This is a genomic window from Kribbella sp. NPDC051952 (assembly GCF_040680855.1).
Lineage (GTDB): Bacteria > Actinomycetota > Actinomycetes > Propionibacteriales > Kribbellaceae > Kribbella.
On the sequence record NZ_JBFAXQ010000005.1, the window covers coordinates 286,719 to 344,389 of the forward strand.

At 68.0% G+C, this 57,671-nt stretch carries 48 protein-coding genes (1 of these 48 only partly in view); 22 read left to right on the forward strand and 26 right to left on the reverse strand.

The window, feature by feature from the left end:
• The first annotated feature begins 271 nt into the window (after positions 1-271).
• From AB0L70_RS12805 to AB0L70_RS12845, 9 genes are all read left to right on the forward strand, one after another.
• Positions 272-1,042: an Asp/Glu racemase gene (locus AB0L70_RS12805; RefSeq protein ID WP_363683198.1), complete on the forward strand. Its 771-nt coding sequence runs from the start codon at positions 272-274 to the stop codon at positions 1,040-1,042.
• 200 nt (positions 1,043-1,242) lie between these two features.
• Positions 1,243-2,427 (forward strand): M24 family metallopeptidase, encoded by a 1,185-nt coding sequence (locus tag AB0L70_RS12810; RefSeq protein ID WP_363683200.1) that lies wholly within the window; start codon positions 1,243-1,245, stop codon positions 2,425-2,427.
• 4 nt (positions 2,428-2,431) lie between these two features.
• The gene (locus tag AB0L70_RS12815; protein ID WP_363683202.1) at positions 2,432-3,619 is read left to right on the forward strand and encodes a PLP-dependent aminotransferase family protein; all 1,188 of its coding nucleotides are present in this window, start codon (positions 2,432-2,434) and stop codon (positions 3,617-3,619) included.
• Between the two features lie 310 nt (positions 3,620-3,929).
• Positions 3,930-5,630, forward strand: a complete 1,701-nt coding sequence (locus tag AB0L70_RS12820) for an amino acid permease (protein ID WP_363683204.1) — start codon at positions 3,930-3,932, stop codon at positions 5,628-5,630.
• A complete protein-coding gene (locus AB0L70_RS12825; protein WP_363683206.1) occupies positions 5,627-6,427 on the forward strand; it encodes a DUF1989 domain-containing protein in 801 nt (266 codons plus the stop codon). Before AB0L70_RS12820 ends, AB0L70_RS12825 begins: the two co-directional genes overlap by 4 nt.
• On the forward strand, positions 6,424-7,041 hold the full coding sequence (locus AB0L70_RS12830) for an urea amidolyase associated protein UAAP2 (RefSeq protein WP_363683208.1): 618 nt from the start codon (positions 6,424-6,426) through the stop codon (positions 7,039-7,041). The genes AB0L70_RS12825 and AB0L70_RS12830 overlap by 4 nt, the downstream gene beginning before the upstream one ends.
• Positions 7,042-7,043: 2 nt before the next feature.
• A complete protein-coding gene (locus tag AB0L70_RS12835; protein WP_363683210.1) occupies positions 7,044-9,062 on the forward strand; it encodes a 5-oxoprolinase/urea amidolyase family protein in 2,019 nt (672 codons plus the stop codon).
• The gene (locus tag AB0L70_RS12840; RefSeq protein WP_363683212.1) at positions 9,059-10,642 is read left to right on the forward strand and encodes an allophanate hydrolase; all 1,584 of its coding nucleotides are present in this window, start codon (positions 9,059-9,061) and stop codon (positions 10,640-10,642) included. The genes AB0L70_RS12835 and AB0L70_RS12840 overlap by 4 nt, the downstream gene beginning before the upstream one ends.
• Before the next feature lie 11 nt (positions 10,643-10,653).
• Positions 10,654-11,832: a M20 family metallopeptidase gene (locus AB0L70_RS12845; RefSeq protein WP_363683214.1), complete on the forward strand. Its 1,179-nt coding sequence runs from the start codon at positions 10,654-10,656 to the stop codon at positions 11,830-11,832.
• Here AB0L70_RS12845 and AB0L70_RS12850 read toward each other — a convergent pair.
• Positions 11,825-15,202, reverse strand: a complete 3,378-nt coding sequence (locus AB0L70_RS12850; RefSeq protein WP_363683216.1) for an FAD-linked oxidase C-terminal domain-containing protein — start codon at positions 15,200-15,202, stop codon at positions 11,825-11,827. The two genes, AB0L70_RS12845 and AB0L70_RS12850, sit on opposite strands and share 8 nt — an antisense overlap.
• Before the next feature lie 45 nt (positions 15,203-15,247).
• On the opposite strand from AB0L70_RS12850, the gene AB0L70_RS12855 reads away from it, so the two are divergent.
• Entirely contained in the window at positions 15,248-15,976 is a 729-nt protein-coding gene (locus tag AB0L70_RS12855; RefSeq protein WP_363683218.1) for a maleate cis-trans isomerase, read from the forward strand.
• Complete coding sequence (locus AB0L70_RS12860; RefSeq protein ID WP_363683220.1) at positions 15,973-16,620, forward strand: GntR family transcriptional regulator; 648 nt, start codon at positions 15,973-15,975, stop codon at positions 16,618-16,620. The genes AB0L70_RS12855 and AB0L70_RS12860 overlap by 4 nt, the downstream gene beginning before the upstream one ends.
• Before the next feature lie 131 nt (positions 16,621-16,751).
• Here AB0L70_RS12860 and AB0L70_RS12865 read toward each other — a convergent pair whose 3' ends face one another.
• Entirely contained in the window at positions 16,752-18,191 is a 1,440-nt protein-coding gene (locus AB0L70_RS12865; RefSeq protein ID WP_363683222.1) for an NAD-dependent succinate-semialdehyde dehydrogenase, read from the reverse strand.
• A 200-nt stretch (positions 18,192-18,391) separates the two neighbouring features.
• On the opposite strand from AB0L70_RS12865, the gene AB0L70_RS12870 reads away from it, so the two are divergent.
• From AB0L70_RS12870 to AB0L70_RS12885, 4 genes are all read left to right on the forward strand, one after another.
• On the forward strand, positions 18,392-19,645 hold the full coding sequence (locus AB0L70_RS12870; protein WP_363683224.1) for an aminotransferase class III-fold pyridoxal phosphate-dependent enzyme: 1,254 nt from the start codon (positions 18,392-18,394) through the stop codon (positions 19,643-19,645).
• Positions 19,646-19,798: 153 nt separating this feature from the next.
• Positions 19,799-20,959 (forward strand): amidohydrolase family protein, encoded by a 1,161-nt coding sequence (locus tag AB0L70_RS12875; RefSeq protein WP_363683226.1) that lies wholly within the window; start codon positions 19,799-19,801, stop codon positions 20,957-20,959.
• Between the two features lie 181 nt (positions 20,960-21,140).
• Positions 21,141-22,595 (forward strand): amidase family protein, encoded by a 1,455-nt coding sequence (locus AB0L70_RS12880; RefSeq protein WP_363683401.1) that lies wholly within the window; start codon positions 21,141-21,143, stop codon positions 22,593-22,595.
• A gap of 25 nt (positions 22,596-22,620) precedes the next feature.
• Complete coding sequence (locus tag AB0L70_RS12885) at positions 22,621-23,451, forward strand: MerR family transcriptional regulator (protein WP_363683228.1); 831 nt, start codon at positions 22,621-22,623, stop codon at positions 23,449-23,451.
• A 21-nt stretch (positions 23,452-23,472) separates the two neighbouring features.
• On the opposite strand, the gene AB0L70_RS12890 is transcribed toward AB0L70_RS12885, so the two are convergent.
• Positions 23,473-24,849, reverse strand: coding sequence for an MFS transporter (locus AB0L70_RS12890; RefSeq protein WP_363683230.1), 1,377 nt, complete (start codon positions 24,847-24,849; stop codon positions 23,473-23,475).
• 346 nt (positions 24,850-25,195) lie between these two features.
• Complete coding sequence (locus AB0L70_RS12895) at positions 25,196-25,903, reverse strand: TetR/AcrR family transcriptional regulator (protein ID WP_363683232.1); 708 nt, start codon at positions 25,901-25,903, stop codon at positions 25,196-25,198.
• Between the two features lie 163 nt (positions 25,904-26,066).
• On the opposite strand from AB0L70_RS12895, the gene AB0L70_RS12900 reads away from it, so the two are divergent.
• Positions 26,067-27,515, forward strand: coding sequence for a DHA2 family efflux MFS transporter permease subunit (locus AB0L70_RS12900; protein ID WP_363683234.1), 1,449 nt, complete (start codon positions 26,067-26,069; stop codon positions 27,513-27,515).
• A gap of 111 nt (positions 27,516-27,626) precedes the next feature.
• Here the strand turns inward: AB0L70_RS12900 and AB0L70_RS12905 are convergent, their stop codons facing one another.
• Entirely contained in the window at positions 27,627-27,983 is a 357-nt protein-coding gene (locus tag AB0L70_RS12905; RefSeq protein ID WP_363683236.1) for an iron-sulfur cluster assembly accessory protein, read from the reverse strand.
• Positions 27,984-28,149: 166 nt separating this feature from the next.
• Entirely contained in the window at positions 28,150-29,244 is a 1,095-nt protein-coding gene (locus AB0L70_RS12910) for a glycerate kinase (RefSeq protein WP_363683238.1), read from the reverse strand.
• A 62-nt stretch (positions 29,245-29,306) separates the two neighbouring features.
• Here AB0L70_RS12910 and AB0L70_RS12915 point away from each other — a divergent pair, with 62 nt between their 5' ends.
• Positions 29,307-29,699: a VOC family protein gene (locus AB0L70_RS12915; RefSeq protein WP_363683240.1), complete on the forward strand. Its 393-nt coding sequence runs from the start codon at positions 29,307-29,309 to the stop codon at positions 29,697-29,699.
• Here AB0L70_RS12915 and AB0L70_RS12920 read toward each other — a convergent pair.
• From AB0L70_RS12920 to AB0L70_RS12955, 8 genes are all read right to left on the reverse strand, one after another.
• Positions 29,696-30,502, reverse strand: a complete 807-nt coding sequence (locus AB0L70_RS12920) for an SRPBCC domain-containing protein (protein ID WP_363683242.1) — start codon at positions 30,500-30,502, stop codon at positions 29,696-29,698. The two genes, AB0L70_RS12915 and AB0L70_RS12920, sit on opposite strands and share 4 nt — an antisense overlap.
• Complete coding sequence (locus AB0L70_RS12925; protein WP_363683244.1) at positions 30,499-31,353, reverse strand: xanthine dehydrogenase family protein subunit M; 855 nt, start codon at positions 31,351-31,353, stop codon at positions 30,499-30,501. The genes AB0L70_RS12920 and AB0L70_RS12925 overlap by 4 nt, the downstream gene beginning before the upstream one ends.
• Entirely contained in the window at positions 31,350-33,734 is a 2,385-nt protein-coding gene (locus tag AB0L70_RS12930; protein WP_363683246.1) for a xanthine dehydrogenase family protein molybdopterin-binding subunit, read from the reverse strand. Before AB0L70_RS12930 ends, AB0L70_RS12925 begins: the two co-directional genes overlap by 4 nt.
• Positions 33,731-34,201, reverse strand: coding sequence for a (2Fe-2S)-binding protein (locus AB0L70_RS12935; protein ID WP_363683248.1), 471 nt, complete (start codon positions 34,199-34,201; stop codon positions 33,731-33,733). Before AB0L70_RS12935 ends, AB0L70_RS12930 begins: the two co-directional genes overlap by 4 nt.
• A gap of 74 nt (positions 34,202-34,275) precedes the next feature.
• Complete coding sequence (locus tag AB0L70_RS12940; protein WP_363683250.1) at positions 34,276-35,397, reverse strand: XdhC/CoxI family protein; 1,122 nt, start codon at positions 35,395-35,397, stop codon at positions 34,276-34,278.
• On the reverse strand, positions 35,390-36,481 hold the full coding sequence (locus AB0L70_RS12945; protein ID WP_363683252.1) for a VWA domain-containing protein: 1,092 nt from the start codon (positions 36,479-36,481) through the stop codon (positions 35,390-35,392). The genes AB0L70_RS12940 and AB0L70_RS12945 overlap by 8 nt, the downstream gene beginning before the upstream one ends.
• Entirely contained in the window at positions 36,481-37,356 is an 876-nt protein-coding gene (locus tag AB0L70_RS12950; protein ID WP_363683254.1) for a MoxR family ATPase, read from the reverse strand. Before AB0L70_RS12950 ends, AB0L70_RS12945 begins: the two co-directional genes overlap by 1 nt.
• A gap of 38 nt (positions 37,357-37,394) precedes the next feature.
• Positions 37,395-37,967, reverse strand: a complete 573-nt coding sequence (locus tag AB0L70_RS12955; RefSeq protein WP_363683256.1) for a nucleotidyltransferase family protein — start codon at positions 37,965-37,967, stop codon at positions 37,395-37,397.
• Between the two features lie 81 nt (positions 37,968-38,048).
• Here AB0L70_RS12955 and nadA point away from each other — a divergent pair, with 81 nt between their 5' ends.
• Positions 38,049-39,230 (forward strand): quinolinate synthase NadA, encoded by a 1,182-nt coding sequence (gene nadA, locus AB0L70_RS12960; protein WP_363683258.1) that lies wholly within the window; start codon positions 38,049-38,051, stop codon positions 39,228-39,230.
• Here the strand turns inward: nadA and AB0L70_RS12965 are convergent.
• From AB0L70_RS12965 to AB0L70_RS12990, 6 genes are all read right to left on the reverse strand, one after another.
• The gene (locus AB0L70_RS12965; RefSeq protein ID WP_363683260.1) at positions 39,145-40,209 is read right to left on the reverse strand and encodes a type IV toxin-antitoxin system AbiEi family antitoxin domain-containing protein; all 1,065 of its coding nucleotides are present in this window, start codon (positions 40,207-40,209) and stop codon (positions 39,145-39,147) included. The two genes, nadA and AB0L70_RS12965, sit on opposite strands and share 86 nt — an antisense overlap.
• Positions 40,210-40,486: 277 nt before the next feature.
• Positions 40,487-41,674 carry a glycosyltransferase gene (locus AB0L70_RS12970; RefSeq protein ID WP_363683262.1) on the reverse strand — a complete coding sequence of 396 codons (1,188 nt, stop codon included), beginning with the start codon at positions 41,672-41,674 and terminating at the stop codon, positions 40,487-40,489.
• The gene (locus AB0L70_RS12975) at positions 41,674-42,090 is read right to left on the reverse strand and encodes an adenylyltransferase/cytidyltransferase family protein (RefSeq protein ID WP_363683264.1); all 417 of its coding nucleotides are present in this window, start codon (positions 42,088-42,090) and stop codon (positions 41,674-41,676) included. The genes AB0L70_RS12970 and AB0L70_RS12975 overlap by 1 nt, the downstream gene beginning before the upstream one ends.
• Entirely contained in the window at positions 42,090-42,821 is a 732-nt protein-coding gene (locus AB0L70_RS12980; RefSeq protein ID WP_363683266.1) for a CDP-alcohol phosphatidyltransferase family protein, read from the reverse strand. Before AB0L70_RS12980 ends, AB0L70_RS12975 begins: the two co-directional genes overlap by 1 nt.
• On the reverse strand, positions 42,818-43,234 hold the full coding sequence (locus AB0L70_RS12985) for an adenylyltransferase/cytidyltransferase family protein (protein ID WP_363683268.1): 417 nt from the start codon (positions 43,232-43,234) through the stop codon (positions 42,818-42,820). Before AB0L70_RS12985 ends, AB0L70_RS12980 begins: the two co-directional genes overlap by 4 nt.
• A gap of 100 nt (positions 43,235-43,334) precedes the next feature.
• The gene (locus tag AB0L70_RS12990) at positions 43,335-44,558 is read right to left on the reverse strand and encodes a glycosyltransferase (RefSeq protein ID WP_363683270.1); all 1,224 of its coding nucleotides are present in this window, start codon (positions 44,556-44,558) and stop codon (positions 43,335-43,337) included.
• Between the two features lie 54 nt (positions 44,559-44,612).
• Here AB0L70_RS12990 and AB0L70_RS12995 point away from each other — a divergent pair, with 54 nt between their 5' ends.
• Positions 44,613-46,319 (forward strand): right-handed parallel beta-helix repeat-containing protein, encoded by a 1,707-nt coding sequence (locus AB0L70_RS12995; protein ID WP_363683272.1) that lies wholly within the window; start codon positions 44,613-44,615, stop codon positions 46,317-46,319.
• 173 nt (positions 46,320-46,492) lie between these two features.
• Positions 46,493-48,067, forward strand: a complete 1,575-nt coding sequence (locus AB0L70_RS13000) for a right-handed parallel beta-helix repeat-containing protein (protein WP_363683274.1) — start codon at positions 46,493-46,495, stop codon at positions 48,065-48,067.
• Here AB0L70_RS13000 and AB0L70_RS13005 read toward each other — a convergent pair.
• Genes AB0L70_RS13005 through AB0L70_RS13030 form a run of 6 tightly spaced genes read right to left on the reverse strand, consistent with a single transcriptional unit; the run spans position 48,042 to position 54,541 of the window.
• On the reverse strand, positions 48,042-49,424 hold the full coding sequence (locus tag AB0L70_RS13005; protein ID WP_363683276.1) for a mannitol dehydrogenase family protein: 1,383 nt from the start codon (positions 49,422-49,424) through the stop codon (positions 48,042-48,044). The genes AB0L70_RS13000 and AB0L70_RS13005 overlap by 26 nt on opposite strands.
• 10 nt (positions 49,425-49,434) lie before the next feature.
• Complete coding sequence (locus AB0L70_RS13010) at positions 49,435-50,274, reverse strand: ABC transporter permease subunit (RefSeq protein WP_363683278.1); 840 nt, start codon at positions 50,272-50,274, stop codon at positions 49,435-49,437.
• Positions 50,271-51,173, reverse strand: a complete 903-nt coding sequence (locus AB0L70_RS13015) for a sugar ABC transporter permease (protein ID WP_363683280.1) — start codon at positions 51,171-51,173, stop codon at positions 50,271-50,273. The genes AB0L70_RS13010 and AB0L70_RS13015 overlap by 4 nt, the downstream gene beginning before the upstream one ends.
• Positions 51,170-52,294 carry an ABC transporter ATP-binding protein gene (locus AB0L70_RS13020; RefSeq protein WP_363683282.1) on the reverse strand — a complete coding sequence of 375 codons (1,125 nt, stop codon included), beginning with the start codon at positions 52,292-52,294 and terminating at the stop codon, positions 51,170-51,172. Before AB0L70_RS13020 ends, AB0L70_RS13015 begins: the two co-directional genes overlap by 4 nt.
• On the reverse strand, positions 52,291-53,493 hold the full coding sequence (locus AB0L70_RS13025) for an extracellular solute-binding protein (protein WP_363683284.1): 1,203 nt from the start codon (positions 53,491-53,493) through the stop codon (positions 52,291-52,293). The genes AB0L70_RS13020 and AB0L70_RS13025 overlap by 4 nt, the downstream gene beginning before the upstream one ends.
• Before the next feature lie 49 nt (positions 53,494-53,542).
• Positions 53,543-54,541, reverse strand: coding sequence for a LacI family DNA-binding transcriptional regulator (locus AB0L70_RS13030; RefSeq protein ID WP_363683286.1), 999 nt, complete (start codon positions 54,539-54,541; stop codon positions 53,543-53,545).
• Between the two features lie 175 nt (positions 54,542-54,716).
• Between AB0L70_RS13030 and uxaC the strand changes: the two genes are divergently transcribed.
• Together uxaC and AB0L70_RS13040 are read left to right on the forward strand one after the other, a co-directional pair.
• Positions 54,717-56,123, forward strand: a complete 1,407-nt coding sequence (uxaC, locus tag AB0L70_RS13035; RefSeq protein WP_363683288.1) for a glucuronate isomerase — start codon at positions 54,717-54,719, stop codon at positions 56,121-56,123.
• 67 nt (positions 56,124-56,190) lie between these two features.
• Positions 56,191-57,671: the 5' portion of a right-handed parallel beta-helix repeat-containing protein gene (locus tag AB0L70_RS13040; RefSeq protein WP_363683290.1), read on the forward strand. It continues 55 nt past the right edge of the window; only the first 1,481 of its 1,536 coding nucleotides appear in the window; its start codon is at positions 56,191-56,193; its stop codon lies beyond the right edge, outside the window.

Consider the following 57,671-nt stretch of genomic DNA (forward strand, 5'->3'; position numbering starts at 1 on the left):
GTCACACGACCCGCGCAGCCGGACCCCGCACGACACCTGCAGTCCGACCTCCCATGACCTCCGCAGTTGGGCGCCGCATGACCCACACGGTCCGACGTCACACGACCCGCACGGCCGGACCCCGCACGACCCACGCAGTCCAACCTCGCATGACCCCTGCAGCCGGACGTCGCATGACCCTCGTAGCCGGACGGCGCGACCCCGTAGTCAGATGTCGTATGACCCTCGGGGTCGGACGGCGCTTGACCCTCGGGGTCGGAGACTGAGTCGCATGATGTTGCGTCCGCCCACTCGCCCGTTGCCGGCGTCGGTACCGCCGCTGCTGCAGACCGGCATCGGCGTCGTCGCACCGTATGACTTCGCGCTCGACCGGGAACTCTGGCGCTGGGTACCCGACGACGTGACCCTGCATCTGACCCGGACGCCGTACGCCCCGCTCGCGGCAACCGTCGAGATGGCTCTGCACATCTCCGACCCGACCCTGATCGCCCGTTCGACCACCGACGTACTCCCGGTCTCACCGCTCGCAGTCGCCTACGCCTGCACCTTCGGCAGCTTCGTCGGTGGGCTTGCCGGTGAGGCCGCGCTGGTCGACGCAATGGTCGGAGCCGGAGCGCCCGCCGCGGTGACGACGAGTGGAGCGTTGCTGATGGCTTTACGCCACCTCGGCCTCAACAGGATCGCGACGGTGACGCCGTACACGAACGACCTGACCGCGGGCCTCACCACGTTCCTAGCCGAGGCCGACATCGAGGTGGTCGCGACCGCCGGGCTGGGCCTGATCGCACAGATCTGGGCAGTCCCGTACGAAACCACCGTCGAACTCGTCCGCAGCGTCGACACCGACGATGCCGAGGCCGTGTTCATCAGCTGCACGAACCTCCCGACGTACGACGTCATCGCCGGCCTCGAAGCCACCATCGGCAAACCCGTCCTGACCGCCAACCAAGTAACCATCTGGTCCGCCCTGGCCCTAACCGGCCACCTCGCCACCGGCCCAGGCCAGTCCCTCCTCGCCACCCAGCAACCGCACAAGACCTGAGCACATCACCCAAGTTCAAACTCAGCACGAGGCCTGAGCACAGCACCCGAGCATTGGCCCGCCCGTGTAGTGCCTGAGCGTGGGATGCGGGTGCGGGTTGCGGTTGGGGGTTCTTCTTGTTGATGAGAGGCCGTTAGGATTGTTGACAATCTGCATGCCGACAAAAGGTGTGTAGAGCCAGCGTTGGATGGGGTGATGGGGTGTCGGACCTGCTTGAGCAGGCGGTTGAGCCGGGTGAGTACGCCGGCCGGCTCCGGCAGGTCCGCGCCGCTCTGGCCGAGCGGGGCTTCGGGGCGCTCGTGGTCAGTGACCCGGCGAACCTCTTATATCTGACCGGGTACGACGCCTGGTCCTTCTACACCCCGCAATGCCTGGTCGTCCCGGCCGACGGCGAACCGCATCTGTTCGCACGAGCGATGGACGCGGCCGGAGCGTCGTACACCTGCAATCTGCCCGCGGACCAGATCCACGGCTACCCCGAAGACCTCGTCCACCGCCCCGACGTGCACCCATACGACTGGATCGCCGGAGTCGCCGGCGAACTCATCCCGACCGACGCGGACGTCGCCGTCGAGGCCGACTCGCACTACTTCTCCGCCCGCAGTTACCTTGCCCTCGGCAACGGCCTCCCCGGCCGCCGCCTGGTCGACTCGGCCGAACTCGTGAACTGGATCCGCCTGATCAAGTCACCGCACGAGCTACGCCAACTCCGGATCGCCGGCTCGATCGCCGCTCAGGCGATGCGGATCGCCCTCGACCAGCTCCGGCCCGGCCGACGGCAGTGCGACCTGGTCGCCGAGATCCTCGCCGCCCAGGCCACCGGTACGCCGGAACACGGTGGCGACTATCCGTCGATCGTGCCGATGCTCCCGACCGGCGAAGCCGCTGGTACGCCGCACCTCACCTGGACCGACCGCCCGTTCCGGAGCGGCGAAGCAACCACGATCGAACTCGCCGGCGTCTTCGGCCGGTACCACGCTCCCCTCGCCCGCACCGTGATGCTGGGCGATCCACCGCGACGGCTGCGCGAGACGGCGAAGATCGTTGCCGAAGGTATGCAAGCAACGTTGTCGACAATCCGACCAGGTGTACCCGGAAGCGTCGTCCACGCGGCGTTCAACGACGTGATCGTCGCGCACGGGCTGGTGAAGGACTCCCGGATCGGGTACTCCATCGGCATCGGCTACCCACCCGACTGGGGTGAGCGCACGGTCAGCCTGCGCCCCGGCGAGACCACCGTGCTGGCGGCCGGGATGGCCTTCCACGTGATCCTCGGGATGTGGATGGACGGCTGGGGATACGAACTGTCCGAGCCCGTCGTCGTCACGGCGACCGGCGTAGAGCACCTGACCGACCTGCCGCACGAACTGACGATCAGGAGGTAGACCCGTGCAATCTCTCCCGTACGCCGGACGCGTCGCCGGACTCGTGGGATCGGTGATCGACTCGAGTACGTCGTTGCTGCACAAGCAGACGCACGACATCGTCCGGTTCGCGATGGGATCACCCGCAGCGGAAGCCGTACCGTCGGCCATCCTCTCCGGGATCGCTGCCGAACAACTGAGCCGGCCCGACGCGTACGACTACGCGGCCACCGAAGGCGATCCGCCACTGCACGCGGCCCTGCTCGACATGCTGCGCGGTACCACCGACGAGACCACCGCCGACCGGCTCACCATCACCGCCGGCGGGATGCAGGGACTCGACCTCGTCTGCAAGCTCTTCGTCGACCCCGGTGACCTGGTGGTCGTCGAATCACCGACGTACACGAATGGCAGCGCCACCGCCCTCTCGTACGGCGCCGAGTTGCTCGAGGTCCCGGTAGATGTCGACGGGATGATTGTCGACGATCTGCCGAAGCTCCTCGATGGACGGCGGCCGAAGGCGATCTACACGATCCCGACGTTCCAGAACCCGTCCGGCGCCACGCTCTCGCTGGCGCGACGGCAGCGGCTGCTCGAGCTGGCGCGGTCCTGGGGATCGATGGTGATCGACGACGATCCGTACGGGTTGCTGCGGTTCGCCGGGGATCCGTTGCCGACGTTGCGTGAGCTAGGTGCGGGCGATCCGCTCGTGTTCGCCGTACGCACGTTCTCGAAGATCGTCGCGCCAGGACTCCGGGTCGGCTGGGTCGACACCGCTCCGGAACTGCAGCCGCTGCTGATCAACGCGAAGCAGGCGATGGACACCTGCACGAACCTGCCGGCCCAACGGCTGCTGGCCGGGTTCCTGAGCGGCGGGCATCTCGAGGATCACCTGGTCACGCAGCGGGCCGAGTACAAGCGGCGCAAGGAGGCGATGCACGCGGCGCTGCAAGAGAACTTCGGCGACATCGCCCGGTGGACCGATCCCGAGGGCGGCTTCTTCCTCTGGGTCACGCTCGAGGCCGAGGTCGACACCAACGCCCTGTTCGAGATCGCGCTCGCCGAGGGCGTCGCGTTCATCCCCGGCCCCGCCTTCTCCCCCACCGGCCGCTTCACCAACGCCCTCCGCCTCTGCTTCGCCTCCACCCCACCCGAGCGGATCCACGAAGGCATCACCCGTCTCCGCCGCGCCGCCGACAAACTGTTGCCCTAGACAACAAACTGTTCTCTCCGTTCTCTCACCACCCACACCACAGGTGAGAGGATTCGTTTACTGCGCCGTTACACGTGGGGACGTCGGCTGAAACTGGCACGTCCTGAACTGGAACGGACCCGCTGACATGGCGGGGCGCCCCTAGGGTTCCGCTGCCGAGTCGGCAGGTCTGGTCCGAGAGGGGAGGCGGAGCTTCACGACGGCGCGGGCCGTCACGACAGCGCCGCTCCACGGCGGGACAAAAGCCCGGGAGGCCTTGAATGGCCCCGGGCTGCCGCGCGCATTCCGGGCCGATCCGACGGAGGCCGGAATGTCAGCCACCCCTGAAACACTGACCTCACCCACCGACCATCTCGGCACCGAGGATCTGGGCCGGTTCGGCTACGCCCAGCAGCTCTCGCGCCGGGTCGGCAGCTACGCCTCGTTCGCGGCGGGATTCTCGTTCGTATCCATCCTGACCACCGTCTTCCAGCTGTTCGGGCTCGGATTCGGCTTCGGCGGTACGGCGTTCTTCTGGACCTGGCCCGTCGTCCTGGCCGGCCAACTGATGGTCGCGTTGTGCTTCGCCGAACTCGCCGCCCGCTACCCGCTGTCCGGGGCGATCTACCAGTGGGCGCGACGACTCGGCGGCGCCGTCGTCGGCTGGTTCGCCGGCTGGACGATGGTGATCGCGCAGATCATCACGCTCGCCACCGCAGCGATCGCGCTGCAGGTCGTCTTGCCGACGGTCTGGTCCGGCTTCCAATTGGTCGGGACGGACTCCGCACTGTCGTCGAAGGACGGCGCGGCCAACGCCGTCGTACTGGGCTGCTTGCTCCTCGTCGTGACCACGGTGCTCAACGCGACGAGCGTCCGGATCACCGCGGTCGTCAACTCGGTGGGTGTGACCTGCGAGCTGATTGGCGTCGTTCTGATCGTCATATTGATGACAAGCCGTGCCGAGCGCGGGCCGTCGGTGGTCTTGCACACGACGAACCTCGACAGCTCGACCGGGTACGTCGTACCGCTGCTCATCTCCGCGTTGATGGCGGCGTACGTGCTGGTCGGCTTCGACAGTGCGGGTGAACTGGCGGAGGAGACGCACAAGCCGCGCGCGACCACGCCGCGGACGATCATCCGTGCGGTCGTCACCTCCGGGATCGGCGGCGCGTTCCTCATCATCGCCGCGTTGATGGCCGCGCCGTCGCTGACCGACGGCGACCTCGCCACCGAGGGTCTCCCTTACGTCCTGACCAGCCGACTCGGTACGACGGCAGGCAAGCTGCTGCTCCTGGACGTCGCACTCGCGGTTTGCGTTTGCACGCTGGCGATCCAGACCGCGGCCGCCCGGATGATCTTCTCGATGGCGCGCGACAATGTTCTGCCCGCGTCGGCGCGGTTGCGGCAGGTGTCGCGCCGAACCGGCACTCCGGTCGCGGCGACGATCGTGCCCGGAGTACTGGCCGCCGTCTGCCTGGTCGTGAACGTGGGCAACGCCGGCCTGTTCCTCGGCCTCGCGAGCGTCTGCATCATGCTGCTCTACGTCGCGTATCTGATGGTCACGATGCCTTTGCTGGTACGGCGATTGACCGGCACCGGACTGTCCGCGGGACTGGACGAGAACGGGCGGCCGTTGTTCTCGCTCGGGCGCTTCGGTCTGATTGTCAACATTCTTGCGGTCGGCTACGGACTCGCGATGGCAATCAACCTCGGCTGGCCGCGCGCGGACGTCTACGACCCCGCGGGCGAGGCCTGGTACCTGCATTACCTCCCACTACTCACGCTCGCGATCGTCGCGGTCGGCGGAGTGATCGCGTACAGCGGTCAACGGCGCGCGTACCACGCATCGATCGCACCCGCCGTCGCAACCGCGACCGAGGCGGGGGCGACCGTTGGCGGGGCGACCGTTGGCGGGGCGGCTGTTGGTGGGGCGACCGTTGGCGGGGCGCCTGTCGATGGGGCGCCTGTCGGTGGGGCGCCTGTCGGTGGGGCACCTGCCGAGGGCGCGGCTGTCGAGGGGGTGACTGCATGAGGCATGAGATTCCTGGTTCCGCGGCCTGGTCGGTCCCGGTCCGCGCGGGCCGCGCCATCACGCTGACCGCGCTCGAGGACGGGGCAAACGCCACCGTGCTGATCATCGGGGCCGACCGGCTCGACCGCCTGAACATCCCGGACACGCTGAAGTCGCAGATGTCGGCTCGCATCCACGCCGGCCTGGTCCTGATGTCTGATCGAGGTCTCGCGCTGGCGACGGTCCTCGCCTCCTCGCTCGACTGGCACGACTGCCTGACTGGGCACCTCCCCGACCAACTACTACGACTTGAACTGATCAAGCACGGCTTCGGCCCGGCCGACCTGCACGGCTGCATCAACTTCTTCTCGAAGGTCGCGATCAAGGACGACGCGCGGGCCTCGCTCACCTTCGTCCCTAACCACGCCCACACCGGAGACAGCGTCACGTTGCGCGCCGAACAGGACCTGCTCGTCTTCATCTCCACCGCCCCACATCCGTTATCCACAGCCGATCCCGCCGCTAGCCCCACGCAGCTCGAAGCCCAGGGCAACGCCTCGCGGCTCGAAGCCCCGGCCATCGCCGCGCAGGTCACAGCCCCAGCCATCGCGGTACAACTCGAAGCCGCCGACCCCGCCGATCCCACGGATCCCGGAGGTCTCGCGAATCTCGGAGGTCTCGCGAATCTCGGAGGTCTCGCGAATCTCGGAGGTCTCGCGGATCCCGGAGGTCCCGCGGATCGCGGACGCCCCGCGGATCTGGAGTTGCGCGCCGAGGCGATCCGGGCTCTCGAGCTGACCAGGGAGTTGATCGCATGAGCGTCATCGAGACGACCGTTGCCCTGGACACCGTCGTCGACCCCGGCGACGGCGCACTGCTGACCGTGCCCGCAGGCGGTCGCTTGCGGATCGTCGACCTGCATGGCAACCAGGCCGTGGACACCTTGTTCTACGACGCCCACGACATCGACAACAGGTACTCCGCCTTCGACACGATCCGCGCCCAGCAAGCCATCTACCTGACCACCGGATCGCGACTGCTATCGACCGGCCTCGACGAACTCGCCGTGATCACCGACGACACCTGCGGCCGCCACGACACCGTCGGCGGCGCCTGTTCGCAGGAGAGCAACGTCATCCGGTACGGCGTACACACGCGACACCAGCACGCCTGTCGCCAGACCTTCCTCACCTACGGCGCGCCTGTCGGCATCGGTCAACGCCAGCTCACCCACAACGTCAACTTCTTCATGAACGTCCCGGTCACCTCGACCGGCGACCTCAGGTTCGAGGACGGCCTGTCCGCCCCCGGCCGGTACGTCGAACTCACCGCGAGCCGGGACATCTTCGTCCTGATCAGCAATTGTCCGCAGGTCAACAATCCTTGTAACGGCTGGAATCCGACACCGGTGCAGCTCCTGGGCTGGTGGTGACGATGGCCCTCATCACGGTGGTCAAGCCGGGAATCCAGACGACCATCCAGGACCTGGCCGGACGACCGGGCCTGTGGGATGTCGGCGTACCCCCGTCCGGTGCGGCGGACGAGCTCAGCTTCGCCCTGGTGAATGCCGCGGTCGGTAATCCAGCAAGCGCGGCCGGGCTCGAGTGCGTGGTCGCCGGACCGGTCCTGACCTGCGACGAGGACCGACTGATCTGCGTCGGTGGCGCTGTCAACAATGCGACGATCAGCAATGCGACAACCGACAATGGGACGGTCAACGACGCGACGGTCAACAACGCGACGATCGACAACAGGACGATCAAAGGCTGGCGCGTCCGCCCCGGAGCGGTGGTTCGGCTTCCAGCCGGCTTCGTCCTCGATCTCGGCCCACTCGACGGACCGGGCCTGCGCGGGTACCTGGCGATCGAAGGCGGGCTCGACGTTCCGCCGGTGCTGGGTAGCCGCTCGACCTTCGTGCTCGGCGGATTCGGCGGGTACGGCGGCCGTCCGCTCGCCGCGGGTGATCAGCTCCCACTGGGTCGCCGGGAGAACCTACTGACTCCGCTCTCGGTCGAGCTCCCGACGATCTCCGACACCTGGCAGCTCCGCGTCATACCCGGACCGCATGGTGCACCCGATCACCTGACCGCCGAGGGTGTCGACGAGTTCTTTGCCAACAAGTGGATTGTCGACCATCGATCCGACCGCACCGGGGTCAGGCTGACCGGGCCGGTGCCGGGCTGGGCCAGGAGCGACGGTGGCGAGGCCGGCCTGCATCCGTCCAACGTGCACGACTCCGCGTATCCGGTCGGCGGCATCATGCTGTCCGGCGATACCCCGGTCATCGTCGGCAAGGACGGGCCGTCGCTCGGCGGCTTCGTCGTACCGGCTGTGGTGATCGAGGCGGACCGCTGGATGCTCGGGCAGTTGCGGGCCGGGGACAACGTCACGTTGGTCCCGGTCTCGGTCGAGACGGCGGCCGCGGCGATCGAGGAGCGACGTACCTGGCTGTCCGACCTGCGCCAGCCACCGACCCCACCGGTCGCGGTCATCGCGGCCTCGGCGCGTCCGGAGGTACTGCATCAGTCCGACGGCACACCGCCGTACACGATCCGTTGTGCCGGCGAACGGCACCTGCTGGTCGAGGCCGGTCCGGCCGAGCTCGACCTCACTGTCCGGGTCTGGATCCACCTGCTCGCGCAGGCGTTGCGCGCGCATCGGCCGGACGGGGTGACCGAGATCGTGGAGGGCGTGCGATCGATGCTGATCGCGGTCGACTCCGCGCGACTCGGGTTGGTCGAGCTGGCCGAGCAGCTTGCGTTCCTGGCCGCCGGGCTGGCAGACCCGGAGACCGTGGTGCTGCCGGCGCGCGAGGTGACATTGCCGATCGCCTTCGATCATCCGGAAGCACACGAGGCGATGCGCCGGTACGCGACATCGGTCCGGCCGGATGCGCCGTGGTGCCCGGACAACGTGGAGTTCATCCGCCGGGTCAACGATCTACGGCATCGCGACGAGGTGTTCGAGATCGTGCAGCAGGCGACGTACCTGGTGGTCGGTCTCGGCGACGTCTACCTCGGCGCACCGGTCGCCGTACCGATCGATCCACGGCATCGGCTCGTCACGACGAAGTACAACCCGGCCCGGACCTGGACGCCGCAGAACGCGGTCGGGATCGGTGGCATCTATCTGTGCGTGTATGGCATGGAGGGCCCAGGTGGGTACCAGTTGGTGGGGCGGACCGTGCCGGTCTGGCGGCTCGCTCCCGGCGATGAGCAGCCGTGGTTGCTCCGCCAGTTCGACCTGATCAGATTCACTCCGGTGAGCGCGGAACAGCTCGCTCATGAGCGGGCCGAGATCGCGGCCGGACGGGCGGACCTCCGGGTCGGCCCGGCCACGTTCTCGATTGCCGACGTACGCCGGATCGAGCAGGAGGCACCTGTGGATATCGCAACTGTCCGGGCGAAACGCCGCGCCGCCTTCGACGCGGAACGGGCGAGGTGGGGCGCGTGAACAACGTCTGGATCAGCAAGGTGGACGCGGTCGAGTCCCGGCCCGGGCCGTTGCGTGGGCTCACGATGGCGCTCAAGGACAACATCGATCTCGCCGGGGTGCCGACGACGGCCGGCGATCCGCGCAACTCCGAGCCGGCGACGCAGAACGCGTTCGTGGTCGAGCAACTGATCGCGGCCGGCGCAGTGCCGCTGGGCAAGACCAACCTGGACCAGTACGCGACCGGTCTCGTCGGCACGCGATCGCCGTACGGCGTGTGTCACTCGGTCTTCTCGTCGGAGCACGTGTCGGGCGGATCGAGTTCGGGCAGTGCGGTCGCGGTGGCGAGTGGAGAGGTCGACTTCGCGCTCGGCACCGACACGGCTGGGAGCGGTCGGGTGCCGGTTGCCTTCAATCGGATTGTCGGCATTAAACCGTCGCGCGGACTCGTCTCGGCCCGCGGCGTGGTCCCGGCGTGCCGGTCGCTCGACTGCGTGACGGTGATGGCGCGAACGGTTCGTACGGCGCGCCTGGCCTTCGACGTGATGGTCGCCTTCGACCCGGAAGATGTGTGGTCGCGGCGGTATGAGTCGCTGCCGCACCACCGACCGGGTCGCAGCCCCGGGAGTCCGGCGGTGATCGGCGTACCCGATCTGGGGTTGGATCTCGATCCGCTGCACGAAGAGGCATGGCAGCAGACGCTGGATCAGGCGCATCGCCTCGGCGACGTCGTGAAGGTCGACGTACGACCGTTGCTGGAGGCAGCGGAGTTGCTGTACTCCGGGCCATGGCTAGCCGAACGCTGGTTGGCGTTCGGGGACAAGCTGGACGACTCGCCCGCGGTGGATCCGACCGTACGAACGATCGTCCGGGCAGGTGCTGCGCTCACTGCGGCCGAGGCGTTCGCCGGTTTCGATCGGCTGGCGGCGTTGGCGCGGGCGAGCGAGCACCTGTGGACCCAGCTCGACGCCCTGCTGCTCCCGGTGACGCCGGGCCAACCGACGCTCGCGGAAGTGGCTGCCGACCCGATCGGCGCGAACAGCCGACTCGGACGCTTCACGAACATGGTCAATCTGCTCGATCTCTGCGCCGTCGCGTTCCCCGGGCCGGATCGGTCCGATGGATTGCCGTTCGGCGTTCAGTTGCTGGCGCCCGCGGGCCACGACCGGGTGGTGATCGACCTCGCCGCGTTGTGGTGCGGCGAGGACGACGTACTGCTGGCGGTTGCGGGTGCGCATCTGACCGGACAGCCGTTGAACGACGAGCTGGTACGGCGAGGAGGCCGACTCGTCCACGCTGCCCGGACGGCCTCGTCGTACCGGATGTATCTGGTCGACGGACCGCGGCCGGGGCTGACGCCGACTGGGTCGGGTGATCCGGGTCCGGGGATAGAGGTCGAGGTGTGGAGCCTGCCGACGGGCGAGCTCGGCTCGTTCTTGTCGACAATCGCGCCGCCGTTGGCGATCGGACCGGTGGAGTTGTCGGACGGTCGGCGGATCCTCGGGTTCGTGTGCACGGCCGAAGCTGCGGACCCGGCGCGCGACATCACGTCGTACGGCGGATGGCGCGCGTACCTGAACCGGGAGGAGCGGCTGCCCTAGGCTTGGGCGGCATGAGTGTGACCGCCGCCGAACAGAGTGTCCTGGACCGTATCGACGAAGACCTGCTCGTGCGGGTCACCGTGGAGTTGTTGCAGGCTCGCGGTCAGAATCCGCCCGGGGACGAGGCCGCGACCGTCGCGGCTCTGGGCGGATTCGCGCGGGGGCTCGGTCTGGATGTTGCTACGACTGTGGTCGAGCCGGGGCGGGAGAATCTCACCGCGACGTTGGCCGGGGGCAACGGTCCGGGATTGTTGCTGCTCGGGCATACCGACGTCGTGCCGGTTGGAGATGGATGGACGACGGATCCGTTCGGCGGGGAGGTCAAGGACGGGCGGATCTACGGGCGTGGCGCCTCCGATATGAAGGGTGGGCTGGCGGCCGCGTTGGTGGCGCTCGCAGCTCTGCGCGGAGCTCGGTTGAGTGGTCCGGTTGAGCTGGCGGCTGTGGTCGACGAAGAGGAGACCGGGAAGGGGATTCGCGCGTACGTTGCGGAGGCCGGGCGGTCGTTCGTCGGGTGCATCACCGCGGAACCTACCGATTTGCAGACAATCATCGCGGCTCGGGGCGACTCCTATCTGCGGGTTGCTGTGCACGGGCGCGCTTGTCACGCGGGCAATCCGGCTGATGGTGCGAACGCGATTTATGGCGCGGCCGCGGTGGTCGCTGAGATCGAACGGCTGCACGGTGAGTTGGCCGCCGATCCGCATCCGTTGCTTGGGCCGGCGACGTGGAGTGTGGGTCAGATCAACGGTGGTACGGGCGGTTCGATCGTGCCGGCCGAGTGCGTGGTGGTGGCTGATCGTCGGCTGCTTCCTGGTGAGTCGCCGGCTGTGGTTCTGGATGATTTGCGCGCGCGGGTTGTTGGGTTGGGGTTGGACGGGCGGGATCTGACCGTCGATCTGGATATGCCGATGGAGATGCCTGCCTTCGAGACTGCGGCCGATGCTGAGCTCGTCCGGGTCACCGAGGCGGCCCGGATTGATGCCGGTGGCCCCGATCTTCCGCTCGGCGGGTGGACTGCGGCTTGCGACGGTGGGTATGTCGCCCGCGATCTCGGCGTACCGGTCGTCGTTCTCGGGCCGGGCTCGGTGACGTCCCAGGCCCACCGAGCGGACGAATCGGTCTCAATCGCCGAACTCGTGACGGCCGCCCGCGCCTACACCCTCACCGCGTTACGACTGCTCAGCTAGTCGAGCTGCTCGGCTCATCGGATTGCGACGGCTCGACGGGTCGCGACGGCTTGTCGGGGAGGGCGGCGGCGAGGAGTTCGGCCAGGTGCTGGGCTCGGCGTGGGGTGCCGTGGGCTATTTGGGTGCGGCAGCTGAAGCCGTCGGCCAGTACGGCGGTTGCTTCGGACAACGATCGTACGGCGGGGAGCAGTACGCGTTCACCGACCGCCTTCGAGACCTCGTAGTGGTCGCGCTCGAAGCCGAAGTTGCCGGCCAGACCGCAGCACCCGGAGTCCGGGATCGTCGCGTCGATGCCCGCCGCCGACATCAACCGGCGGTCGGCGTCGAAGCCGAGGACAGCGTGCTGGTGGCAGTGGGTCTGGACCAGCGCCTGTCCCCCGACCTGCGGCGGTTCCCAGCCGGACTCGACCAGGAACTCGGAGAACGTCCGCGTCGCCTTCGCAGCCTGGTCAACGAGAGGATTGTCGGCAATCAGATCAGGCGCATCGTGCCGAAGGGCCGCCGTACAACTCGGTTCGAGGCCGATAATCGGCGTACCGGCGGCTAGGTGTGGCGCGAGCACTTCGAGCGATCGGTTCAGGACCCGGCGGGCTCTCGTCAGCTGTCCGGTGGAGATCCAGGTCAGCCCGCAGCACACCGGTTTGTCCGGAAGCACGACCTCATAACCGGCAGTCTCGAGGACCTCGACCGCGGCCCGACCGATCTCCGGCGCGAGGTGATTGGTGAAGGTATCCGGCCACAACACCACCTTGGTCCCTCCCGGCGGTCGACCTTCTCGGGCCGCGAACCACGAGGTGAAGGTCTGCTGTGCGAACGCCGGGACCTCTCGCTCGGCCGCGATCCCACCGAGGCGTTTGGTCAGGCGCAGCCGGGCGAAGCGATTAGCCAACCGGGGTATCGGCTTCGCGAGCCGTGCCCAGAGCGGGAGCCACCCCATCGACCAGTGCGACAGAGGACGCGCCCACGGCCGCCGCGCGTAGTGGTGATGAGTGAACTCGGACTTGTACGTCGCCATGTCCACATTCACCGGGCAATCGGACAGACATCCCTTGCAGGACAGGCAAAGATCCAACCCATCGCGTACTTCGGTCGACCGCCAACCGTCCTCGATCACATCGCCTTGCAGCATCTCCCAGAGCAGATGCGCGCGGCCGCGGGTGGAGTGCAGTTCCTCGCGGGTGACCTGATAGCTCGGGCACATCACGCCGCCCGAGGTCTGCCGGCACTTCCCGATCCCCACACATCGGCGCTGCGCCTCGGCGAAGTCGTTGCCGTCATCGGGATACGAGAAGATTGTCAGCAATCGACGATCCTTCGCCGGACCGTCGTGCCGGATCGCGAGATCCAGCGGCGGTGGGTCGACGATCATGCCCGGGTTCATCACGCCGGCCGGATCCCAGATCTGCTTCAGCTCGGAGAACAGCCGCAGTCCGTCGGCGCCGTACATCCGCGCGAGCAACTCCGAGCGCGCCCGCCCATCGCCATGCTCACCGGAGACCGATCCGCCCAAGCTGACCACGAGCTCCGTGGCCTGCTCGACGAACTCCCGGTACGTCGCAATTCCGCGAGTACTCAGCAGATCGAAGTCGATCCGCATGTGCATGCAGCCCTCACCGAAGTGCCCGTACGACGCCCCGGACAAGCCATGCCGACCAAGCAGCTCGTCGAGCCCACGCAGGTAATCACCCAGACGCTCCGGCGGTACGGCGGCGTCCTCCCAACCACCCCAAGCCTCAGCCCCATCCGCCCGCCGAGTCGCCAACCCCGCAGCATCCGTCCGACACCGCCACAACACTCCCTGGGCCCCCGCATCAGTAACCAACGAAGCCGTCACCCCCGCCCCCAGCCGGCGCGACCCGCTCACGCCGGACGCAGCTGACGAGGCGGAGCTGAATGAGGTTGAACCGGATGAGGTTGAACCGGATGAGGTTGAACCGGATGAGGTTGAACCGGATGAGGTTGAACCGGATGAGGTTGAACCGGATGAGGTTGAACTGGGTGAGGTTGAAGAGGTTGGGCTGGGTGTGGTGAAGGTGGCAGTTGAAGAAGGTGGGGTGGTTGTGAGTGAGGTGGTTGTGAGTGAGGTGGTTGTGGGTGAGGTGGTTGTGGGTGAGGTGGAGGTGCCGAGGTCGTCGAGCAGGGCTCGGGCGGTGCGGGCGGCCTGTACTTCGTTGTCGGCGCCGATCTCGATCAGCAGCCAGGACTTGCCGGCCGGTAGTCCGGCACGGACCGCGGCATCGCGGACCTCCGCCGGCAGCCGCTCAACCAGATCGCTGTTGATGGACTCCATCGTCAACGGATGATGCCGCAGCACAACAGGCACACAATCCGCCGCGGCAATCGAGTCCCCGAACCCAAGAACGCACAGAACCTTTGCCTTAGGCAACTCACTCAACCGAACGGTCGCCCGCATTGTCGCCGCAAGCCCACCTTCACTCCCAGCCAGCAGCGCAGCAACGTTGTACCCATACTCCGGCAACAACCGCTGCAGCCCATACCCCGAGATCTGCCGACTGAACTGCCCGAACCTCCGCCGGATCAACAACTCATTCCGATCCATAAACCCCTGCAACGCCCGATGAACCTCCCCCTCGCGCCCCGGCCGCGCCGCAAAACCGGCCCGATAAGCCTCCAGACCCACGTCGCTCGGCCCGGTCCCGGTCGACGAGATCGAGACGCGACCGACATCGCCCCGGCCGGCGCCTGCGCCCGCGCCCGCGTCGATCCCACCATCGAGCGTCATCCGGGTGCCGTCGGCAAGGACTGCATCGATGGAGAGCAGATTGTCAGCCGTAGTACCCCAAGCCACCGAATGCGCCCCACACGCATTGTTGGCAATCATCCCGCCAAGCGTCGCCCGGCTCCCCGACGACGGATCCGCCCCGAACGCCAACCCGTACGGCTTCGCCGCAGCCAGCAAATGAGTCAGTACGACGCCAGGCTCGACCACCGCCGTCCGCGCCTCCGGATCGATCTCGAGAATCCGGTTCACATGCCGCGACGCGTCGATGACGACTCCACCGATCGCGTTGCCGGCCATCGACGTACCCCCACCGCGCAGCACCACCGGCGCCCCGGCAGCCGCCGTCAACGTGACCGCCGTCGCCAGGTCTTCAGCATCGGCCGGTACGACGACCAGATCCGGGACCGCGCGATAGTTCGAACCATCGGCCGCGTACAGCGCCCGCGTCCGCCGATCGTCCGCCACGACGCCCCGGATTTCCCGGCGCAAATCGGTCGCCAACCGCGCGACGTCGTACGCCGGACCCGGGACGCCGTCGTACGCGGGACCCGGGACGCCGTCGTACCCGAGACCTCGACCCGGCGACGGATCGATTCTTCCGGCGGCAGGATTGTCTGGGGTTAGCATTGTCGACAATCTACCGATTTGAGCGCCGGTCAGCCAGGAGGACGGATGGTCACAGTAGGGCTGCTTTACCCCGGACACAGCGCGGAGGACGATTACCCGGCGCTCGAGGCGCGGCTCGACGGCTCCATCCGATTGCCCGTCGTGATCACGTCGGTCGGTGAGGACGCGCACCGGGTAGATGCACTCCTGGACCTCGGCCGGGCCGAGCGGCTCGCCGAGGGTGCGGCCGAACTCGCCGCGGCCGAGCCGGATGCGGTGATGTGGGCCTGCACGTCGGGGAGTTTCGTGTTCGGGCACGAGGGGGCGCGTACGCAGGCGTCCGGGGTCGCGCAGGCGCTCGGCGTACCGGCTTCATCGACGTCGATCGCGTTCGTCGACGCCTGCCGGACACTTGGCGTACGGCGGGTCGCGGTAGCGGCGTCGTACCCGGAGGATGTGGCGCAGCACTTCGTCCGGTTCCTGACCGGCGGCGGACTCGAGGTGGTGTCGATGGGGAGCCACGGGATCATCACCGCGGCCGAGGTCGGCACGCTCGCGCCGGAGCGGGTGATCGAGATGGTGAAGGCGGCTGACCACCCGGACGCGGAGGCGATCCTGGTGCCGGATACGGCCATGCACACGCTCGAGATTGTCGACGATCTCGAGGCGGCGATCGGCAAGCCCGTGCTGACCGCGAACCAGGTGACGGTGTGGAAGGGCCTCGATTTGCTAGGCGCCGTACCGTCTCTGCCAAACTTGGGCACTCTGTTTTCAGCTAGGGGGACGCACCCGTGACCAGTTACATCGAGCCGTTGGCGCAGGAGTCGACGCCGAGCATCATCGCCGACAAGCTTCGCCAGGCGATCGCCCATGGTGAGCTCAAGCCGGGCGCGCAGCTCGGCGAGGCGGAGCTCGCGCGCCAACTCGGTGTCAGTCGCGGGCCGCTCCGCGAGGGCATGCAACGGCTCACCCAGGAAGGTCTGCTGGTCTCGATCCGCAACCGCGGGCTGTTCGTGATCGACATGACGAAGGACGAGATCCGCGACATGTACCTGGCCCGTGGCGCGATCGAGCGCGCCGCCGCACAGAAGATCGTCGCGGGTGACCACGAGGCGGCCGGCGAGGAGCTGCACGGTCTGGTGCGCAAGATGAGCGACGCAGAGGGCGACCCGGCCGCGGTCGGCGAGATCGACATCGCCTTCCACGAACTCCTGGTCCACCTGGCCAACAGCTCACGCCTCAGCCGCATCCACCGGACGCTCATCACCGAGACCCGCATGTGCATCCACGCCCTGGAAGCCACCTACTCCGGCGCCGAAGCCCGAGTCACCGAACACCAACACATAGCCGAAGCCATCGCCGCCGGCGACCACCTCCTCGCCGACGACCTCCTCGTAGCCCACATGGACGACGCCATAACCCGCCTAACCACCCGCTAATCCCCAACCCGAATCCCGCACCGCAGTGGGCTTAGGAAATGGAGGCGAGGACGGGTACGCGGGGCCACGTCTACCCCGCGACCGCGAACCACACGTGCTAACCACCTGCTAGGTCCGAAGTGGTCGGCGTTCTAGGTGGCTATGCCTATGTATTTGGTTTCTAGGAATTCTTCTATGCCGGTGCGGCCGCCTTCTCGGCCTAGGCCGGATTGTTTGGTGCCGCCGAAGGGGGCGGCGGGGTTGGAGACGACGCCCTGGTTGAGGCCGACCATGCCGGTGTCGATGGACTCGGCCACGCGGAGCGCGCGGCGAAGATCGTTGGTGAAGACGTAGGCAACCAGCCCGTACTCGGTGTCGTTGGCCGCCGCGATCACCTCCTCCTCCGTGCCGAACGACGTCAGCGGCGCAACCGGCCCGAAGATCTCCTGATCCGCCATCGCGGCCTCCCGCGGTACGCCGGTCAGCACCGTCGGCGGGTAGAAGTAACCGTTGCCCCCAGCAACCTCTCCCCCGGTGAGCACCCTCGCGCCCCGCGCCACCGCGTCAACAACCAGACTGTCGACTTTCGACAATCCGGCCTCGTCGATCAGCGGCCCGACCTTCACCCCCGGCTCGGTCCCCCGCCCCACCATCAGCGCGGACATCTTCTCCGCCAGCCGCCGCCCGAACTCGTCGATCACCGACGACTGCACGAAGATCCGGTTGGCTGCCGTACACGCCTCGCCCATGTTGCGCATCTTGGCCGCGATCGCCCCATCGACGGCCTCATCCAGATCGGCGTCCTCGAACACGATGAACGGCGCGTTCCCACCCAACTCGAGCGACGTACGCAGAACCTTCTCCGCGCACTGCTCCAGCAGCACCCGCCCAACCCGCGTCGACCCGGTGAACGACAGCTTCCGCGCCAGCCCGGACCGGATCAGCGGCTCCATCACCCCGCCCGCGTCCATCGCGGTCACGCAATTGACCGCACCGGCAGGTACCCCGGCCTCCGCAAGGATCCCCATCAGCGCCAGCATCGACAGCGGGGTCTGGTGCGCGGGCTTGATGACGCTCGTACACCCAGCCGCGATCGCCGGGCCGAGCTTGCGCGTGCCCATCGCCATCGGGAAGTTCCACGGGGTGATCAGCAAGCAGGGCCCGACCGGCTGCTTCGTGATCAGGAAGCGCGCATTCCCGGCCGGCGCGGTCTGATACCCACCATCGATCCGGACCGCTTCGCTCGCGAAGTGCCGGAAGAACTCGGCCGCGTAGACAATCTCGCCCCGCGCCTCGGCGAGCGGCTTGCCCATCTCCAGCGTCATCAGCAGGGCGAGCTCATCGGCCCGCTCCAGCAGCAGTTCGTACGCCGAGGTCAGCATGTCGGCGCGTTCCCGCGGCGACGTCTTCGCGAACGCCGGTTGCGCAGCGACCGCAGCCTCCAAGGCGGCCCGCCCGTCGGCCGGCGTCGCATCAGCGACCGAACACAGCACCTTGCCGGTGGACGGATCGACCACGTCGAACGTCGTACCGCCCTCCGCATCGACCCATTTCCCGTCAATGAAGAGCCGCTTCTCCACCGCGTCAACCACCCTGCGCTCGCTGCTACGCCCATCCGAAGGCTCGCTACTGCGCCCATTCGAAGGCTCGCTGCTGCGCCCGTTCAGAGGCTCGTTGCTGCGCTTACTCAGAGGCTCGTTCTGCTCGGTCATCTGCACCCCTTCACCGGCCCGGAGACGTGAGATACGCTGATTGTCGACAATCTACCAGTCAACAATCTGGAGGGAAGTCCGTGGCCGAGCTCTCGCAGGTCCTCAAGCAAGCGACCGGAGTCGTCGCCGCCCGCGGCGAGGGCGTCCTGCTGTACGACGAGGACGACCGCCGCTACCTCGACTTCACCGCCGGGATCGGTGTCACCTCGACCGGCCACTGCCACCCCCGGGTGGTCGCCGCCGCGCAGGAGCAGGTCGGCAAGCTCATCCACGCGCAGTACACGACCGTGATGCACCGGCCGCTGCTGACGCTGGTCGAGCGACTCGGCGAGGTACTCCCCCAGCAACTCGACCGGATGTTCTTCGCAAACTCCGGCAGCGAGGCGATCGAGGCCGCACTCCGCCTCAGCCGCCAAGCGACCGGTCGCCCGAACGTGATCGTGTTCCACGGCGGTTTCCACGGGCGGACCATCGCCGCCGCGTCGATGACGACGTCCGGAACGAAGTTCCGGTCCGGGTTCAGCCCGTTGATGGCCGGCGTACATGTGTCGCCCTTCCCGGATCCCGGGCACTTCGGCTGGCCGGTTGAGCAGGCGACTGACTTCGCGTTGAGCCAGCTCGACTATGTGCTGCAGACGTTGAGTACGCCGGCTGACACGGCCGCGTTCTTCGTCGAGCCGGTGCTGGGCGAGGGTGGATACGTGCCGGCGAACGAGCGGTTCTTCGCCGGACTGCGGGAACGTGCCGACGAGCACGGGATCCTGCTCGTGGTGGACGAGGTGCAGACCGGGTTCGGGCGGACCGGGAAGTTCTGGGGCGGGGACCACTTCGGGTCGCAGCCGGACATCCTCGTCACCGCGAAGGGCCTGGCGTCGGGCTTCCCGTTGTCAGGAATCGCTGCGTCGTCGGCGTTGATGGAGAAGGCCTGGCCGGGATCGCAGGGCGGAACGTACGGCGCGAACGCGGTCGCGTGCGCGGCTGCGCTGGCGACGCTCGACGTGATCCAGGACGAAGGCTTGGTGCAGAACTCGGCCGAGCGTGGTGCGCAGCTCAAGCAGTCGCTGCAGTTGGTCGCGGACAAGCATGAGCAGATCACCGACGTACGCGGGCTTGGATTGATGATCGGCAACGAGTTCCGGGACGCGGATGGGAAGCCCGATCCGGTGACGGCGGCCGCGGTACAGCAGGAGGCGGCGAGGAGGGGTCTCCTCCTGTTGACCTGCGGCGCCTGGAGTCAGGTAGTCCGCTTCATCCCCGCCCTCGTCGTCACCCCCGAGGAGATCGACGAAGCAGCCGACATCTGGTCCGACGCGGTAACCGCAATCACCAGCTGATGAGCCCAGAGCCCTCAACGTTGGGCAACCAGCTCGGCGGACGCCGGTAGGCCGTTGACCTTCGGGTCGTCGCCGGCACGCCGTGACTCTCGGGTCGATGCGGGTACGTCGTGACCCTCGGGGCGGGACCCCGTGGGTTGCGAGGATGCTGGGGTGACTCGTCGACTGTTGCTGCATTCCGGTTCGGTGCTTGATGTTTCGTCTGGTGAGGTGCGGGCGGCGGACGTTGTGCTGGTCGACGATCGGATTGTTGACATCGGGACCGGGTTGGATGGGGACGGGGGGATCGACTGTTCGGGTGGATTGTTGCTGCCTGGGTTGATCGACTGTCACACGCACGTGTGTACGGCGGAGACTCGGCGGGATCCGTTTGGATTGCCGCGGTCGGTACGGCCGTTGTCCGCCGTACCCGTTTTGCGCACGTTGTTGAGCCTTGGCGTCACGACCGTTCGGGATGCGTGGGGTGCGGATGCGGGCGTGCGACTGGCGGTGGAGAAGGGTTGGATCGACGGGCCGGAGGTGCTGGTCAGCCTGCGGCAGGTCGGTACGACGGGAGCCATCGGCGACCTGTGGTCACCGCGTACCGGGCCGATCGACTTCTTCGACGATCCTTCGATGCCGGATCCGATCTTCAACGGCGCGGACGGGGCGCGAACCGTCGTACGGCGAATGGTCCGTGCCGGGGCCGATTGGATCAAGGTCACGGCGACTGGGTCGATGGCGATCGGGACCGGCGTACACGATCTGCAGTTGACGTTCGACGAGTTGAGCGCGCTGGTGGACGAGGCTCGGCGGCGGGGTGATCGGCGGGTGATGGTGCACGCGCACGGGGCCAGGGCGATCGAACTCGCGGCGCGCGCTGGGGCGGCGAGTGTGGAGCATGGGACTTATCTGGACGAGGCCGCGGCTGGGGCAATGGCGGAGGCTGGGACGTGGCTCGTGCCGACGTTATCGGTCTCGCAATCGGATCCGGAGAGTGTGCCGGATGGGGCGGCCGAGGCTCATCGGGAGTCGATGCGGATCGCGATCGACGCCGGGGTGCAGATCGCGATGGGGACTGACAATCCGGTCCGCCCGCATACCGAGGTTCTGTGGGAGCTCAAGCATCTCGCGGCTGCGGGACTGGGCGACGCCGGGGCGTTGCGGGCGGCAACTATCGACGCTGCCCGGCTCCTGCGGCTGGATGACGACCGCGGCGAGATCGCGGTTGGAAAGCGCGGCGATCTCGTACTCCTCGCGGGCACCGACCTGGATTGCGCGTCCCTGGAGCACCGCATCCGCAAGGTCTTCTGCAACGGCCGCCAGGTGCGTTGATTGCGCGCGATCTCGTGCACCACGGACGTGGGTGAAGGCCAGCCGTCTGGTGCGTTGATTGCGACGTGGGTGAAGGCCAGCCGTCTGGTGCATTGATTGCAGCGTGATGCATGCAAGTCGTCGGGGTCGTTGACTCTGACACTGTGTCAGGTCGTAGACCGGCGGCATGATGACAACGGCGATGGAGATTGCGGGACGGATTCGGGCCGGGCAGGTGACGTCGCGCGAGGTTACTGAGGACTTGCTCGCGCGGATCGCAGCCGACGATCGGGTGAACGCGGTGGTCGAGACCCGGGCGGAGTATGCCCTCCAGGCAGCAGACGCCGCCGACGCCGCCCTCGCAACCGCAAGGCGCACAAGAGCGGGCGCCTCGGGGGCGACGGGTGCGGGCGCGACCGGCGGGAACCGGTTTGGGGCGGGCGCGACCGGCGGGGACGGGGTTAGGGCGGGCTCGGCAGGCGGGGACGGGTCTCGAGCGGGCTCGGCCGGCGGGGGTGGGTTTGGGGGGTTGTTTGGGGTGCCTGTGACGGTTAAGGAGTGTTTCAACGTTGCGGGGATGCGGACTACCTGGGGGAATCCGGAGTGGGCCTCGTATGTCGCGGAGCGGGATGCGCGCGTGGTGGAGCGGCTTGGTCGGGCGGGCGCGATTGTTGTTGGCAAGAGCAATGTTCACAACATGCTGGCGGACTTTGGGCAGACGTCGAACGAGATCTATGGGCGGACGAACAATCCCGCGGATCTCAGTCGCACGCCGGGTGGGTCGAGTGGTGGCGGGGCGGCTGCGTTGGCGGCGGGGTTGAGTTACCTGGAGTACGGGTCGGATCTGGCTGGGTCGATTCGGCTGCCGGCTGCGTACTGCGGTGTGTACGGGCTCAAACCGACGACCGGGCTGGTGCCGATGGACGGGTTCCAGGTACCCGGCCCGCCGGAACTGCCGAACGAGTTTCCGAACGTGTCGACAATCGGACCACTCGCACGATCGGCAGCTGATCTGCGGACCGCGCTACGGGCGACGGCCGGACCAGAAGCGCCGTACTCATGGGCGCTCAGCCCGTCGCGGCGGGAGCGGCTCGCGGACTTCCGGGTCGGGGTCGTTGCCGATCATCCGGCCGCAGCGGTGTCGAGTGAGGTCGGCGACGTACTGTCCGACACGATCGACCGCCTGGCCCGGAGCGGCGCGAAGATCGTCGAGGGCTGGCCAGATGGCGTCGATCCGGTCGATCAGGCCGAGGCGTTCGGCGCGCAGGTCGAGTTGTTCTTCGCACTGCAGGGCGGCTCGCCGTCGTCGGCGACCCTTGCCGAGGTGATCGAGGAGGAGCGTCGGCGGATGGCCGCGCGGATGAGGTGGCAGCGGTACTTCGAGGACGTCGACGTCTTCCTCTGTCCAACCAGCTTCACCGCGGCGTTCCCGCACGATGATCGGCCGTTCGAGGAGCGGACGATCACGACGTCGTACGGCGAGCAGCGGTACGACGCCCAGGTGTTCTGGATCTCGCACGCCTCTCTGACCGGGAATCCCGCGCTCAGCATGCCGATCGGACAGACGCCGGATGGACTGCCCGTCGGTGCTCAGGTGATCGGACCGTGGCACGAGGACGACACCGCTATCACCTTCGCCGAGCTCTTGGCTGGTTGACTACAAGTCGGACGGGAGGTGCGGATTGTTTGCAATAGGAGAGTTTGCACGGCATGGGCGGGTGTCGGTGCGGATGTTGCGGCACTACGACGCCATCGGGCTGCTGCGACCGGCGTACGTCGATGGGGCGACCGGCTATCGCAGTTACACCGCGGGCCAGCTCGCGGACCTCAACCGGATTGTGGCGCTGAAGGATCTGGGGTTCTCGCTCGAGCAGGTTCGGACGATGATCGTGGACGAGATCAGTCCGGCTGAGCTGCGCGCATTGTTGACAATCAGACGTGCCGAACTCGAGACGACCGTCGCGGAGAGCCATGCACGACTTGCCCAGGTCGAGTCCCGTTTGCGAGGCATCGAGAGCGAGCGGCCCGCGGTCGACGTGGTGATCAAAGAACTACCAGCAGTCCGCCTCGTCGGGCTGACCACCACGGCTGACAGTTTCACCCCAGAGGACATCACCCCAGTCATCCGTCCTCTCTGCGCCGAGCTCGGACGTCGGCTCCCCGACGCCACAGTCCGACCAGCCGGACACCTAACCTGCCTGTACGCACGCTCCCCGCAAACCGCACGATCCCCGGCGGGCGAGGATGAGGTTGTGTTGTGGGCTACGGTTCCGGCGGCGGTTGATGCTGGGGGCAACCTTAATGGGCTTGAGGTTATTGATCTGCCGGCTATGAGGGCTGCGACTCTGGTGCATCGCGGGTCGATCGAGCAGGTTCTGCCCGCGTGGCAGGCGCTGGCTCGCTGGATCGATGACAACGGTTATCGGTCCAGCGAGCCCGCACGCGAGCTCTACCTCGACTGCCCAGACAACCCGGCCGACTGGGTCACCGAGCTCCAAGAACCCATCAACTAGCCCGAGCCATCAGCCAGTGGATCAGGCCTTGGCGGCAGCCGGCTCCAGGGCTACCGGGGGTGGGGCGCCTTCAGTGCCGGGGGTGGTGGTGCCGTTGAGGGGACAGCGGGTGGTTTCGGGCACCTTGATCAACGCGATGGCGCCGATGATGCAGGCGGCCATCATGTAGTACGCCGGCGTGAGAGCGTTGCCCGTCTTGGCGGTGAGCCAGTCGTTGACGGCCGGCGCCGTACCGCCGAACAGGGACGTCGACACGTTGTAGGCAATCGCGAATCCGGCGTACCGGACGTGGGTCGGGAACATCGCCGGGAACGTGGCCGAGATGGTCGCCAGCTGCGGTACGTAGAGCAGGCCGAGGACGGCGAAGCCGACGATCGCGCCGAGCATGTTCGTCCCCATCAGCAGGAACATCGGCGTACCGAAGACGAACAGGCCGGCCAGCGAGACCCACCACAACGGCTTGCGGCCGACGCGATCCGAGATCCGGCCGGCGAACGGCAGGAAGACCATCATTGTCAACATTCCGATGATTGGCACGATCAGGGACTGATCCGAGCTCAGTCCGATCTCGCTCTCGAGGTACGTCGGCATGTACGTGAGCAGGGTGTAGTTGACGACGTTCAGCGCGACGACCATGCCGCCGAGCCGCAGGATCGGCCGCCAGTAACCGGCGAGCAGGTCCTTGAACTGTGTCGCCGTCTGCTCCTCCTTCTGCCCCTTCGCCTCGAGCTCGCGGAAGATCGGCGTGTCCTCGAGCCGCGAACGCAGGTAGACACCGACCAGCCCGAGCGGCGCGGCGACCAGGAACGGCAGGCGCCAGCCCCACGAGTGCATCTGATCGTCGCCGAGCACGAGCGAGAAGCCCAGCATCAGCAGCGCACCGGCGGAGAACCCGGCCAGCGTCCCGAACTCCAGGAAGCTGCCCAGGAACCCACGCTTGCGGCTCGGCGCGTACTCAGCCATGAAGGTCGCGGCACCGCCGTACTCACCACCGGTGGAGAAGCCCTGGACCATCCGCAGCAGGACCAGCAGGATCGGCGCCCAGAGCCCGATCGAGTGGTACGACGGCACGAGGCCGGCGCACAGGGTCGCGCCGGACATCATCAGGATCGTGATCGCCAGTACGTGCTTGCGGCCGAGCCGGTCGCCGAGCGGACCCCAGACCAGACCGCCGAGCGGGCGGACCAGGAACGAGACGGCGAACGTCATCAGGGCGAGCAGAGTCGCGCTCTCGGTGTCGCCCGGGAAGATCGCGGCCGAGATGTAGGTCACGCCGTACGCGTAGATGCCGTAGTCGAACCACTCGGTCGCGTTGCCGATCGCGGACGCGGCGATCGCCTTCTTCAGCACACCTGGGGGCGGCTCGGTGTCGATTGATGGCCTGGTCTCGGCGTCCACGGGGGTACCTCCTGTCGGCTGACGGCGTCCCCACCGTGCCCAAACTGTGCACTGAGCACACGCCGAACTGTCGGATCGTACTTTTGTTGACAATCCGAAGGTTAACCATGTGCATTCGTGAACAGCAAGCGCTGACTGACGGTCAGTGCAACTTCCCAGTGAGTTGCTTACTTCGCCCGACGGGACCTGAGGTTCCCGCTGGGACTCGAGGTCCGCGGCGGGACGAGACGCGTCGGCCGTGGGACGCGAGGCCGCGGTGGGACGCGCGGTCGACGGTGGGACGCGAGGTCGTGGGGTCGGCGGTGGGGCGTGGGGTCGAGGGTGGGGCGCGCGGCGGCTGGGCTAGCTACTTCTTGGCGAGGGAGGCTAGGCCGGCGGTTATTACGGCTATGCCGAACTCGAAGCGTTCGTCGCCGGTGGCGCCGGAGGTCAGGGCGGGGGCCAGGGCGACCGTGATGGGGAAGCGGTCCGCAGGCAGTGAGTTGAAGAAGGTGCGGAGTTCGCCGACGTACCGCTCGACGTCCGCCTCACTCCAGCCGGACGCACCCTGGACACTCTCCTCGAACGCGATCGCGGTGACGTAGAGCGGGATCAGGTCGACAGCCCACGCGGCCGCCTGATCCGGCAGGTTGCCGGCCTTGAGCAGGGTAAGGATCCACTCGGTGCTGAGCAGCGCCCGCTCCCCCAGCGGCACGTTGCCGATCGCCGCCCGCGCGACACCTGGATTGGCCCGCATCACGCGCAGCATCTCGCGCATGGCGTCCTTCAGTTGCTCCTGCCAGCGGTCCGGATCGGCGTGCCCCGGGATGTTCATCTGCTCCGCTGCGCGATCGACGAGGAGCTGGTCGAGCTCCTTCTTGTTCGCGACGTGCGCGTACAGCGAGGCCGGACCGGTGCCGAGGTCCTGGGCGATCTTCCGCATCGAGACCGCGTCGTACCCGTGGTCGACCATCAGCCGCATCGCCGAGTCGACGATCCGCTCCCGGGTGAGCGGTTCCTTCGGCGTACGCACGGGTTTCGCGGGACTGATCGGCTGCCACGGCGACGGGGTCATGCCCACCACTGTAGCGAACACCGTACTTGACAGGAACACTGTTCGCACGTAGAACAGTGTTCGTCAACGAACATCGTTCGCCAAGCAACAAGCCGCACGCAACAGCCGCAAATCGTTCAGCACCCACGCCACCCAGCGCCAAGCCCGTCATCGAGGAGTTCCGATGAGCACCACCACCTCCACCGAGAGCACCACTGCAGCAGCAACCCCAGCCAAGACCCCGTACCGGTGGCGCTGGATCGTCCTCGCGACCGTGCTGATCGCCGAGATCATGGATCTTGTCGACGCGACGATCGTCAACATCGCCGCCCCCTCGATCCGGGCCGAGCTCGGCGGGTCGGAGTCCGCGATGCAGTGGATGCTGGCCGGCTACACCCTCGCGTTCGCGATCGGCCTGATCAGCTTCGGCCGGCTCGGAGACCTGGTCGGCCGCCGCCGACTGTTCCTGATCGGCGCGGTCGGCTTCACCCTCGCCTCCGCGATCTGCGGATTGTCGACAAGCCCCGAACTGCTGATCGGCAGCCGGGTCGCGCAGGGTCTGCTCGGCGCGGTGATGATCCCGCAGGGGTTCGCGATCCTGAAGGCGGTCTTCCCGGCCGAGGAGATCGGCAAGGCGTTCGCGATGTTCGGCCCGGTGATGGGCCTGTCGGCCGTGGCCGGCCCGATCCTGGCCGGCGTACTGATCGATGCGAACTGGTTCGACGCCGGCTGGCGGATGATTTTCTTCATCAATGTCCCGATCGGCATCGCAGCCCTGATCGGCGCACTCCGGTTCATGCCTGAGGTGAAGACCCCCGGAGCATCCCGGCTCGACGCGCCAGGCGTGATCCTGGTCAGCCTGGCCTCCGGTCTGCTGATCTACCCGCTGGTCCAGGGCCGCGAGCTCGACTGGCCGGTGTGGACCATCCTGATGATGATCGCGTCGATCCCCACGTTCGCCCTGTTCGGTTGGCGCGAGCGCCGCTCCGGCAATCCGGTCATCGACCCGTCCCTGTTCCGCAGCCGCGGGTACGTCGCGGGTCTCGCAGTGATCACCACCTTCTTCCTGGCGATGTCCGGTTTCATGCTGGTCTTCAACCTGTTCACCCAGCTCGGTCTGCACTACAGCCCGCTGAAGGCCGGCCTCGCGATGGTGCCGTTCTCACTCGGCATCGCGATCGGCGCACCGCTGTCCGGTGGTCTGCTCGCGCCGAAGCTCGGCCGGAAGGCACTACAGCTGGGCGTCGCGGTGATGACGCTGGCGATGGCCGCGGTCTGGTTCACCCTGCACACGTACGGCAATGCCACCACGATCTGGAACCTGGTCCCGGCGACGCTCGGCACCGGAATCGGCGCCGGACTGGTCTTCGCCCCGCTGTTCGACATCATCCTGGCGTCGATCGATGACAAGGCCGCCGGCTCGGCGTCCGGCGTACTGACCGCGATGCAGCAGTTCGGCGGCGCGATCGGGGTCGCGGTCATCGGCACGATCTTCTTCCAGCTGCTGCCGGCGCACGCGTTCCTCGGCGCCACCAAGACGACCGTCCTGGTCGCGATCGGGATGTTCGTGATCAGCCTCGCGGTCACCTGGTTCCTGCCCAAGCAGGCCCGCGAAGGAGCCCAAGCACACTGACCCAAGCGCACTGGCACAAGCGCATTGACGCCCCTCATGCCCGGATCCGGGCATGACGAAGCCCTCGGCACCACCTGGTGCCGAGGGCTTCGGAGTACTACCGGGCCGGACTCAGTTGAACGAGTCGCCGCAGGCGCAGGAGCCGGTCGCGTTCGGGTTGTCGATCGTGAAGCCCTGCTTCTCGATCGTGTCCACGAAGTCGATCGACGCACCCTTGAGGTACGGCGCGCTCATCCGGTCGGTGACGACACTCACACCACCGAAGTCGGCGACCACGTCGCCGTCGAGCTGACGCTCGTCGAAGAACAGCTGGTACCGCAGGCCGGAGCAACCGCCCGGCTGCACGGCAACCCGCAGCGCGAGGTCCTCGCGGCCTTCCTGCTCGAGCAGCGCCTTCACCTTGGCGGCGGCCCCGTCGCTGAGGAGAACACCCGTGGCGACGGCCTGCTCGGTCTGCGCTTCAGTCATTCCTGACTCCAGTCATCTCTTGAGCGCGTAGCTGCGGTGGGCGTGCACCTACGCGCGGAAAGTCCGCTGTCAGTTCGAACCAACACGTGCTGATCCAGAACCATTCCCATGGTCGCACACCAATTTCCAGGATCAACTACCCGTCTCGGGCCCGTCTCAGTCCTGTTCAGCGCGCCCAGGTCCGGGCGACACGCTCCGCGACCGCGGCCAGCGACCCATGCGGGTCGGCGAAGGCGCGCTCCTCCCCCACCAGGTCGACCAGCGAGTACGCCGATTCCACGCCCATCGTCCGCATCTCCCGGGACCCGATCTGGACCTTCCCGGCCAGTACGACGCACGGCCGCATCGCGTCGTTCGCGACCTTCGCGACGCCCGCGATCACCTTGCCGTCGCGGGACTGGAAGTCGAACGCACCCTCGCCGCTGAGCACGAGATCGACCCGGGACGCCTTCTCCTTCAGGTCGGTCAGCTCGGCGACGAGGTCGATCCCGGACACCCGCTCGGCACCGAGCAGCAACAGCGCGTAACCGAGACCACCTGCCGCGCCCGCGCCCTTCTTGTCCGCGGTCTTCCGGTCGGCCAGCTCGGCGAAGTGCGTCAGCCACCCGTCGACGACAGGCTTGCGGTCGTCCTCGATCCCCTTCTGCTTGCCGAACACGCTGGTCGCACCGCGCAGCCCGAGCATCGGGTTCTCCACGTCACTCGCCGCGACGAACTCGATCCCGGCCATCCGCTCCTGCGCCGGCGTCAGATCCACACCGGTCAGCTCCGCGAGCCCGGTCGCGCCGGCATCCAGCTGCCCACCGGTCGCGGTCGCTCCGAGCGCGGCCAGCAGTCCGGCGCCCGCATCGTTCGTACCCGATCCGCCGAGGCCGAGAATGATCCGCTTCGCACCCGCATCCACCGCGGCCGCGATCAGCTGACCCACGCCGTACGTCGTCGCGTCCTCGGGCCGGCGCTCCTTCGGTTCCACCAGGTGCAACCCGCACGCCTGCGCGGTCTCGACGTACGCCGTTTCGCCCGCCAGCAGGACCGTCGCCGGGGTCTCGTCGCCGAGCGGGCCGCGGACGGTGACCGAGAGCAGGGTGCCGTCGACGACTGCGGACAGTACGTCGATGAAGCCGGGGCCGCCGTCGGCCATCGGCGCGACCAGCACCTCCGCGTCCGGATCCCGTCGCCGCCAGCCCTCCTCGATCGCCGCGGCCGCCTCGACGGCCGTCAACGTGCCCGCGAACTTGTCTGGCGCAATCAGCACTCGCATGGGCACATCCTCTCGTACGGTTCGCGTTGACGTGTCCGCGAGTCAACAGTTGGATCGTCGACATGAAGACGATCCTGTTCGCGCTCCGGGTGAGCGACCTCGAGCGTTCGCTGGGCTTCTACCGGGCGGTGGGGTACGTCGAACTTGGCACGGTGCCGTTCGACGACGGGTCCAGCCTGGTCTGGCTGAAGTTCCCGGACGAACCGCACGTATCGCTCGAACTGGTGCATCGGCCGGCCGACGGTCCGGTCGAGGTCGGCGGCTTCCAGCACTTCGCGATCGAGGTCGAGTCGCTCCTGACTACCGTCGAACGCTTGACGGAGGCCGGTCTGGAGCCCGAGCCGCCGGAGATCCACGGCGACGACGGTCCGAAGACCTCGTGGCTCGTGGATCCCGACGGCTACCGCTTCGAGCTGGTCGAATGGCCGGCCAGCGGTATCCCGATGGGCGACTAGCTGCGGCTGAACAGACGACGCAGGAGCAGTGCCACCGCGGCACCGATGAGGTACGGCGCCACCCGCCGGGCAAGCACCGGCAACAACGTGCTGCCGAGATCGAGCTCCGCCGCAGCGGCCGGCGGTGCATCAGCCGCCGCCCTCGGGGAGGCGGCGCCCGCAGCCGGCTGCGCCGAGCCGGCCGGTGGGCCGGGCGAGGCCGGTCCCTGCGGTGACGCCGGTTTCTCCGGTGCGGCCGACTGGTCCGGTGCGCCCGATTGCTCCGGCCCGGCCGGCTGCTCCGGCGCCGCCGGCTGCTCAGGCGAGACGGCCGGCTCAGCTGGTTCAGCTCGTTCAGCTGGTTCAGCTGGTTTGGTGGGGGGTTCGAGTTTGGTGGTTAGGCAGGTGGTGAACTTGTCGAGTAGTTGGTTGGAGACGTCTTGGATGAGGCCCCGGCCGAACTGGGCCGGGCGGCCGGTGATCGTGAGGTCGGTGTCCACTGTGACGTCGGTCGAGTCCGGACCGGACGCCGTGAGTCGGGCAGTGACGCGCGCCGTCGCCGTACCGTTGCCGCGGCGGTCCTTGCCCTTGGCCTCGATCAGCGCGTGATGACCGTCCGGATCGCGTTCGAGGAAGCTGCCGGTGCCGGAGTACTGCAACGACACCGGCCCGAGCTTGACCTTTACCGAGCCGGTGAACGCATCACCGTCGTACCCCGTCAGGGTGGCACCGGGAAAACACGGCACCACCCGTTCGAGGTCGTTGAACGCGGCCCACACCTGCTCGACCGGAGCTGGTACGACGAAGCTGTGCTCCAGCCTCATCCGGTACCTGCCGCGGCCAGAACCGCACGCCGGGTCAGCACCGTCGCCAGATGCCGGCGATAGTCGGCATCACCGTTGAGGTCGGTCCCCGGCGACGTACCGTCCGCCGCCCGGGCCGCAGCTTCGCGCACTGCGTCGGCGGTGGCCGGCCCGCCGACCAGCGCCGCCTCGACCGCGGTCGCCCGGACCGGTGTCGAACCCATGTTGCCCAGGGCAACCCGCGCTTCCGCGATCGAGCCGCCATCCATCCGGACAGCGGCCGCTACGGATACGATCGACCACGCCTGCGCGACCCGGTTGAACTTCTCGTAGTGCGCGCCCCACCCGGTGTACTTCGGCACCCGGATCTCGACCAGCAGTTCGTCGTCGCCGAGCGCCGTACTGAAGACGCCCTGGAAGAAGTCCGGCGCGGCCACGGTCCGGCGACCCTCCGGCCCGGCGATCACGAACGACGCGTCCAGCGCGACCGCGACGGCGGGAAGATCAGCGGCCGGATCGGCGTGGGCGAGCGACCCACCGAAGGTGCCCCGGTGCCGGATCTGCGGATCCCCGACCGTTGCCGTCGCCAACGAGATCAACCGGGCATGCTCGCCGACGAGCGGATCGAACTGCACCGTGCTGTGCGCTGTCATCGCGCCGATCACCAGCGCGTCCCCATCGTCCCGGACGCCTCGCAACTCCTCGATCTTGCCGAGATCGACGATCGTGTCCGGCGCGGCGAGCCGCAACCGCAACGCCGGTGTCAGGCTCTGTCCACCGGCCAGCACCTTCGCGTCGGAGTGCTCACCCAACAGGGCGACCGCCTCGTCCACCGATGCCGGACTGAAGTACTCGAACGCCGCCGGGATCATGACCGTCCTCCTTCCTGGATGGCCTTCCACACGCGGTACGGCGTACACGGCATCGGCACGTCCGTCACGCCCAGGTGCCGGACCGCGTCGACGACGGCATTGACGACCGCCGGTGTCGACGCGATCGTGCCCGCCTCCCCGACGCCCTTCACACCCAACTGGTTCGTCGTCGCCGGAGTCTCCGTGCGAGCCGTCTCGAACTTCGGCAGATCGGGTGCCCCCGGCAACAAATATTGGTCGAACGACCCGGTGACCAGCGTGCCGGACTCATCGTGCACGGCCTCTTCGAACAGCGCCTGCGCGATCCCCTGCGCCAGACCGCCGTGCACCTGGCCCTCGACGATCAGTGGATTGACGACCACGCCGACGTCATCGACGCTCACGTACGACCGGATGTCGACCGCGCCGGTCTCGGTATCGACCTCGACCGCACACAGGTGGGTCCCGTGCGGGAACGAGAAGTCGTCCGGGTCGAGCGTCGCGTCGGCATCCAGGCAACCTTCCGCCGAACCGTCGAGCTTGTGCCCCTGGAAGACCGCGAACGCGAGCTCGGCCATCGTCATCCCGGCATCGGTACCGCGGACGCCGTACCGGCCGGCCGAGAACTCGAGGTCGTCGACGTTTGCCTCCAGCAACTGGGCCGCAATCGACTTGGCCTTCTCGATCACCTTGTCCGCCGCGGCCAGGACCGCCATCCCGCCGACCGACAGCGACCGCGATCCGTACGTGTCGAGTCCGCGCGGGGCGACCTGCGTATCACCGTGCAGGACTTCGACATCCTCGAAGGCGACCCCCAGCCGGTCCGCGACCAGCTGACTCCACGCCGTCTCATGGCCTTGGCCGTGTGGACTCGTGCCGGTGATGACCTCGACCTTCCCGGTCGGCAGCATCCGTACCGCTGCGTGCTCCCAGCCACCGCCGACATACCCCATCGAGCCGAGCCAGCGCGACGGCGCCAGACCACACATCTCGGTGTACGTCGAGATCCCGATCCCGAGCTGCACCGGGTCGCCGGACTCCCGCCGCTTCGCCTGCTCGGCACGGAGTTCGTCGTACCCGAACATCTCCTTGGCCTTGGCGGTCGCGGCCTCGTAGTTGCCGGAGTCGTAGCGCAGTCCGGCCACCGTCGAGAACGGGAACTCCTCGTGCTTGATCCAGTTCCGTTCGCGGATCTCCAGCGGGTCGGTGCCGACCCGGACCGCGAGCTCGTCCATCAGCCGCTCGATCGCGAACGTCGCCTCCGGCCGGCCGGCGCCGCGGTACGCGTCGGTCCAGGTCTTGTTGGTGAAGACGTTGGTGATGCCGAGGTGGTACGACGGGAACTTGTAGATGCCGTTGTACATGAAGGCGCCCAGCAACGGGATCGCCGACGTGACCAGGCCGAGGTAGGCACCCATGTCGGCGATCAGCTCGACCTTGAGCCCGGTCACCGTGCCGTCGGCGTTCGCGGCCAGCGTGAGCTGCTGCCACTGGTCGCGGCCGTGGTGCGCGGCCATCAGCGATTCGGACCTGGTTTCGTTGTATTTGCAGGGCTTCCCGGTACGACGGGCCGCGATGACGGTGAGGACCTCTTCCGGCGTGAACTGGAGCTTGCCGCCGAAACCACCACCGACATCCGGTGCGATCACGCGGATCTTGTGCTCCGGGATGCCCAGCACGAGCGCGATGAAGATCTTTACGAAGTGCGGCACCTGGGTCGACGACCAGACCGTCAACTGCTCGGTGGTCGGGTCGACGACGATCGAGCGCGGCTCCATGAACGCCGGGATCAGCCGCTGCTGGCGGATCTCCTTCTCGATCACGATCCCGCCGTCGCGCGCGGCCGCGATCGCCGCCTCCACGTCACCACCGGTGCCGGCCTCGGCGGAGTCGTAGGACCAGACCGCCGACACGTTGGTGCCGAGGTCGGGGTGCGCGATCACCTCGTCCGCGGCCGACGACCTGAGGTCGAGCGCAGGAGTGAGTTCTTCGTAGTCCACGTCGACCAGTTCGGCCGCGTCGTTCGCCTCGGCCGCGTTCCGGGCCACCACCATGGCAACGATCTCGCCGGCGAACGCGACGTGGTCGACGGCCATCGACGGGTGTACCGGCGCCTTCTGGTCCGGGACCACCGCCCAGGCGTTCGGCAGCGCGCCCTGCTCGTCCGCGATATCCGCTCCGGTCAGTACGGCGACCACGCCGTTGGCGGCCCGGGCCGCCTCGGTGTCGATCGCGGTGATCCGAGCGTGCGCGAACGGGCTGCGGACCATGGCGATGTGCAGCATGCCGGGCAGGACGATGTTGTCGGTCCATCTGGTGCGGCCGGTGATCAGCCTGGCGTCTTCCTTGCGGCGGCGCGGGGCACCGATCTCGGTGGTCGGCCGGTCCTCGGTGGTCGTCATTGCGTTCCCCCCGCGGCGGCCGCGGCCTGAACGGCCTTGACGATGTTCTGGTACCCGGTGCAGCGGCAGAGGTTGCCTTCGAGCCCGAGCCGGACCTCGTCCTCGGACGGATTCGGATTGTCGGCAATCAGATCGATGGATTGCATGATCATGCCGGGTGTGCAGTATCCGCACTGCAGTGCGTGGTTCTCGTGGAAGGCCTGCTGCATCGGATGCAGTTGCCCGTTGGTCGCGAGGCCCTCGATCGTGGTGACCTCGTGACCGTCGGCCTGGACCGCGAACAGTGAACAGGACTTGACGCTCCGCCCGTCCAGGTGGACCGTGCAGGCGCCGCAGTTGCCGGTGTCACAACCGACCACGGTGCCCGTCTTCCCCAGTTGCTCGCGCAGGTAATGCACGAGCAGCGTGCGCGGCTCCACCTCGTCGGTGAAGCTGCTTCCGTCGACCTTGACCGTGATTCGGGTCATGCCCCGCCTCCAGATGTCAGTAACCGCCGTACCCCGATCCTGCGCCCGTGTGATGTTGCCCACAAGAGATCGGATCAGTGGTGAATAGGTCCTGCCCGTTCCGACAGCCGATCACCGGCCCCTCCCCAGCGCTGGGCGATGAACTCGGCGGCGATGCTGACCGCCGTCTCCTCCGGCGTCCGCGCACCAAGGTCCAGTCCGATCGGGCTGGCCAGCCGTGCCAGCTCGGCGTCGGTGAGGCCGGCTTCGCGCAGCCGTTTACGCCGCTCGTCGTGGGTACGCCGAGATCCCATCGCACCGACGTACGCGACCTCGGGCAGGCGAAGGGCGACCTCCAGCAGCGGTACGTCGAACTTCGGGTCGTGGGTCAGCACACAGATCACCGTCCGGCCGTCGATCCGGCCCGCCGCGACCTCGGCCGCGAGGTAGCGGTGCGGCCAGTCGACGATCACCTCGTCCGCGGACGGGAAGCGCGACGCGGTGGCGAAGACGGCGCGCGCGTCGCACACCGTGACGCGATATCCGAGGAAGGATCCGAGCCGCGCGACCGCCGCCGCGAAGTCGATCGCACCGAACACCAGGATCCGCGGCACCGGTGCGTACGACGACACGAACACCCGCATGCCCTCACCCCGCCGCTGCCCGTCCGGCCCGTACTCCAACGTCTCCGTCCGACCGTTCGCCAGCAACCCGCGTGCGTCGTCGATGACGGCATCGTCGGCCCGCTCCGACCCGAGACTCCCCGTCGTCGCAACGCCTTCCGGCCGGACCACCAGCCGGCGGCCGATCCGGGCCGCATCCGGATGCGCGACGACGGTTGCCACCGCGACCGGACGGCCGGCGGCGATGTCGGCGGCCACTTCACCGAGCTCCGGGTACGACGTCCGGTCGATCCGCTCGACGAAGATGTCGATGATCCCGCCACAGGTGAGCCCGACGGCGAAGGCCGACTCGTCGCTGACGCCGTACCGCTGCAGGACCGGTTCGCCGGACGCGAGGATCTCCTCACCGAGCTGGTACACCGCGCCCTCGACGCAGCCGCCCGACACGCTGCCGACGGCTTCGAGACCGGGACCGACCAGCATGACCGCACCTGGCGGCCGCGGTGCCGAGTCGAAGGTCGCCACCACGGTGCCGACGGCAACCGACTCACCCGCGTCCCACCAGGACATCAACCGCTCGAGCACCTCACGCATCGGCGACCACCTCCAGAAGGTCCGCGAAGCTGGCCAGGCTGTGCCCGGCGACGAGATCGTCGACCGCCGGAAGAGCGGCAACGATCCCGGACTGCACGGGCAGGTAGCCGGGCTTGCCCCGATGCGGGTTCAGCCAGATCACGCGATGCGCCAGCCCGGCCAGCCGCCGCGACTGCGCACCGAGCAACGTGGCGTCGCCGCGCTCCCATCCGTCACTGCACACCACCACGACGGCGCGACGCGCCATCCCCCGCTGACCCCACCGATCCAGGAAGACCTTCAGAACCTCACCGAGCCGCGTCCCACCCGACCAATCGGGTACGACGTCCCCCGCGGCGCGCAGTGCGTAGTCCGCGTCGCGGCGACGTAGCGCCGGGGTCACCCGGGTCAGCCGGGTGCCCATCGTGAACACCTCCACCGAGCGCGGAGCCTGCTGGACCATCGTGTGCGCGAGCCGGAGCAAGCTGTCGGCGTACGGGCGCATCGAGCCGGAGACGTCGATCAGGACGACGACCCGGCGCGGGCGGGCACCGCGGCGGCGGTACTGCACGCGGGCCGGCTCGCCGACCTGGCGCAGCTGGGCCCGGAGCGTCCGGCGCGGATCGATGTCGCCGCGATGGGACGGACGCCGGCGGACGGCCCGCCGTACCGGGATCCGCGGCCGCAGCGTGGCGAACATGCGGGCCAACTCGGCCCGGTCGCGTGCCGAGAGGTCGGCGACATCACGGTGCCGGAGGACTTCGGTCGTACTCGCGGAGACGTTGACGGACCGAGCGCTATCCTCCCCCGCGCCGGCGTCGTCGGCGTCGAGTGCGGCCTGGACCGAGGCTTGCGGAGTACGGCGGACAACGCCGCGGGATCGTTGTCCGGAGAACCAGGCGGCGAACACCTCGTCGTACCGGGCGGTGTCGTCGGGTCCGCCGCAGAGTGCTGCCCGGCCGGCCCAGTACACGTCGGCGGTGGCGCCTGCGTCGAGGGTGGCGACCGCCCGGAGGAACAGGTGGACGCGGTCGGCGGTGACCGGCAGACCTGCGGACCGGAGTGCTGACGCGAATCCGGCCAACGCCAGGTCTGCCGCCGTCATCAGCTGGCCAGGAGCCGGTCTAATGATTCGCGGACGCGGTCGGTGTCCTCGCGGTACTTGAGCACCGCGCCGAGCGTGGCCGCCGCGGTCTCGACGTCGAGGACGTCGGTCCCGAGCGCGTCGAGTGCACGCGCCCAGTCGAGCGTCTCGGCGACTCCTGGCGGCTTGAGCAGATCGAGCTCGCGGATCCGTTGGACCGACCGCGCGACCTGTTCGGCCAGCCGCGCCGAGACGTCGGGCAACCGGGTCCGGACGATCTCGACCTCGCGGGCCAGCCCGGGATGATCGATCCAGTGGTAGAGGCAACGACGTTTCAGCGCGTCGTGGATCTCGCGGGTGCGGTTGGAGGTGAGCACGACGATCGGCGGCACGTCGGCGGTGATCGTGCCGAGCTCGGGGATCGTCACCTCGTAGGTCGAGAGCACCTCGAGCAGGAACGCCTCGAACTCGTCGTCGGCACGGTCGATCTCGTCCACCAGCAGTACGGCGGGACTCTCCCGGAGCGCCCGCAGTACCGGGCGAGCGAGCAGGAACCGCTCGTCGAACAGGCTCTTCTCCACCTCTTCGACGGCCGCGTCCGAACTGGTTGCCTCCACGGTGCGCAGGTGCAGGATCTGCCGCGGGAAGTCCCAGTCGTAAAGGGCCTGGGACGCGTCGATGCCCTCGTAGCACTGGAGCCGGATCAGCGGTACGTCGAGCGCTTCCGCAACGGCGGCGGCGAGCGAGGTCTTGCCTGTACCTGGCTCTCCTTCGAGCAGGAGTGGGCGGTGCAACGCGAGCGCGAGATAGCCGACCGTGGCCAGGCCGTCGCCGGCCAGGTACCCCGTCTCCCGCAATCGCTCGGCCAGCTCGGCTGCCGAACTGACGTCGCTCATCTGCCCAGCATCACCCCACCCACCGTGCTTGCCAACCCTCAGCGACCCCGATGGCCGTCCGGTAGCTGGTCGACGGTGTCCACATCCGACCCGTCGGCGAGGTCACCACACTCGATCTCGATCGCCTGATGTTGCTTGAGGTACGGGCGTGCTCCTTCGTCCCCGTGCGCCGATGCGAGCACTCCGGTCCAGTGCTCACGTCCCAACAACACCGGGTGCCCGGGCTGTCCGCCGTACACGGCTCGGGCCAGACCCGATCGGTCTGCCGCGACCCGTCGGACCGCCTCGACCGTGAGACCGGGCACGTCAACGGGTACGACGACCACCGCCTCCGCGTCGTGCACCACCATCAGGCCGGCTCGGAGCGAGGCGCCCATGCCTTCGTCCCAGTTGGTTGCCTCGATCACCTCGACCGGCTCCCCGGTCAGTTCGGCTCGGACCTCGTCCGCGGAGGCACCAACGACGACGAGCACCGGCGAGCACCCGGACGCGGTGAGTACCCGGGCGGTGCGGACCACCCAGGAGACGCCGGACGGGTCGCGAACGAGCGCCTTGGGGCTGCCGAAGCGACGCCCGGCGCCGGCGGCGAGGAGCAGTCCGGCGAGCTTCACACTCGGAGAGTACCGATTTCACAGTCTGGGCAGTGACGCTTACCACGCGGCGGCGGGCCTGCGGCGTGGCACGATGTTGACGTGACGACGATCGCAGAGGGCTCCAAGTCCCTCCCGTTGCTGTTCCTCGGCCAGAGCACCGACCCGCACTCCGAGCGTGGAGTCGAGTGCCCGGGCGCGCTGCCGCCCGCCTCCGACCCGGATCTGGTCGAGCGGGCGCTGAAGGCGAAGGCAGCACTGGGTGACCAGGTGTTCGTGCTCGGGCACCACTACCAGCGCGACGAGGTGATCCAGTTCGCGGATGTCACCGGTGACTCGTTCAAGCTCGCCCGGGACGCGGCCAACCGGCCGGACGCGCCGTACATCGTGTTCTGCGGTGTGCACTTCATGGCCGAGTCCGCCGACATCCTCACCAACGACTCGCAGACCGTGATCCTGCCGGACCTCGCGGCCGGCTGCTCGATGGCGGACATGGCCCGGATCCAGCAGGTCGAGGCGGCCTGGGACGCCCTCGCCGACGCCGGTATCGCGGACGTGACCGTGCCCGTCACCTACATGAACTCCAGCGCCGACATCAAGGCGTTCTGCGGCCGCCACGGCGGCGCGGTCTGTACGTCGAGCAACGCCGACACCGCGCTCGAGTGGGCGTTCGAGCAGGGCGAGAAGGTGCTCTTCCTGCCGGACCAGCACCTCGGCCGCAACACCGCCGTACTGAAGATGGGCATCTCGCTCGACGAGTGCGTGGTGTACGACCCGCACAAGCCGGGCGGCGGCCTGACCCGCGAGCAGTTGGCGGCGGCCAAGATGATCCTGTGGCGCGGACACTGCTCGGTGCACGGCCGCTTCACGGCCGCATCGGTTGACGACGTACGGGCGCGGGTTCCTGGCGTGAACGTGATCGTGCACCCCGAGTGCCAGCACGAGGTCGTCACCAAGGCGGACCTGGTCGGCTCGACCGAATACATCATCGACACATTGGCGAAGGCCGAGCCCGGTACGTCGTGGGCCGTCGGCACCGAACTGAACCTGGTCCAGCGGCTGGCCAAGCAGCACACCGACAAGAACATCGTCTTCCTCGACAAGACGGTCTGCTACTGCGCGACGATGAACCGCATCGACCTCCCCCACTTCGTCTGGACCCTCGAGAACCTGGTCGCCGGCCACGTGGTCAACCCGATCAAGGTCGACGCCGACACCGAGAAGTACGCCAAGATCGCCCTGGACCGCATGCTCGCCCTCCCAGGCAAGACCGCCCGCGACTGACCGCCCGACGCGAGGGGATATCCCGTCTCGTTGTGGGTTCTCTGCTGGTACACGGACGGAGAACCCACGTGTCGAGGAGATATCCCCTCGAACTTGATCGGCGAGCGACCGTTTCTCGGCGTACGGACGGTTGTGGGTCAGGCAGCCTGATTCGCGCGGGCCAACGCTTGGCGGATCGTCGCTGCGAGGTCCCGTCGAACTCCAACACAACGTCGTACGCCGGGAAGTGGAAATCGACCCGCCCGACAAAGCCGTCGCGATCGTGGAACTCCACCTGCGGCACGGGCTCGGGCAGTCCGTGGTCGTGCAGTAGCACCCGCAGACGAGACTCGCCGACGGACTCGGACAACCTGCTCCCGAAGCGCACCGCCGCCCGGGCCGTCGTACTCCCGGGCCAGAACTGCGCCTGCTCCAACTGACGAGCCAGGGCCTCATCGCTCAGTCGGTACTCGCGGAGGGCCGCGTCAGCACTCACTACCGCCACCTCGAACGAAGACGCCGTACAGGCGGATTCGACAACAGCTCGGGGAACGCTCGTCACCAATCGTCCGTCAACCACTGCCAGTTCATCCTCGGTCAGTTTGCCGAGGTGATGCTGGACCCCGACGACGATGCCACCAGACCCGCCGTCCAACCGGGTGACATGCACCCGGCTGAGCTCGAGTCCCCAGATCGGCAGGCCGTGAAGCATCAGCGCCGATTGGTGGCTGACGGCAATGGACCCGGACCGCAGCGAGTTCATCACGGCGTGGACCTGCTGGCGATGGTCCCACCGGACTCGGTCCCACGGTTCCATCGCCGCGAGGTCGACGTTCTCGGCGTACTGGCCGCGCCGGATCGTCTTCCAGCGGCCGTCTCTCAGGTGGCGGACGATCTGGTCGGCGCTGAAGCCGCTGGCCAGGGCCTGGCGCCGGCTGAACACGCCGGCCTGGTTGCCCGCAATCAGTTCGAGGCGTGCATTCACCCACCAAGCATCCATCGGCCGACCCCGCCCCGGCGCCCTCAATCCCACATCTGTGGACAACCCATTCGAGGGGATACCCCCGCGTCTTGTGGGTTCTCTGCTCGCACACCAACGGAGAACCCACAAGAGGACGGGTTATCCCCTCGTGTTGCGAGCGGGGGCGCGGGCGGGGTTAGTGGCGGCGCGGGGCCGGCGGCGGCGCGCGCGGGGGCGGCGGCGCGGGCGGGGGCGGCGCGGGTGGGGCCGGCGGTGGGGCGGGCGCGGGCGGGCGGGGCCGGCGGTGGCGGCGGGGTTAGTGGGAGACGCGGGCGGGGGCGTACCAGGCGGCGAGGATGTCGGGGAGGCGGTCGGGGCCCCAGCGGTCGACCGGGGTGATGCGGCCCCGGAGGGACGCCAGGCCTTTGGCCAGTTCGCCTACTACGTCGCCGCGCCAGGGGACGGAGACGCCTTCGTCGGGGCCGACGATGACGGCGGGGCCGCCGCGGTCTACGCAGACCACGGGGCAGCCTGAGGCGAGGGCTTCGGTGACTGCCCAGCCGGCGGCCTCACGGAGGGCGGGCGCGAGCAGGGCGTCGGCGCGGAACATCGCGGCGAGGACGTCTTCGCGTGGGAGCTGACCGGTGAACTCGACCCGGTCCCGGACCCCGAGTTCGTCGGCCAGGCGTTCGGCGCGGCGCCAGTCGGGGCCGTCGCCGATGATGCGGAGCTCCCAGTTCGACGCTTCGGGACGGGCCAGTGCACTGACCGCGAGCAGGACGCCCTTCCACGGGATCAGCCGGCCGACGAACAGTGCCGTTTTGATGCCTGGGGCACCAAAAGGCTCGTACGGCCCGGAGGCGGTGAACCGGCGGATCGCGACGTTCGGCTGGACCGCGATCTCCCGCGCGTACGGGCGGAACACCTCGGCGACATCGTTGTTCTGGGCAACCATCAGGTCGGCGGTCTGGGCCAGCTTGCGACCGGTCAGCCGGCGCCGGATCCCTGTATAGGTACGCCGTACCAGCTCCGCCACGACTCCGCGGCCGCCGAGCCAATGCGCCATCGACAGCGGTGCCGTCGTCGATCCACCGACCGGACCCCAGATCACCCGCGCCGACGACTCCGTCACGACGCCGGCCGACATCCAGTCGACCGCGAAGGTCAAGTGATGGATCACATCGAACGAATGCTCGGCCTGGAGCCGCTCGGCGGTCCGGCGCGCGAGTCCCTGCCAGAGCGGGTAGTACCAGTACACGTCCGACGGACGCCGCCGCAGTCGCAGGATCCACTTCGGCAACTCGAGCGGTACGACGGTCAACGCCGGAACCGGCCGGATCGCCAGTTCCTCGGCGATCTCGTGCGCGAACTTGCCGCGGGTCAGCAACCACACGTCGTGGTCCCGCGCGGCTGCCTTCGCCCAGGCCCAACCGGCCCCCGGCTCCGAGCCACCCTGCGGCCGGCACGCGTACGCACTGAGCAAGACCTTGGGCCGGGCCGACATCAGCTCATTCCCTCCAGGAGCCTGCGCAGATCGGTGCTGGACGTTGAAGCCGTGTACGGGAAGTAGTGCACCTGGGCACCGACCTCACCGAGCAGCCTCTCCAGTCTCGTTCCCTTCTCGGTGCCCTTCCAGTCGTCACCTTTGAAGAGAATGTCGTACCGGAGCTCTTTCCACATCTCGAACTTGTCGCTGGACCAGTCGCTGACGACCTCGTCGACCAGATCAAGCGCTCGGATCACGTCCATCCGCTCGTCGTGCGGGACCACCGGCGGCCGGCCTTTGATCCGCGCCACCACGTCGTCCTCGACCACGCCGGCGATCAGGTGATCACAGTGCTCGCGGGCCCGGCGCAGGATGTTCAGGTGGCCGATGTGGAACATGTCGTAGACCCCGGGCGCGTAACCGACGAGTGCCATCAGCCACTCACCCCCGGCTGCAGTGCGGCCATCTCCCGGTACCACTTGGCGAACGCGGCCGCGAGGAACAGCAGGTTCGCCGCGAGCAGAGCGCCGTACAGGATGATGAACAGCGACGGCGTACCGAAGGCGAGGAAGACCAGGCAGAGGATGCCGTAGTCGGTCGGTGCTATCAGCAACGACTTCGCGACGGAGTCACCACGCGCGTTGGGCTGCTGCGTACCGCCGTGGCGTCGGCGCAGCTGATCGATCAGGATCAGCCCGAAGAACAGCACCGACGACATGCACACGTAGGCCAGCGGGACGAGTAACGCCAACTCGTTGCTAAAGGCATCGAAGCGGTAGAACGAGATCAGTACGGCGCTGTGCAGCAGGACGATCTTGATCGAGTCGATCATGTGATCCAGCCACTCACCGAGCGGCGAGCCGCCGCCCCGCAGCCGAGCCAACTGCCCGTCCGCGGAGTCCAACCCGTAACCCAGCACAAGGAGCGCGGTCACCGCGAGCGCCAGGGCCAGGGACGGTCGAACGAGAGCGATCAGCACGATGCCGACCAGGGAACAGAACCCACTGGCCAGGCTCACCTGGTTCGGCGTCCGATGCCCGAGGAACGCCGCGGCCGCGAACACCCGTCCGATCCGTCGATTGACGAACCGCGAGTACGCCGGTGTCCCGGCAGACGGCTTCTGCGCCCGCGACAGCTGCGCCACCGTCTCCCGTAATGAACTCATGCGACCGAGCTGCGGGACTGGCGCTGGTCGATGGCGGCGCGCAGGATCGGGCTGCGGGAACCACGGCCGGCCGGCAGGACGGTGATCAGCTCGGCCGGAATTCCGGCGAGCTCCTCGACCCCCAGCACACCGTCCAGACGGCTGGCGGCGAAAACCGTGTGTACGCCGGTCAGCCACGCGGCCGGCACGCCCTCCACCACGACCACCTCGTCGACGCACCGCAGGTGCTCGAGGATCTGCACCCGCTCGGTCAGCGGCACGAACGGGCGCGCACCCCACGCGTCCACGGCCCATTCGTCGGTCAGAACACCGACCACCAGCCGGTCACAGACCCGGCGGGCACGCTCGAGCAGGTCGACGTGACCGACGTGGAACAGGTCGAAGACCCCGACCGCACACCCGATCCGCGGCACACTGCCATTCCCCAGCAAACGCCTTGCCCCCTGCGACTCTCCGAGAGAGCCCACTGTCGATGAGCCCACATTGTTGCGATCCCCCACGTCAGGCGCGACTTTATACCGTCCGCCCACGACCCGCCCAGCGTCCTCGCCGGGTCCGGCCGCTGTCGGCGTGCCGGACGATCGCATCGGTGTAGATCCTCTCCGTGGCCGCGAGGTCGCGCTCCGGGGTGAAGCGGTCGAGATAGACCTGTCGGGCTCGTTCGCCGAAGGCTATCGAAGTCTCCGGCTCAGCCAGCAACCCCATCGCCTTCCGCAGGCCTTCGGCATCACCGGGCTCGAACAACGCCCCGGTCTCGCCGTCGTCCACCAGCTCCGCGAGCGCTCCGAGCCGGGATGCGACCACCGGCACCCCGTGCGCGAACGCCTCCACCACCACGAGTCCGAAGCTCTCATACGAACGCGCCGGTACGACGGCGACGCGCGCGGACCGGAGCACTTCCATCCCGTCCGCCCACGGTAGTTGACCAAGCACCTGAATCGACGGGTCCCGCCGGGCCCGCTCGTCCGCCTCGGCCCGCAGCCGGCCGTCACCGACGACGACCAGCTTCCCGAGGGAGGAGTCCCAGGCCCGCAACAGATCCGCGAACCCCTTGTCCTCCTCCAGCCGCCCGAGGAAGACCACGGCCTCTCCGGCACCACTGCGCACCTCACCGATGTGCGGTACGGCGTGCGGCTTCACCTCGAACAGCTCCGGGTCGTAGCCGGCCGCGACGTACCGCTCCTTGACGAACTCCGACGGCACGACCAGCGTCGTGACGTACCGCTGCCAGGTGTGCAAGGTGTTGTGGACACCGATGCTCGTCGCCATCGGCAACGTCTGTACGCGCGACTCCCGGTAGCAACTGTGCTTGACCGCGGCCAGCGGCAGCTTGCCCACACAGGACTCGCACGGCTTGCCGTCGCGCTGCAGGACCGCGTTGGCACAGATCAGCCGGAAGTTGTGCAGCGTGGCCACCACCGGGAGGTCCAGCCGGTGCGCCGCGCGCAGCACCGAGGCGCTGAACAACGGAAAGGTGTTGTGAATGTGCACCACATCGGGCCGTTGCGCCTGCAATAGATGTGTTAAATCGCGTTCCGCCGAAAATGACCAGACGGAGCGGAACGGTAACAGTGCGCGATCTTTTCGGCCCATCGCGGCGATATCGTCGCTGTTTCGCGCGTACAGGTCGATCTCATGTCCTGAGTTGCGCAGCAAATCAATCGTTTGGGCGACGACGGTGTTCTCGCCACTGGGTTGACCCGTCCGGTAACGGTTGTGCAACATGGCGACCCGCATGGCACTACCTTATGTCTCGCGGTGGCTACACCTGGTTTCAGGGAGAGCAGTGCATTGAGGAAGTTGTGGTTCGCAGCGCTTATCGCGGCTGCGCTGGGTGTCGTTACTGTCGCGCTCCCGGTCATTGCCAACGAGAACAACGCGACGAGCGCCGTCAAGTCACGTGTGGTCAGTGATCCCGGCAAAGCCGGCGTGCTCCCCTCACGCCGTGTGCCCCAGCCGAAGGCCACCTCCCCCGGCACCGCCGCACCCAAGGGCAACCCGACCACGACCCCGTCGAAGAAGCCCGGTACGACGAAGACCACCAAGAAGCCGACGAAGACCACGCCGACCACCACCGCCCCGACCGCCCCAACGGTCGAGACCGTGGACTCGGACGAGGCCGGCCCAGCAGTCGCCGGCCCGTGCAGTGGCGTCGTGATCGAGCCTGGTGACAACGCCCAGTCGATCGTCAACGCCAAGCCCGCCGGTACGACGTTCTGCTTCGCCGCGGGCCTGCACCGCATCACGCAGACCATCCGCCCGAAGGCGAACCAGGTGCTGGCCAGCGCACAGCGGGCCGTCCTGACCGGCTCGGTCCCCCTGACCGGCTGGACCAGGTCCGGTGCGAACTGGGTCGTCCGTGGCGCGCTCCCCGCGGCCTACGGCACGAGCGGGCAGTGTGAGGACAACGTCACGAACATCTGCTCATTGCGCGAGCAGCTGTTCCTCGACGGTGAGCACCTGATCCGGACCTCCAGCATCGCCAAGGTCGCGCCTGGTTCCTTCTACGCCGACTACGCCGGCGACGCGATCTACCTGGGCAGCAACCCGACCGGGCACGCGGTGGAGATGTCGAAGACGGCCACCGCGATCGAGTCGAACGCGACAGGTGTGGTCGTCCGCGGTCTGACCATCGAGCACTTCGCCAGCGCACCGCAGGCCGGGGCACTCGTGTCCGGGCCGGGCTGGAAGGTGACCGCGAACGACGTCCGCTGGAACCACGCCGTCGGCGTGATGCTGGTGCAGGCGAACAGCACCAAGGTCGACAAGAACCTGATCCACCACAACGGCCAGCTCGGCCTCGGGCAGTACGCCTCCGCCGCCGCGGCGATCACCCACAACGTGATCAGCTCCAACAACACCGACGGCTTCTGGATCGCCGACTGGGAGTCCGGCGGGATCAAGTCGACCCGGTCCTCCGGCACGGTCAGCGGCAACACGATCAAGGCCAACAAGGGCATCGGGATGTGGGCCGACGTGGCCGACGACGGCCGGGTGATCAGCTCGAACCAGATCGTCGGCAACTCCGCGGACGGGATCCGGTTCGAGATCAGCCGCAACGGCACGATCGAGAACAACACGATCACCGGCAACGGGTTCGGCACCGGACGTGGCTCGGGTACGTCGCTGTGGGACGGCGGCGGGGTCAACATCAACACCTCGTCCGGCGTCACTGTCCGTGGCAACAAGATCTCCGGCAACGTCAACGGCGTCACGATCCAGTCCCGGACCCGTGGCAGCGGCCCGTGGGGCACGTACCTGCTGCGCGACATCAGCGTCACCGGGAACACGATCGAGATGACCGGCGGCAGCCAGGCGACCGGCATGGTGCAGAACGCCGGCGCCGCGGTCCCCGCCGGTGAAGTGGTGTTCAGCGGCAACAAATACGTGCTGGACGCGCTCGGTGCGCAGCGGTTCGCCCGCTTCGGCACCAAGCTGACCGCGGCCGGCTGGAAGGCCGCCGGGTTGGATGCCATCGGCACCTTCCTGGCGAACTGAGCCCGGCCGGCTGAGCACGGTCTGGCCGCCCCAAGGCTCGATCGATTGCCGGATGCAACATATTTGTGCGGAACGTATTGCCATGGCTACCTGAGGTAGTAGTAGTGTGCAAAGCGAAGCCGCGCCTTGGGGGGTGCGCTTAGGGCTTACCTGTGCCCCCAGGAGGCTCCGTAATGAAGACATACACAGCGTTTTCAGCGATCGTTGCAGTCAGCACCTTTGCCGTTGCCGTCGGCACCTTGCCTGCGCACGGCAGTCCCACCGACGATCCGCTCGACCTGGTTCCCGGCCTGCTGACGGACAGTAGTCAGCCGGCCGGTCCGGCGCAGGCGCCTGCCTGTTCCGGTGTCGTCATCAAACCCGGCCAGGACGCGGCCGCGATCATCGCCGACGCGCCGACCGGGACGACGTTCTGTTTTGCCAAGGGTCTGCACCGGATCAGCGAGACGATCCATCCGCGGCCGAACCAGGTCCTCGCCAGCGACCAGGGCGCCGTACTCACGGGATCTGTCCCGCTGACCAAGTGGGTCGCGTCGAGCGGCGACTGGGTGACCACGGGAGCCCTGCCGCCGGCGTACGCCCAGACCGGGCAGTGCGAGGACAACAAGACCAACATCTGCTACCTCCGTGAGCAGGTCTTCTTCGACGGCAGGCACCTGACCCGGGTCGCCACCCGCGACAAGGTTGCCGCTGGCACCTTCTACTCCGACTACGCGGCGAACGCGGTCTATCTCGGCGACAACCCACAGGGCCACTCGGTCGAGATGTCGAAGACACCGACCGCGATCGAGTCCAGCGCGAACACCGTGACCGTGCGTGGGCTGACGATCGAGCACTTCGCCACTCCCCCGCAGGGTGGTGCGGTCGTGCTCGGCCTGGGCTGGAGGGTGTTCGCCAACGAGATCCGCTGGAACCACGCGGTCGGCGCGATGCTCGTGAACGCGGACAGCGCCGTACTCCAGAAGAACCTGATCCATCACAACGGTCAGCTCGGCGTCGGGCAGTACAGCACGTTGCGCGGCACGATCTCCGGCAACGAGGTGACCGACAACAACACCGACGGTTTCTGGATCGCGGACTGGGAGTCGGGCGGGATCAAGACCACCTGGTCCAACGGCGGTTCGGTGTCGGACAACCTGATCAAGGCCAACCGCGGGGTCGGCCTGTGGAGCGACGCGTACGACGACAGCCGGACCTTTGCCGACAATCAGATCCTCGACAACGCCGCCGACGGGATCCGGTACGAGATCGGTCGCAACGGCGTGATCGAGGACAACGTGATCAGCGGCAACGGCTTCGGGACCGGCCGCGGCTCGGGTACGTCGCTGTGGGACGGCGGCGGGATCAACGTCAACACCTCGTCGAACGTGCAGGTCCGTGACAACGTGGTCGCGAACAACGTGAACGGCATCTCGATCCAGTCCCGGACCCGAGGCTCCGGCCCGTGGGGTCAGAACGTGCTCCGCGACGTCGTTGTCTCCAACAACCAGGTGACGATGCGCGGCGGCACCACCGCGACCGGCATGGTGCAGAACTCCGGCGCGGTCATTCCGGCCGGCGAGGTCACGATGAACAGCAACACCTACATCCTCGACAGCATGACCGCGGAACGGTTCCAGCGGACCGGCCAGTGGTACACCGCGCAGCAGTGGCGCCAGACCGGTCAGGACACCACGAGCGCCTTCCGGATCGGGAAGGCGATCCTGAATGCGACGGGCATCCTCACGATCGAGCCGTCAGGCGGCTGACGTGCTCGACCAGGAGCTCGCGGAACACCGTTGAGTCCCGCAGGTCGGGCGTGAAGATGGACTCCACGCCCAGCAGGGCGTCGACCACGGCGGCCGGCTCAGTCGCACCCGCGAGGGCTGCCTTGAGCCGGTCGGCCTGCGGGTCGTCGACGGTCGGAGTCTGCAGCACGTAGACCATCCACGCGGCGACGGCGAGCGAGATGACCCGCGGCTCGGCGCCGGCAGCCAGGCGGTCGCGCACCGTGCCGAGCATTCGGACCGGCAGCTTCACCGAGCCGTCCATCGCAACCTGCGTGGTCCGGTGCTTCAACGCCGGGTTGGCGAACCGCTCCAGCACACTCGCGCCGTACTCCACCAGATCCAACCCGTCAGGCGGCGACAGCGTCGGTACGACGTCCTCGGTCATCAACTCACGCGCCAAAGCGGACAACTCGTCGTCGCGGACCGCCTCCGCGATGGTCTCGTAGCCACGCAGTGCGCCCAGATAGGCGAGCATCGAGTGGGTCGCGTTGAGCATCCGCAGTTTCGCCTGCTCCCACGGCGCGACGTCCGCGGTGAGCACCGCACCACCACGCTCCCAGGCCGGACGATCACCGGCGAAGTCGTTCTCGATCACCCACTGCAGGAACGGTTCCGCGACCACCACCGCCTCGTCGCGTGCGCCGAGCAACCGGGCGGCCTCCTCCCGATCGGCCTCGGTCGTCGCGGGCACGATCCGGTCCACCATGCTGGCCGGGAACCGGGTCGCCTCGAACACCTCCGGGACTTTGCCCAGGGCATCGAAATAGTCGGTCACGAGCTGGCGAAGGAAGGGGCCGTTGGCCACCAGGTTGTCGCAGGACACGATCGTCAACGGCTCGTCCCGCCGCGCCAGACCGGCGGCGAGCTGTCCCACGACGGTCCGCGGTGGCCGGCCGGTCAGGTCGGCCTGGATCTCGGGATCGTTCAGGTCGAGCCCGGTCCCCGTGGCGCGGTAGCCCTTCTCGGTCACGGTCAGCGTCACCACCGACACCGCCGGATCCGCGATCCTCGCGACCACGGCCTCCGGATCTTCCGGTGCGGTCAGGACCTCACGGATGCTGCCGATCACCTGCACCGACGGATCACCGAGTCCGCGCTCGAGAACGGCGTACAGGCCGTCTTGAGGTGCGAGCTGGTCGCGGACGTTCGCGGAGCGTTGGCTCACGCCGGCGATCCCCCATCGCGTCTCGCCGGTGACGACCGCGGACCGCTCGGTGACCACGGCCTGGTGGGCGCGGTGGAACGCGCCGAGGCCGAGGTGGACGATGCCGACCGACAGCGCTCGCGGGTCGACCTCGGGGGCGACGGGGAGATGGGTGAGACTCAGCCTGTTCAACGGATTCCCTTCATTCGGAGGGCTCTTCTTTGACCCGGGCAACCAACTGGGTGGGATTGACGAAGCGGAGCGCGACAACCAGCAGTATCAGCATCATCGCTGTGTACAAGACTGCCATCGCGTCCACCGACTGCTGGGCCCGGATCCCGGCTGCGGACATCGAGTAGTACAGCGCCACCACCAGCGTCTGCGAATCCGGGCCGGCGGTGAGGAAGGTCAGCTCGAACATGCCGACCGTCCGGACCAGCACCAGGATCGCCGACGCCAGCAGCCCGGGGACGAGCAGCGGCGCGAGGATCTTCAGGAACACGGCCCGGGTGCCGGCCCCGAGCATCCGGGCGGCGTCCTCGATCCGCGGGTCCACCTGCTCGATGAACGGCGTCATCGTGAGGATCACGAACGGCACCGACGGTACGAGGTTCGCCAGTACGACGCCGGACAGATGACCGGCGAACCCGAACTTGTACAGCACGGTCGCGAGCGGGATCCCGTACGTGATCGGCGGCATCAGGATCGGCAGCAGGAAGGTCAGATACACCAGCCGCTTACCGGGGAAGCTCTTCCGGGCCAGCACGTACGCCGCCGGTGCACCGACCAGGACCGACAGTACGACGACCAGCGCCGAGGCGAGCAAGGTCACCCAGATGACGTGCAACAACCCGAACTCACGCCACGCATCGCCGTACCAATGAGTGGTGAACCCAGTCGGCACCCAGGTGTCGAACCAGCGCTTGCCGAACGAACTCACCAGCACCGACCCGACCACGCCGGCCAGGTTGACGAAGAAGAAGATGACGACCGCCCAGATGACCCAGGCCGTCGGTGTTGCCCTGACCGTACGGGCGCTCATCCCTTGCCTCCCGTCGATCCGGTGTAGAGCCGCGATCGCCACACCAGCACGATCGCGACCACGATCAGCTCAACCGCGCCCATGATCATCGCGATCGCCGACGCATAGGCGTAGTCGTACTGCTCGTACGCCGCCTGGTACGCCGCGAGCGAGATCACCCGGGTGGCCCCGGCCGGATTACCGACCAGCACCGCCGACGGGAAGACGGAGAACGCGAGTACGAACGTCAACAAGAAGGTTGTCGCCAATCCGGGCGCGAGCAACGGCAGCGTGATCCGGCGGAACCGTTGGGCCGGGGATGCGCCGAGGGTCGCGGCGGCCCGTTCGAGGGTCGGGTCGATACCGCTCAGGTACGACAGCACGAGCAGGAACGCGAACGGGAACCCGGTGATGACGAGCGAGAAGAAGACGCCCCAGTAGTTGTTCGTCAGGCGGATCGGATTGTCGACAATCCGCAGGTCGAGCAGCACCCGGTTGAACCACCCGGTCGGTCCGAGATAGTTCAGCAACCCTTGCGCGGTGAGCACGGTCCCGAGCGTGATCGGTACGACGAGAACGGTCGTGAGCAGCCGCTTCCCGCGGAACCGGCCGCGCATCCGGAACGCGATCGGCACCGCGGCGAGCACGTTGAGCAGCGCCGCAGGCAGCGCGATCTTCAGCGTGGTCGCGATCGTGTCCCGCTGGTAGGCGTCGCTGAAGAACTTGTCGTAGTTGGCGAGCAGGCCGCCGCCGTTCATCGGCTGGAAGGAGAGGCTGAGACCGTAGAGGAACGGATAGACGAACAGCAGCAGCACGAAGATCGTGGCCGGGAGCAACAACCAGAGCCGCCGATCGACACCGCGCTCGGCGAACCGATGCTGCCAACTGGAAGACGCACTCAGACGACCGGTCGCACTCATACGGCCAGCCCTGCCCCGGCGAGATCGGTGGCGGGACGGTCCGCACCGTTGGACGGGTAGACCAGGAGCCGCTCCGGCTCGATCGTGATCGCCACCGGATCACCAGGTTCGACCTTGCGTTCGGTCCGGGCGTGCAGCCGGGTGCCGTCTTTCAGCGCGACCTCGACCGCAAGCTCGCGGCCTTGGTACTCGACGACCTCGACCAAACCGCTGATGCCCTCCCGGCCGAACTTCACGTCCTCCGGGCGCACCGCAGCGACCACATCCGAGCCATTCAGGACCTCACCTTGCGCCACACCAGTGACCGTCGTACCGCCGATCGTCAGCGTCACCTCGTCGCCGGTCAGACCGTCGACCTTCACCGGCAGGAGGTTGCGGTAGCCCATGAAGTCGGCGACGTGCCAGGTGGACGGCTTGGTGTGGACCTCTTCCGGCGTACCGATCTGCTGCACGCGACCTTGGCGCATGACAACCAGGCGGTCAGCCAGGCTGAGCGCCTCCTCCTGGTCGTGGGTGACGTACACCGTGGTCAGCCCCAGCGATTGGTGCAGCCGGCGGATCTCGGTCCGCATCTCCAACCGGAGCTTGGCGTCCAGGTTGCTCAGCGGCTCGTCCATCAGCACCAGCGACGGCTCGAGCACGGTCGCCCGGGCGATCGCGACCCGCTGCTGCTGACCACCGGAGAGCTGGCCCGGCAGCTTGCTCGCGTGCTCGGCCAGCCGGACCATGTCGATCGCTCGCGTGGTCCGGCGCCGTACCTCATCCTTCGGCAGGTGCCGCATGCGGAGTCCGAAGGCGATGTTGTCTCGAACCGTCAGGTGTGGAAACAGCGCGTAGTTCTGGAAGACCATGCCGAAGCCACGCCTCTCCGGCGGCAGGGTGTCGATCCGCTGATCGTCCTGCCAGATCGCTCCGGTGGTGAGCGGCAGCAGTCCGGCCAGGCAGTTCAGCGCGGTCGACTTCCCGCAGCCCGACGGGCCGAGCAGGGCGATGAACTCCCCGCGCTCGATGGTGAGATCGAGATCGGCGAGCGCATCCGCCGTACCGAAGCGTCGGCCGACGCCCTCGAGCCGGAGCTGACCGAAGCCGGTCGCCGTGGGCGCGGCCTCCACCAGGCTCACTTCTTCACCTTGCTGCCGCCGACCTCACGGTCCCACTTGTCGAAGGCCGCGACCAGGCTCTTCGCGTCCAGCGGTACCTCGGTCGGATTGTCGGCAATCAGTTTGTCGTACTCCGGCCGGCCGAAGTCCATGATCGCCTGCTGGCTGTCCTGCGGCGCCTTCGACAGATCGACACCCTTGATCGCCGGGCCCGGGTAGAAGTAGCCCTTGTCGTAGGCCTTGGCCTGCTGGTCCGGCGTCAGCATGAACTGCAGCAGCTGCAGGATCGCAGCCTGCTTGTCGGTCGAGACTCCCTTGGGTACGACGGCGTAGTGCGCGTCGGTCACCCAGTGGAAACCGGTCAGCGGCGTGACCGCGGCCTCTTTCGGGACGGTGCCGAGGACGCGCGGGTTGATGTCCCACCCCGTCGTACTCGCGATGATCGTGGCCGACCCGTTGGCGAGGGCCTTCATGGTGTCCGCCGTACCCGAGGGGTAGAAGTCGACGTACTGGTTGAGTTCCTTCAGGTACGCCCAGGTCTTGTCCCAGCCGTTGATCGGGTCCTTCGGGTCCTTGTCGCCGAGGATGTAAGGCAGGCCCATCAGGAAGGTGCGGCCGGGGCCTGAGTTGGCCGGGCGCGCGTACATGACCTTGCCCTTGTTGGCCTTGGCGTAGGCGAGCAGGTCATCGGCAGTGCGCGGTGGCGCGGGGACCTTGGCCGGCAGGTACTCGAGCAGCGGGCCGGACGGGTAGTAGGTCACAGTCACGCCGCTGTTGCCGGCCAGCTCCTGCATCTTCGCCGCGGGTGGGAGGTAGTCCTTCATGCCGGGCAGGCGATCGGCGTACTTGGGCAGCAGCTCGGTCCACAGCTCCTGCTGCTGACCGGCCGAGAGGCCGTCGGTGCCGGTGAGCACGAGGTCGAGGTCGACCCGGTTCGCGTTCTGCTGGGCCTTGATCTTGCCGGCCAGCTCGGGTGCCGGGGCCTTGGAGTAGGTGACCTTGGAGATCACGTCGGGATGCTGCTCGACGAAGTCGTCGATCATCGGCTGGGTCAGCTGCAGGTTGCCGGCCACGTCGAGGATGTTCAGCGACACCGCCTTCGACGGCTTGTCGGGTACGTCGCCGGTGTCGCCGGCGGGCTTGTTGGTGGTCGGCGCACCACACGCGACCAGGATGGCGAGCAAACCGAACGCTGCGGCCGTTCTCCGTTGCAGGTGCATCGGATCTATCTCCTCGGGATCGGGGCGGTTGATCTCCAGGGGCGGGGATCTAGGGGTTCGGGGCCGGACCGGTGGAGTCGCGGACGATGAGTTCACCGTGCAGGGTGCCGCGCGGGTCGATGGAGCCGTCCGGGTCGTCGAGCAGGGCCAGCAGGAGCTCGACCGCGATCCGGCCGGCTTCTTGTTTGGGCAACCGGACCGTGGTCAGCGCCGGCCGGGCCATCCGGGACATCGCGATGTCGTCGACGCCGACGACACTGAGAACCCCGGGCACCGAGATCCCCCGCGTGTGCAACCGCGCCAGCAGCCCGATCGCGACCAGGTCGTTGTAGGTCACCACGGCGGTGGCGCCGGTCGCGACGACCTGGTCGGCCGCTGCCATACCACCCTCGTACGTCGGCGCGAAGTTGCCGACCGCAACTACCTCGGCGTGGTGCTCCTCGACCGCGGTGCGCAGACCGAGACCACGATGCTGGGTCGACCACGAAGTGGCGGGTCCACCGACCCAGGCGATCCGGCGATGCCCGAGCGCGACCAGATGCGCGACGGCCTGCCGCATGCCCTCTTCGTTGTCGTAGGTGATGCCGGGGATGCCCGCCGCCGCACGGTTGACCAGTACGACGTTCGTATTCTCGGCGATCGCGGACAGATCGGCGTCGCTGGCCCGCGGTGAGCAGAGGACGATGCCGTCCACCTGCTTGGACAGGGCCTGGACCAGACCGACCTCGGCCACCTCGTCCTCGTCGGTGTCCGCGACGAAGACGGCCACATCGGACCGGCGGGCGCGGGCCTGCACGCCTTTGACCACGCTGGCGAAGAACGGGTTTGCCAGATCGGGCACGACGAGGCCGATCGTGCCGGTGCGGCCGGTGATCAGACCGCGGGCGGCGCGGTTGGGCTGGTAGCCCAACTGCTCGACCGCGGCGGCCACCCTGGCCCGGGTGGCGGCGTTGACCATCGCCGGCATCGACAGCGTTCTGGACACGGTGGAAGGCGACACCCCGGCAAGCCGGGCCACGTCACGAAGCGTCGCAGGCGTCGCAGGCATGCATGGTCACCTCCTCCGCGGCAGAGTCTGCAATCGCTTTCAGTCCCGTGTCAAGCTCTCGATCATCGACTGTGCAGGCCGTCACCAATTCGCCTTGTGGACAGGCACTTGTGCGGGCACGAGCTCACTGCAATCCTTTGCAGAGTTCGTTGCAGCCACTCTTCCCGGAGGATTCATGCCGAAGGCCCTGCAGCCTCATCCGGATCGCGCCCTGCCCGCGGGCGAGGCCCGTGACGTCGCCCGCCGGATCCACGCCTCGACGAAGGACCTGCCGCTGCTGTGTCTGCACGGCCACGTCGACATCGGGCTGTTCGCGACCGACGCACCGTTCGGCAACCCGGCCGAGTTGCTGGTCGTCCCGGACCACTACGTCACCCGGATGCTGATCTCCCAGGGCATCTCCCCCGACCGCCTCGGGCTCCCGCGCCGCGACGGCAGGACCACCGCGGACCCACGGGAGGTCTGGCGTGAGTTCTGCTCGAACTGGCACCTCTTCCTCGGTACGCCGAGCCGGTACTGGCTCGAGCACGAGTTCGCCGAGGTCCTCGGTGTGACCACGCACCCGTCGGCCGAGACCGCCGACGAGCTGTACGACCAGATCTCGGCCCGGATCGCCGAGCCGGAGTTCCGGCCGCGGGCCCTGCTCGACCGGTTCAACATCGAGCTGATCTCCACCACGGACGCGGCCACCGACGATCTCGCCCAGCACGCCCAGCTCGCGGCGGACCTGCCCGGCCGAGTGGTCCCGACCTTCCGGCCGGATGCCGTCGTACACCTCGATCGGCCAGGCTGGCCCGAGCTGGCCCAGCAGCTCGGTGCGCTGGCCGATGTCGACACCTCGACGTACGACGGGTACCTGCAGGCGATCCGGCAACGTCGGCAGGCGTTCGTGGCGGCGGGTGCGCGGGCCACCGACCACGGGCACCTCAACGCGGCCGCCGTACCCCTGACGGATGCGGAGGCGGCGCGGATCTACTCGGGTGCGTTGAAGGGTGACGTGACGGCGGAGGACGCGGCGGTGTTCGCCGGGCACATGCTGTACCAGTCCGCGGTGATGTCGGCCGAGGACGGACTGGTGATGCAGCTGCACCCGGGCGTACTGCGGGATCACGATTCGGCCATTCATGCGACGTACGGGCCGGATCAGGGGCACGACATCCCGGTGGCGACCGAGTTCACCCGGTCGCTGCGGCCGTTGCTCGAGCGGTTCGGTCACGCCGAGGGCTTCGGGATCGTGCTGTTCACCGTGGACGAGACGGTCTACTCGCGGGAGCTCGCGCCGCTCGCGGGCGTCTACCCGGCCGTCCGGCTCGGAGCGCCGTGGTGGTTCCTCGACAGCCCGGACGGGATGCGCCGGTTCCGCGAGCTCGTGACCGAGACGGCCGGCTTCTACAACATGTCCGGCTTCGTCGACGACACCCGCGCGTACCTCTCCATCCCGGCACGCCACGACCTGGCCCGCCGCATCGACGCCGGCTACCTCGCCGACCTGGTCGTCCAGCACCGGATCGACGAGGATGACGCCGTACAGGTCGCGAAGGACCTCGCCTACAACCTGGCCCGCGACACATACCTCGCCTGAGCCGCGCACCCGGCGGGCGGGTAGTCTCTCGCAGATCTGTTCGCCGGGGGTGGGTGAAAGGGTGTGGATGAGGCGTCGTGCTGTCGCGGCGGGTGGTGCCGTGCTGGTCTTGCTGTTGGCCGGGTGCTCGGACACCGGGCCATCGAGTGAGCCGCCGAAGGGTGGTCAGGCGACGACCACGGTGACCGTGCCAACCGGTCCGCCGGCCGCTGCTGCCGCTGCACTCGGCCCGACCGGACCCAGTACGGCGAAGCCCTGCAGAGGCGTCGCGATCCCGGTCGGCACCGACCCGCAGTCGGTGATCGACGCGGCACCCAAGCGCAGCACCTTCTGCTTCGCGAAGGGCGTGCACCGGATCAAGCGCGCGATCCAGCCGCGCGCAGGTGACACACTCAGCGGTCCAGGCGCCGTACTCACGGGGTCTGTGCGTCTGAGCGGTTGGAAGCGCTCCGGCGCCGGCTGGGTGGTGCAGGGCGTGCTGCCGGCCGCGTACCCGCTCAAGGGGCAGTGTGAGGACAACCAGGCCAAGCCATGCCAGCGCGGCGAGCAGGTCTTCGTCGACGGCAAGCATCTGACCCGCGTGATGGGCCTCGGCCAGCTCAAGGCCGGGACGTTCTTCGAGGACTACGCAGCGAACGAGGTGTACGTCGGGGACGACCCCGGCGGCAGCGATGTCGAGATGTCCCGGACGCAGACGGCGATCGAGAAGTCGGCCGACAACGTCACCGTCACCGGGCTCACCATCGAACACTTCGCCAGCCTGCCCCAGGGCGGCGCACTGCAGGTCGGCACCGGCTGGAAGGTGACGGCGAACGAGGTCCGCTGGAACCACGCCGTCGGGATCATGGTGATCGAAGGCGACGGCGCCGAGGTGAGCCGGAACACGGTCGCGGACAACGGGCAGCTCGGGATCGGTCAGTACAAGTCGGCCGGCGTCCGGATCACCGCGAACCTGGTCACCCGGAACAACACCGACGGGTTCTGGATCGCCGACTGGGAGTCCGGTGGGATCAAGTCGACCCGGTCGTCGGGTGAGGTCAGCGGCAACGACATCGTCGCGAACCTCGGGATCGGGATGTGGAGCGACATCGCCGAGTACGACCGGCGGATCACCGGGAACCGGATCCGCGACAACGCGGCCGACGGGATCCGGTACGAGATCAGCTACCAGGCCGTGATCGACCAGAACGTGGTCGAGCACAACGGCTTCGGCACCGGCCGTGGGTCCGGCGGGACGCTGTGGGACGGCGGCGGGATCAACGTCAACACGTCCTCCGACGTCCAGGTCCGCGGCAACCTGATCCAGGCCAACCGCAACGGCATCTCGCTGCAGTCCCGCACCCGCGGCGACGGTCCGCGCGGCACGTACGTCCTGTCCAACGTCGTGATCGAGGGCAACTCGGTCGTGATGGACGACGCGACCGCCAGCACCGGTGTGGTCGAGAACAAGGGCTCCCCCGCCAAGCCCGGCGCCGTCACGTTCCGCCGCAACAGCTACCAGATCGCCGGCCAGTCAGCCGATCGTTTCGCCTACCAGGGCAGAACCCT

Excerpts from the sequence above, each read along its gene's own strand:
- AB0L70_RS12805 (WP_363683198.1), top strand. The coding sequence starts at position 272 with ATGATGTTGCGTCCGCCCACTCGCCCGTTGCCGGCGTCGGTACCGCCG.
- AB0L70_RS12820 (WP_363683204.1), top strand. The coding sequence starts at position 3,930 with ATGTCAGCCACCCCTGAAACACTGACCTCACCCACCGACCATCTCGGC.
- AB0L70_RS12825 (WP_363683206.1), top strand. The coding sequence starts at position 5,627 with ATGAGGCATGAGATTCCTGGTTCCGCGGCCTGGTCGGTCCCGGTCCGC.
- AB0L70_RS12830 (WP_363683208.1), top strand. The coding sequence starts at position 6,424 with ATGAGCGTCATCGAGACGACCGTTGCCCTGGACACCGTCGTCGACCCC.
- AB0L70_RS12835 (WP_363683210.1), top strand. The coding sequence starts at position 7,044 with ATGGCCCTCATCACGGTGGTCAAGCCGGGAATCCAGACGACCATCCAG.
- AB0L70_RS12845 (WP_363683214.1), top strand. The coding sequence starts at position 10,654 with ATGAGTGTGACCGCCGCCGAACAGAGTGTCCTGGACCGTATCGACGAA.
- AB0L70_RS12850 (WP_363683216.1), bottom strand. The coding sequence starts at position 15,202 with ATGCTAACCCCAGACAATCCTGCCGCCGGAAGAATCGATCCGTCGCCG.
- AB0L70_RS12855 (WP_363683218.1), top strand. The coding sequence starts at position 15,248 with ATGGTCACAGTAGGGCTGCTTTACCCCGGACACAGCGCGGAGGACGAT.
- AB0L70_RS12880 (WP_363683401.1), top strand. The coding sequence starts at position 21,141 with ATGGAGATTGCGGGACGGATTCGGGCCGGGCAGGTGACGTCGCGCGAG.
- AB0L70_RS12895 (WP_363683232.1), bottom strand. The coding sequence starts at position 25,903 with ATGACCCCGTCGCCGTGGCAGCCGATCAGTCCCGCGAAACCCGTGCGT.
- AB0L70_RS12900 (WP_363683234.1), top strand. The coding sequence starts at position 26,067 with ATGAGCACCACCACCTCCACCGAGAGCACCACTGCAGCAGCAACCCCA.
- AB0L70_RS12905 (WP_363683236.1), bottom strand. The coding sequence starts at position 27,983 with ATGACTGAAGCGCAGACCGAGCAGGCCGTCGCCACGGGTGTTCTCCTC.
- AB0L70_RS12910 (WP_363683238.1), bottom strand. The coding sequence starts at position 29,244 with ATGCGAGTGCTGATTGCGCCAGACAAGTTCGCGGGCACGTTGACGGCC.
- AB0L70_RS12915 (WP_363683240.1), top strand. The coding sequence starts at position 29,307 with ATGAAGACGATCCTGTTCGCGCTCCGGGTGAGCGACCTCGAGCGTTCG.
- AB0L70_RS12920 (WP_363683242.1), bottom strand. The coding sequence starts at position 30,502 with ATGAGGCTGGAGCACAGCTTCGTCGTACCAGCTCCGGTCGAGCAGGTG.
- AB0L70_RS12925 (WP_363683244.1), bottom strand. The coding sequence starts at position 31,353 with ATGATCCCGGCGGCGTTCGAGTACTTCAGTCCGGCATCGGTGGACGAG.
- AB0L70_RS12930 (WP_363683246.1), bottom strand. The coding sequence starts at position 33,734 with ATGACGACCACCGAGGACCGGCCGACCACCGAGATCGGTGCCCCGCGC.
- AB0L70_RS12935 (WP_363683248.1), bottom strand. The coding sequence starts at position 34,201 with ATGACCCGAATCACGGTCAAGGTCGACGGAAGCAGCTTCACCGACGAG.
- AB0L70_RS12940 (WP_363683250.1), bottom strand. The coding sequence starts at position 35,397 with ATGCGTGAGGTGCTCGAGCGGTTGATGTCCTGGTGGGACGCGGGTGAG.
- AB0L70_RS12945 (WP_363683252.1), bottom strand. The coding sequence starts at position 36,481 with ATGACGGCGGCAGACCTGGCGTTGGCCGGATTCGCGTCAGCACTCCGG.
- AB0L70_RS12950 (WP_363683254.1), bottom strand. The coding sequence starts at position 37,356 with ATGAGCGACGTCAGTTCGGCAGCCGAGCTGGCCGAGCGATTGCGGGAG.
- AB0L70_RS12965 (WP_363683260.1), bottom strand. The coding sequence starts at position 40,209 with ATGGATGCTTGGTGGGTGAATGCACGCCTCGAACTGATTGCGGGCAAC.
- AB0L70_RS12970 (WP_363683262.1), bottom strand. The coding sequence starts at position 41,674 with ATGTCGGCCCGGCCCAAGGTCTTGCTCAGTGCGTACGCGTGCCGGCCG.
- AB0L70_RS12975 (WP_363683264.1), bottom strand. The coding sequence starts at position 42,090 with ATGGCACTCGTCGGTTACGCGCCCGGGGTCTACGACATGTTCCACATC.
- AB0L70_RS12980 (WP_363683266.1), bottom strand. The coding sequence starts at position 42,821 with ATGAGTTCATTACGGGAGACGGTGGCGCAGCTGTCGCGGGCGCAGAAG.
- AB0L70_RS12990 (WP_363683270.1), bottom strand. The coding sequence starts at position 44,558 with ATGCGGGTCGCCATGTTGCACAACCGTTACCGGACGGGTCAACCCAGT.
- AB0L70_RS13000 (WP_363683274.1), top strand. The coding sequence starts at position 46,493 with ATGAAGACATACACAGCGTTTTCAGCGATCGTTGCAGTCAGCACCTTT.
- AB0L70_RS13010 (WP_363683278.1), bottom strand. The coding sequence starts at position 50,274 with ATGAGCGCCCGTACGGTCAGGGCAACACCGACGGCCTGGGTCATCTGG.
- AB0L70_RS13015 (WP_363683280.1), bottom strand. The coding sequence starts at position 51,173 with ATGAGTGCGACCGGTCGTCTGAGTGCGTCTTCCAGTTGGCAGCATCGG.
- AB0L70_RS13025 (WP_363683284.1), bottom strand. The coding sequence starts at position 53,493 with ATGCACCTGCAACGGAGAACGGCCGCAGCGTTCGGTTTGCTCGCCATC.
- AB0L70_RS13030 (WP_363683286.1), bottom strand. The coding sequence starts at position 54,541 with ATGCCTGCGACGCCTGCGACGCTTCGTGACGTGGCCCGGCTTGCCGGG.
- uxaC (WP_363683288.1), top strand. The coding sequence starts at position 54,717 with ATGCCGAAGGCCCTGCAGCCTCATCCGGATCGCGCCCTGCCCGCGGGC.